Raw genomic sequence first — 53,486 nt, forward strand, 5'->3', positions numbered from 1 at the left:
GGCGGCGCCTTCCGCCCTTCCGGCGCCCGCCGGGGTTTCAGCGCCGGTCATGGCCGCCAACGTTCCGTCCCGCCCGCCGATCATCCCGCACGGGGGACTGGCGACAGCCCCGTCCTACGCCCCCGCGCCGGACGCGCCGCAGCGCCAGGGTCTGACGTCCGCCAGCGCCTGGGTCAGCCCCCAGGCCCCCGCCTATCAGCCGCGCCCGGTCGCCGCGCCGCAACCCTATCTCGCGCCCCAACCTCAGCCTGAGTTCCAGCCCGAGGCCCAACCTCAGCCGGCGCCCGCCCCGGTCGGCGCGCCGTGGAGCCGCGCGCGCGCCGCCGCGCCCGCCCCTGTCGCTCCCGAGCCCGCGCCCGCCCCCGCCGGCTATTTCGCCGAGGCCGCCGAAGCCCCCCAGCCGATGCCGGTCGCGCCCCCGCCGCGCCGCCTTCCGCCGCCGGCGCCGACGCCGACACCCGTGGCCGCCCCGCCTCCCGCGCCCGAAGCGCCGATGGTTCGCGCGGCCGCGACGGTCGCAGAACCGCCCGCCCCCGCGCCAATTCCAGTTCCAGCTCCGGCCCCGACCATCCCCGCGCCGGCCGCAGAAGCCCCGCCTGTCGAGACGCCCGCCGTCGATCCCATGGCGCCGCGCCGCGACGCCCCCATCTTCCGCCTGCAGCGCCCGGCCCCCGCCGACGCCCCGGCGCCGGTGCAAGCCGAGACGCAGCCCGCGACCGCTCAAGCGGCTCAAGCGCCCGTCGCCGAAGCCCCCGCCCAGAGCAGCGCCCAGAGCGGCGCCCGCTATTATTCGGTGCATCGTCAGGCCGGTCGCCAGCCCGACGCCACCCCCATGCCCGCGCCGGTCTATCTGGACGCCCTGCCGGTGGATCTGACCTCGGTCCCCGCCTCGACCGATCTGGCCGAGCCGCCCGCCGCGCCCAACCTGATCCGCAACGCCAACGGCCGGCTTCAGGCCCTGCCCGACAACCAGGACCCCATCCTGCCATGAGCGACGGCTCCGCCCCTCTTTCGGCTGACGACGCCGCCTCGCGCCTGCCCGACCTGATCGCCCTGGCCCAGGAGCCGTCCAGCGAGAAGCGCCGCGCCCTGCTGCGCGAGCTGACCGACCACTTCTTCGGCGCGCCGGAGCGCAGCGAGGCCGAGACCGCCCTCTACGGCTCGGTGCTCAGCGACCTGACCGACGCCATGGAGGTCGCCGTCCGCGCCGAACTGGCCCAGAGATTCGCCGAGGCCGTCGACGCGCCCATCCAGTTGATCCGCCGCCTGGCCAACGACGAGGCCGAGGACGTGGCGGAACCCGTCCTGCGCGCCTCGCCCATGCTGACCGAGGCCGACCTGATCCAGGTCATCCGCTCGCGCGGCCAGGGCCATATGCGCGCCGTCAGCCAGCGCGCCGAGGTGTCAGAAGCCGTGTCCGACGCCATCGTCGAACGCGGCGACGACGAGACCCTGGGCGTCCTGCTGGGCAATGACGGCGCCCAGATGTCGCGCGCCGCCTGCGAGGCCGCCGTCGAGCGCGCCCGCGCCAACCCGGCCCTGCACGCCCCCACCGTCGAGCGCGCCAACCTGCCGCCGGACCTGCTGAACGAGATGTATTTCGAGGTCGAGGCCCGCCTGCGTCAGCGCATTCTGGAACAGAACGCCCGTATGGACCCGGCCCTGCTGGAAAGCGCCCTGGCCGCGGGGCGCACCCGCATCGCCACCGACGACGGCGCCCTGCCGCCCGACTACACGGAGAGCCTGGCCTACGTCGAGGAACTGCGCGCGGCCAACCAGTTGACGCCCCAGGTCCTGGCCCGCTTCCTGCGCTCGGGCAGCCGCACGTCGTTCCTGATCGCCCTGTCGCAGTTGGCCGACATCGACTTCCACACGGCGCGGCAGATCATCGAGCGGCGCGAGCTGGACGCCCTGGCCGTGGTCTGCAAGGCCGCCGACCTGGATCGCGCCCTGTTCCTGACCTATGCCGTGGTCCTGCTGAACACCGACGGCGACGCCATGGGCAAGGCCCGCGCCTATGCCGGCATGTACAACGACCTGACCCACGAAGCCGCCCAGCGCACCCTGCGCTTCTGGCGCATGCGCAAGGCCATGCACGCGGCTTAGCTTGTCCCTTCTCCCAATGGGGGAAGGTGGCCCGAAGGGCCGGATGAGGGTCGTCGGCCAACGTCGGCGAAAGCCGCCGCGCCACGGCTTTCGCCGACTGAAAGCTAAGCCCCTCACCCTTTCGCCTAGCGGATCGCCTTCAGCTCTCCGAGGCTCAAGCCCTCTCCCGCCGGGAGAGGTGATCCCCCAAACAAAACGCCCGCCCTCCTTTCGGAGGACGGGCGCTGCATCCAACCTTGAAAAGGTCGGGCTTACTTCTTGGCGCGGGGGGCGCGGGCGGGTTTGCGGCCGCCTTGGCCCAGGCCCATCTGCTTGGCCAGGTCCGAGCGGGCCTTGGCGTAGTTGGGAGCGACCATGGGATAGTCCTTGGGCAGGCCCCACTTGGCCCGGTATTCCTCGGGGCTCATATTGTATTTGGTGCGCAGATGGCGCTTCAGCGACTTGAACTTGCGGCCGTCTTCCAGGCAGATCAGGAAGTCAGGCGTAATCGACTTGCGCACAGGAACCGCCGGTTCCTTGGGCTCGGGCTCGACTTCGACCGGGGCCGAGGACACGCCCGACAGAGCAGCGTGAATCTGAGCGATCAGGCCAGGAACGGCGTCCGCCGATACGGTGTTGTTGCTGACGTAAGCCGACACGATGTCCGCCGTCATTTCGAGCAGTTCGGGTTTTTCTTCCATGGGGGGATCGCCTGTTTCAGGAGCCAAACGCGTTCGACTGATCAATCCCGACCCGTCGGAGCTTGGTTTCATACGTATGTTTGAGAACAATAGCAATGCAAGCATAGAACATCGCCCGACAGGCGAACTGTTCTAGTCACATCAACTGAATGCAGTCGTCCCGCCTCAACGACCGAAGTTATCCGCCAGGGCCAGCATGGCGGCCCTTTCAGGCGCGGAGTATTCGTCGATCAGGTCCTCGTCGCCCTCGCGGATGGCCTGAAGCAGGGCCGGGGTCAGGGCCGAGGACAGCGACCAGTTCCAGTAACGCAGCACGGTCTGCGCCCGGTCGACCGCCAACATTTCATAGGTGACCTGCACCCGCTCCCAGTCGGGATGGACCTCGCCGTCAGCGGTGACCTCGGGCCGTCGCAGCCCCTGCCACAGGCACTGCAGGTCCAGCCGCGACAGACCGGTCGCCTTGCACAGGATGGCCAGCGGCTCGCCGCCCATGTCGCCCATGATCTTGGCCGAGGTCAGCGGCTTGACGCCGGACAGATAGCCGATCTCGCCCACCAGTTCGCGCGTCATGCCCTTGGCGGCGGCGGCGACGGCGGCCTCCAGCCCGCTATAGGGGCTCTTTTCAATGGCGGCCCGGTTGCGCTGGCGCCGCTCGATGAACTGCAGGGCCTTGCGCGTCACCGGATCGGACCACCCCTCGGCGGCGACCAGGGCGAACAGGTCCTCGACGCTGTCCTGCAAGACTTCGCGCGACACGGCGAAGCGCTGCAGGATGACGCGGCGCTCCTCGGCCCCGCACCACCAGAACATGACATAGGCCCCCGACGGCCTCAGCTCGGGGCGCTTCAGCAAGGGCGCGCACAGGCCCCGGCTCTGTCGGCTAATCGCCACCACGCCTTCGATCGCGGCCTGGGCCAGGCGGGCCGAGGCGTTCTTCAGCACGGCCTCGACGACGGCCTCCTCGCCAAAGCTCAGCAGGGCTTCGGTCACGACCTCCGACAGGCCCCGGCGCTCGGCGATCAGCAGCCGATGCTCGATCCCGGCGTCGCGGGCGCAGCCGATCAGGTCGACGTCGGTCAGGGAGGCGCACTGCTCGATCAGCGGCGCCGCCACCGACGGCTCGTCGCGCAGCAGCAGCCGCGCCAGGCTGTCGGGCAGTTCGGCCAGGGGCGCCAGGCGCACCGCCACCCGCCGCCGCTCCTCGACCGAGGCCTGACGCAGCAGATCGACCAGCAGGTCGCCCGTCACCGCCCGTTCGAAGGCGTTGACGCGGCTGGCCGGCAGGCAGACGACATCGGCCAGCCGCCGCAGCAGCATCTGGCGGGCTTTTGACGGCCCAGGCAGGGCGTCGTCGGCAGGAATGGCGGCCGGAACAGACATGGTCACGCTACCCTAGCGCGAGCCGGTTAACCGCGCGTGAGGGGCCTCGCCTGACTTTCCTCCCCATTCCATGGGGAGGTGGCGCGGCGCGTCAGCGCCGTGACGGAGGGGGCGGAGCGACGGCGAACGGTGAAGGCGCCACATCGGACGGACCGGCGTCGCCCCCTCCACCACTTCGTGGTCCCCTCCCCACAGGTGGGGAGGAAAGACGGGGTCTACCCTACAGCCCCTCGAACAGGGCCGTGGACAGGTAGCGTTCGGCGAAGTCGGGCAGGACGACGACGATGGTCTTGCCGGCGTTCTCGTCCAGGGCCGCCTGGCGGAAGGCGGCCACCAGGGCCGCGCCCGAGCTGATGCCGACCGGCACGCCGTCAGTGCGGGCGACGCGGCGGGCCATGTCGAAGGCGTCCTCGTTGGACACCTGTTCGACCCCGTCGATGACGCCGGTGTCGATGACCGGCGGGACGAAGCCCGCGCCTATGCCCTGGATCTTGTGCGGACCGGGCGCGCCGCCCGACAGGACCGGCGAGGCGGTCGGCTCGACCGCGATCATCTTCACCGAGGCCTTCTTGGCCTTCAGGGCATGGCCGACGCCGGTGATGGTGCCGCCGGTGCCGACGCCCGAGATGACGATGTCGACCGCCCCCGCCGTATCGGCCCAGATCTCCTCGGCCGTCGTGACCTCATGGATGGCCGGATTGGCCGGGTTCTCGAACTGCGAGGGGCTGACGGCGCCCGAGGTGCGGGCCAGCAGGTCCTGCGACATGGCGATGGCGCCCTTCATGCCCTGCTCGGCCGGGGTCAGCACCAGTTCGGCGCCCAGTAGGGCCAGCATCTTGCGGCGCTCGATCGACATGCTCTCGGGCATGACCAGCACCAGCTTATAGCCCTTGGAGGCGGCGACGAAGGCCAGGGCGATGCCGGTATTGCCGCTGGTCGGTTCGATCAGGGTGGCGCCCGGCTTGATCTTGCCGGCCTGTTCCAGGGCCTCGATCATGGCCACGCCGATGCGGTCCTTGACCGAGTTGATCGGGTTGAAGAACTCCAGCTTGGCCAGCACCGTGGCCTTGGGCGCCAATTCCTTCGTCAGATTGGGCAGGCGCACCAGGGGGGTGTCGCCGATGGTGTCGACGATGCTGTCATAGACCCGGCCGCGCCCGGCCTTCTTGTGACGGCTGGCGTCGTAAGCGGTGTCGGACATGGGGAGGTCTCCGTGCGGATCGTTCAGACTAGGTGACAGCCCTTATACGCGTCAGGCAAGACGGCGCCGCACAGGAATTCTCAACGAAGACCCAGAAGGCATGCCGTGAACCCTTCGGCAAGGCTTCGCACGTTCTACAGTTGGCGGCACACAGCCTTCGCGAGTCGCCGCCATGAACAACGAGATCAGAATCCCAGGCGCAAAGGCGATGCGCTGGCTGCGTCGTGCACCTCGGGATCGCGACCTGCTGCTGGAGACAGGCGTTGAGGACGACCGCCACGAATTCCTGTGGCGCATCACCGCGCTGGCGGACGACAGCCTGGATCTGCAATGCGAGGACAGCGGCCGCCGCCGCCGCATCCCCCTGGCCCAAGTCGCACAAGGCGCGATCATAGTCAGCGCGGGACACCCGCTGATCGCCAGCGTCGAGACCGTGGTCGATCCAGCCGAGCGCCTGCTAGAGCAAGCCGTTGCAGACCTCAGGCCGCACCTGCAAGGCGAGTTGCATAGCATCATGGACGCGCCCCTGCTTCTTGAGGCCGTCCATCAGGCCGCCGAGGGACGCCTGCCCGCCGACGACGTGCGTAAACGCCAGGCCGCCGCGCTGAAGGCCAACGAACAATGGCGCCTGGGCGCGCGCATTGCGCAAGACTGGCGGTCGATGGCGTCGCTGGCCAAGATCCCTGCCGCTGATATCGACATCGATCTGGTTCTCTTTCTACGCGAGGCCGGCGAAGTGCGATCCGCCGCGAGGGTCGTCGAACAAGCCCTGGCCAACCGGCCCCCGCCCGGCGCCGAGGCCGTTCTTCGCCGACAATTCGCAGCCCTGTTGGCGGACCTTTTCGAGCGCGGCCGCCGACGTGACCCTGAACTGCTGGGGCGGGCCGAACGCGAGACTCGCCACGCCTACGCCATCACCGTGAACATGGTCCCACAGGGCCGAGCCGCGCCAACGGACCCCGAGATCGGGGCCCTGTTCAACCGACTGAGGTCGCTCGCCGAACCGCTCTAGCGAAGCAGCCCCCGTCGCGCCGGATCGAACGGCAGGACCTCGCGGATCGAGATCAGGGTCTTGAAGGCCCGCACCCGTGCGTCGTCGTTCAGCACCTCGCGCGTGAAGACCTCATAGGCCTCCATGGTCGGCACGCGCACATAGAGGATGAAGTCGGTCTCGCCGGTCACATACCAGGCGGCCTGGACCTCGGGGCGGGCCGTCAGCTTGGCCAGCAGGGCGTCCAGGACCGCCGTCCCCTCGCGCTCCATCTCGACCAGGACATGCATGGTCAGGGCGCGTTCCAGACGTCCCTCGTCGATCACCGCCACGTCGGCGACGATGACCCCCTCGTCGCGCAGACGGCGCAAACGGCGCGACACCGCCGACTCCGACAGGCCGACCCGCTCCGCCAGCATCCGCGCCGGTTGCAGGTTGTCGCGCCGGACCAGATCCAGCAGGCGTCGGTCGAAATCGTCGAGTGTGACGGTTTCTTGCATAGGTCATCTTTCGAACGCGGTTTTATTGCATTCTATCAGCAGAAATCAGCGAGAAACACAGACGGCTTTTCACTAGGTTCCCGGCCGATGTCCTCCCCGACCCTTGACCTGAATTCGCCGCGCCTTTCGACCGCCCTGCCGTATCTCGCCCTCGTGGGCGGGATGGTTTCGCTGGCGGTCGGCACCTCCTTCGCCAAGGGCCTGTTCCCGCTGGTCGGCGCCGAGGGGACCGCCGCCCTGCGCGTCGGTCTGTCGGCCCTGGTTCTGGTCGCCGTCTGGCGTCCATGGCGGTTCGGTCTGAGCCGCGCCGACGCCGGGCGAGTGCTGCTGTATGGTCTGGTCCTGGGGCTGATGAACCTCAGCTTCTACATGGCGTTACGGACCATTCCCCTGGGCCTGGCCATCGCCATCGAGTTCAGTGGCCCGTTGACCCTGGCCCTGATCCATTCACGCAAGCCGGTGCATTTCGCCCTGGTCGGACTGGCCGTCGCCGGCCTGGCCATGCTGCTGCCGATCTGGCGCGGGGTCGAGGGGCTGGACCCGGTCGGCGTCGGCTACGCCGCCTTCGCCGGCCTGTGCTGGGCTCTCTACATCGTCTTCGGCAAGCGGCTGTCGCACATGCACGCCGGTCAGTCGGTGGCCCTGGGCATGAGCACCGCCGCCCTGATCATCCTGCCCTTCGGCGTTTCCAGCGCCGGCGCCGCGCTTCTGGCCCCCGCCGTCCTGCTGATGGGTCTGGGCGTCGCCTTGGTGTCCAGCGCCCTGCCCTATTCGCTGGAGATGATCGCCCTGCGCCACATCCCTAAGCGCACCTTCGGCGTCCTGCTCAGCGTCGAGCCGGCCATCGGCGCCATGGCCGGGATGGTGCTGCTGCATGAGCAGCTCAGCCCGATGCAGTGGCTGGCCATCGGCTGCATCATCGCCGCCTCGATCGGCGCGGTGCTGACGGCCCCAGGGGCCAGGGACAGCCCCTGACCGAGCCCGGCGCCCCGGCCTGACGATCAGACCAGCGTGAAGACCCTGATCGCCTGCCTGCGCGCGCCGGTGCTGAACATCGCCGCCGGGGGCCTGTTCGGCCTGATCCTGGCCGTGGTGATGCGGCTGGTGATCCGCCGCATCTTCTGACGGATCAGAACTCGGTCCATTCCTCCGACAGACCGCCGTTGGCCACGGCCCGCAGGCGGGTCCTCTGGGCTTCCAGCGCGGGCGGCGGCCCGGACTGCGGCCCAGGCTGAGACCTCGGCGGAGCCGCCATCTGGCGCACCACGCCGCTTTCCTCGCCGGTGCGGAAGCGGCCGACCATCCGGGCCAGACCTTCCGCCTCGGTCTTCAGATTGGCCGCCGCCGCCGTGGTCTGCTCGACCATGGCCGCATTCTGCTGCGTGACCTGATCCATCTGGTTCACGGCCTGATTGACCTGGCTGAGACCCGAGGACTGTTCCTGGGCCGAGGCGGCGATCTCGGCCACCAGGGCGTCCATCTCGCCCACCTTGCCGGCGATGGCGTCCAGCGAAGCGCCCGCCTCGCCCACCAGCCTGACCCCCTGCGCCACCTCGGCGGCGGAGGCGGAAATCAGGGTCTTGATCTCCTTCGCGGCCTCGGCCGAGCGCTGGGCCAGGGCCCGGACTTCCGAGGCCACGACGGCGAAGCCGCGCCCGCTCTCGCCCGCCCGCGCCGCCTCGACCCCGGCGTTCAGGGCCAGAAGATTGGTCTGGAAGGCGATCTCGTCGATGACGCCGATGATGTCGCTGATCTTGTTCGAACTCTGGCGGATGCCGTCCATGGCGTTGATGGCCTCGCGCACCACCTCGCCCGAGCGGTCGGTCTGGCCGCGCGCCTCGCCGGCGACGCTCGAGGCCTGCCGCGCGCCCTCGGCGCTGCGCTGCACCGTGGCGGTGATCTCGTCCAGGGCGGCGGCGGTTTCCTCCAGGCTGGCGGCCTGTTGCTCGGTGCGGCGCGACAGGTCGTCCGAGGCGCTGGAAATCTCGTCCGAGCCGCCGCGCAGACCGGACACCGAGTTCAGCACCTGGCCCAGGGTCTGGCGCAGGCTGGCGACCGCGCTGTTGAAGTCGTCCTTCACCCGGCCGTGGGCGCCGCTCATGTCCTGATCGATACGGGCCGTCAGGTCCCCGTCGGACAGACGCGCCAGATTGGCCGCCAGGACCTCGACCAGGGTGTTCTGCGCCGCCTCGGCGGCCAGGCGCTCGGCCTCGCGGCGCGCGGCCTCCTGCTCGGCCTGGGTGATGTCCACCGCCAGCTTGATGACCTTGGCCGGGCGGCCGTCCGCCCCCATGACCGGATTGTAGGAGGCCTGCAGCCAGACCTCGCGCCCGCCCTTGGCCAGACGCCGGAACTTGGTGGCCACGAAGCGCCCCGCGTTCAGGTCGCGCCAGAAGTCGGCATAGGCCTGACCCGCCGCCTCGGTCGGGTCCATGAAGGTGCGGTGATGCTGCCCCCGGATCTCGTCCAGGGCATAGCCCATCGTCTTCAGCAGGTTGTCGTTGGCGTCCAGAATATGCCCGTCGAGATCGAACTCGATCACCGCCTGGGATCGGCCGATCGCGGCCATCTTGCTGTCGAGGTCATGGAGCTTCTGCTCCGCATCACGGTTTTGACGACCCTTGCCGAACATCCAGTCCGCTCCTTGGCGTTATGACTCGATTGATGACCGCACATTTTACATTCAACCATAGGTTCGAAAATCTATATTTTTCTTGAATGACGTGTAAGGGCGACCCCCTAGCCCGACTTCACCGCTCATTAACCACGATGAGGCATTCGTTAATGGATAGAGGCGCTGTGATCGGATCACCTGACGCAGCCCGAAGGGGCTCTTTTTCTTGCGCAATCTCGTCGCCGCCGTCGAAGCGATCGACCCGCTGGTGGTCACCGGCAAGGTGGCGGGCGTCAGCGGCCTGCTGATTGAATCACGCGGCGGCCTGTCGCGCCTCGCCGTCGGCGCGCGGGCCGAGATCGAGCGGCGCGGACAAGCCCCCCTGCCCGCCGAGGTCGTCGGCTTTCGCGACGCCAAGGCTCTGCTGATGCCCTTCGGCCCGGTCGAGGGCGTGGCCCCCGGCGCCGACATCCGCATCATCGACACCGCCGCCAGCGTGCGCCCGACGACCGCCTGGCTGGGGCGGATCATCGACGCCTTCGGCCTGCCCATCGACGGGCTGGGGCCCCTGCCGCAGGGCGCCGTCCCCTATCCCCTGCGCGCCTCGCCGCCCCCGGCCCATTCGCGCGGCCGGGTGGGCGAGCGGCTGGATCTGGGCGTGCGCTCGATGGACGTCTTCACCACCACCTGCCGGGGCCAGCGCCTCGGCATCTTCGCCGGTTCGGGCGTGGGCAAGTCGGTGCTGCTGTCCATGCTGGCCAAGCAGGCCACCTGCGACGTCGTGGTCGTCGGCCTGATCGGCGAGCGGGGCCGCGAGGTCCGCGAGTTCATCGAGGAGACCCTGGGCGAAGAGGGGCTGAAGCGCGCCATCGTCGTCGTCGCCACCTCGGACGAACCGGCGCTGAAACGGCGCCAGTCGGCCTATATGACCCTGGCCATCTCGGAATACCTGCGCGATCAGGGGCTGGAAGTCCTCTGCCTGATGGACAGCGTCACCCGCTTCGCCATGGCCCAGCGCGAGATCGGTCTGGCCGCGGGCGAGCCGCCGACCACCAAGGGCTATACGCCCACCGTCTTCACCGAACTGCCCAAGCTGCTGGAGCGCGCCGGCCCCGGCCCGATCCGCCCAGACGGCACCGAGGCCGGGCCGATCACCGCCCTGTTCACCGTCCTGGTCGACGGCGGCGACCATGACGAACCCATCGCCGACGCCGTGCGCGGTATCCTCGACGGCCACATCGTTATGGACCGCAAGATCGCCGAACGCGGCCGCTTCCCCGCCATCGACGTGCTGAAGTCGGTCAGCCGGACCCTGCCCGGCTGCCAGACCCCGCCCGAGCGCGAACTGAACCGCCGCGCCCGTCAGTGCCTGTCGGCCTATGCCAACATGGAAGAGCTGATCAAGATCGGCGCCTATCGCACCGGGGCCGACCCCGTGGTCGACCGCGCCATCGCCCTGAACCCCGCGCTCGAGGACTTCCTCGGCCAGGACAAGGACGACCACACCAGTTTGAGCGAAAGCTTTGACCGTCTGGAAACCATTCTGAACCAAGGAATGGTGTAACCGTGATCTGGAAGACCTCCGTATGACCGCCTGGGCCCAATCCTTGATCCGCATCTCCAACTATGAAGTCGAGACGCTGCAGAAGCGTCTGGCCGAGGTCGCCGCCCGCAAGGCCGAGGCCGAGATGCGCGTCGCCGTCCTGGACGCCGAGGTCGAGATCGAGCGCCAAAACGCCCGTCTGGACCCGACCTCCGGCATGATGCTGCAGGCCTATCTCAAGGGCTGGGCCCTGAAGCGCGCCGACGCCGAGGGCGTGGTCGCCGCCGTCGCCGCCGAGGAGGAAGGCGCCCGCGACGCCCTGACCAGCGCCTTCGAGGAGCTGAAGAAGTTCGAGCACGTCGCCGAGGCCACCCGCCTCAGCAAGCTGCTGGCCGCCGCCAAACGCGAAACCGCCGCCTTCGACGAAATGGGCCTGAGGCGCCGTGCGGGGGGCTGATAACGCACCCTCCCCCTTCCCCCTCGAGGGGGGAAGGGTCGGGGATGGGGGTGGAGCCGCCGACGCTTCCTGTCTGGGCGCAGGAGACGCCTCCCACGCTCCAGTCGCTCAAGCGCCTGCCTTCACCCCCTCCCAACCCTCCCCCCTCGAGGGGGAGGGCTTTAGCGTCCTTCGCCGCCTCCTGCTCGCCGCGCCCCTCGCGCTCGCCGCCTGTGGGTCCGCCCCGCCGCCGCCTGCCCCGCCCCGCCTCTCGCCGCTGAAATCGGTCGCTCCCTTCCCCGTCGGCCTGTGCGCCATGACGGGCCAGCTCAACGATCCGCAATGGGTCGATCTCGTCCGCACCCACTTCAATCAGCTGACCCCCGAGTGGGAGATGAAGATGGAGCGGATTCTGACGCCGACGGGCGGTTACGACTTCTCGGCCGCCGACCGCATCGCCGCCTTCGCGCGCGACAACGGCTTGCGCCTGCACGGCACCACCCTGATCTGGTACGCGCAGGACCATCCCTATTTCCATGATCTGGACCAGGCCCGGTTCACAGCCGAATACGACCGCTGGATCGCCACCGTCGCCGGACGCTATCGTGGGCAGGCGGTCGGCTGGGACGTGGTCAATGAGCCGGTGACCAACGACGGCGAAGGCCTGCGCGACTGTCTGTGGAGCCGACGTCTGGGTCAGGACGGCTACATGATCCGCGCCTTTGAACAGGCCAAGGCCGCAGACCCCGACGCGGTCCTGTTCATCAACGACTATAATCTGGAGAACACGCCGAAGAAGGGCGCGACCTTCCTGCGCACCGTCGAGCGCCTGCTGAAGGCCGGCGCGCCCATCGGCGGACTGGGAACCCAGTCCCACCTCGACATCGAGATCCCCCCCGGCCAGACCGCCGCCTTCATGCGCGAACTGGCTGCGTTTGGCCTGCCCGTCCACGTGTCCGAACTGGACGCCTCGCTGCGCGCCGACCGCCGCCTCGACACTCGGTCGCAGGCGCAGAAGCTGACCCAGCAGAAGGCGCGCGTGGTCGAACTGGCCGAGGCCTTCATGGCCCTGCCCCCGGCCCAGCGTTACGCCTTCACCGTCTGGGGCCTGCGCGACACCGACAGCTGGCTGCGGCGCGGCGGCGAGGACGACGGACGTGACCAGCCCCTGCTGTTCGACGCCCTGGGCCAGGCCAAGCCCCTGGCGGCGGCGCTTGAGACGGCGTTCCGCGGCTGAGGCTCAAGGCTTTCCTCCCCATTCCATGGGGAGGTGGATCGGTCGCGATAGCGGCCGAGACGGAGGGGGCGCCGCCGCCGTTGCCCTTCGCACCCCAAAACGTCACCAGAACTTCAATCGTCGCGTCGCCCCCTCCACCGCTACGCGGTCCCCCTCCCCATTCCATGGGGAGGAAAGGCGCGAAGGCCGAGATTTACCGGAACGCAACGCCCGCCTGATCTAACGGCGTCATGAAACTGATCCACGCCCTTCAGGACAACTCCGACCCCAATTCCCTGGTGTCGCGCTTTCGCCGCGCCCGCGCCAAACGCGTCACGGCGTTGATCGAGGCCATCCACGCCGACAAGGGCGCGGTGCGGATCATCGACCTGGGCGGCGAGCCGGAATACTGGAACCTGTTCCCGCGCGACTTTCTGGACGCGATGAAGGTCCGCATCACCCTGGTCAATCCAGGCGGCTTCGAGGCCGTGGACGAGACCCTGTTCGACAATGTCGACGGCGACGCCTGTTCCCTGCCCCAGTATGCAGACAACAGCTTTGACCTGGTCCATTCCAACTCGGTCGTCGAACATGTCGGCGACTGGGTGCGCATGGAGGCCTTCGCCGCCGAGGCGCGGCGCCTGGCCCCGCGCTACTACGTTCAGACGCCCTATTTCTGGTTCCCGATCGAGCCCCACTTCTCGGCGCCCTTCTTCCACTGGCGCAGCGAGCAGAGCCGCGCCCGCGCCCTGATGCGCAAGGCCCACGGCTTCTCGCAGAAGGCGCCCGACATCGGCGCCGCCATGCGCGACGTCCAGCACGCCCGCCTGCTGGACAAGACCCAGTTCCGCTTCCTCTTCCCCGACGCCGCCCACCACGACGAGGTGGTGCTGGGCCTGACCAAGTCGGTGATCGCGGTTAGGGGCTGAAGCTCGCTTCTCCTCCCCATTTCATGGGGAGGAAAAGAGTGCGCCGTCGCGCTCAAGCAGGCCGAAGGCCGTTAGCGCCCCAGCAAAACAAAACGCCCGCCGGTTTCCCGACGGGCGCTCTGATCTCAGACCCTGAGTGGAGGCTCAGGTCGGCTTTCAGGCGGCGACGTTGATCGCGCCTTCCGACGGGTCGCGCAGGACATAGCCCCGGCCCCAGACGGTTTCGATGTAGTGCTTGCCGCCGGCGGCCGTCGCCAGCTTCTTGCGCAGCTTGCAGATGAAGACGTCGATGATCTTCAGCTCCGGCTCGTCCATGCCGCCATAGAGGTGGTTCAGGAACATTTCCTTGGTCAGGGTCGTGCCCTTGCGGAGCGAGAGCAACTCCAGCATCTGATATTCCTTGCCGGTCAGATGCACGCGGTGACCATCGACCTCGACCGTCTTGGCGTCCAGGTTCACGGCGATCTCGCCGGTGTGGATGATGGCCTGGGCGTGCCCCTTGGAACGACGGACCACGGCGTGGGTGCGCGCGATCAGCTCGTCCTTGTGGAAGGGCTTGGTCAGATAGTCGTCGGCGCCGCCGCCGAAGGTCTTGACCTTGGTCTCGATCTCGTGCGTGCCCGAGAGGATCATGACCGGCGTATTGATCTTGCCGACGCGCAGCTGACGCAGAACCTCAAGGCCGCTCATGTCGGGCAGGTTCAGGTCCAGAAGAATAAGGTCGTAGTCATAGATCTTGCCCAGATCGATGCCTTCTTCACCCAGGTCGGTCGTATAGACGTTGAAGCCTTCCGACTTGAGCATCAGTTCGATGCTCTGGGCCGTGGCGTGATCGTCTTCAATCAGCAGGACGCGCATTCATGCCCCTCCAGGCAAAGCTTGGATACGACCGCCAAGGGAGCGACGGCCGGGTAACCTTGTTCCAACGTTAACGGGCGAAAACCTTAAGAAGGGTTAACGGGTCCCGATATGAAACGCCTAAGGTGATTTGCGAATCGCCGTCCAGAGTCCCGAGTCAAGGATTCGTTAATTTATTAACCATGCGGCGCGACATGCCCCCTTGACGCGTCCGACATCCCCTGCCGCGCATCCCATTCTCCACAGCCGATCCCGCGCCCGGCAAGGCGAAGCGACCGATTCTGACGTCGATTAGGACAAGATTCCTAACCTACCCCGCAAACGACCACATGATGGGGACCACAGAAAAATAGGTTCAGGAGCAACTGACGACATGGAATCCTATCGGGCCGAGCCCTATCGCGTGCCGGTGACGGAGGGCGACCGCATCCGCGCCGACGCGGCCCTGCATCTGGCGGCCTACGCCTTCGGGGTGCCCGCGACCGAGATGCTGCGGCGCGAGCGGGTGCGGCCCCGCGCCTGCCGCGCCCGCTGGTCGGCCATGTACCTGGCCCATGTCTCCTATGGCTGGCCGCTGGAGCGGGTCGGCCACGCCTTCGGCCTGAACCGGGTCACGGCCTCGACCGCCTGCCGCTGGGCCGAGGACGCGCGCGACGACGACCGCTACGACGCCGTCATGGACGGACTGGAGACGGGCCTGCGCGCCATATCGGAACTACCCGCCGTCGACCTGGCCGTGATGGCGGGAGGCGGCCGATGAGCCGGATCCTCGAACGCGCCCGATCCCTGCTGGACCGCCCCGGCGCCTGGCTGGACCAGTCGGGCGCGGCCTATCCCCTGCGGCTGGGCGGCGACCGACGCGGGCGGGTGGTCCTGACCCTGGACGAGGCGGCGTTCCGCGCCCTGATCGAGCGCCCCGGCCTGAGGCGGCGCGACGGCGGCGGCTGGCTGCCCCGCCCCAGGGCCGTCGCAAACAATTCGCCGTCACCCTCCCCGCCCGGCCGCCCCGGCCTTATCGAGGGCGAGCGCCCCGTCATGGAGCCGGACGGCCGCCTGACCACGCGCCGCGCCAATCTGGGCGAAAGTCCCGTCGCCTGGCTGGCCCGGCGCAAGGACGCCTCGGGCCGTCCCTGGCTGAGCCCCGCCGAGGTCGCGGCGGGCGAGCGCCTGCGCCGCGAAGCCGAGATCGCCCTGTCCGGCCCCTCCCTGACCATGCGCTGGGACGCCCTGCCCCGCTCGAGTTCAGGCGGCGCCACGGCCCGCGTCGAGCCCAGCGATCGCGCCTTGTCGGCCTCGGCCCGCGTCGAGGCCGCGCTGAACGCCTGCGGCCCGCGCCTGCGGGCTCTGGTCGAACAGGTCTGCATCCACGGCACGTCTCTACAACTGGTCGAACAGTCGCTGTTCCTGCGCCGCCGCCAGGGCAAGACGGTGCTCAAGCAGGGGTTGCAGGCCTTGGCCGAGCACTACGGGATCGGGTGAACGGCGCCGCGAAGGCCGCGCGGGTTCGGTTCGGCCAGCCCCTCAGACCCCGGCAAACGCCGTGACACCGGGGGCGCCGCCATGACTCATCCACAAAAACCGGCGTTATCCACAATTGTCAACAATTGTTAAGGACGGGCGCCTTGGCCGTGTGGCTCGGTGATTCGCATGGAACCCTTGGGGGAAGCAGATCGCGCGCTGGACGCCTTGTGGCGGGGGCTTTACGGCCAGCCCCTTCCGCTGCGCGGCGCGGCGAAACTGGCCCTCGAGATCATCATTGAAACCGAGAGGCCCCAATGGCTGCCAGAATCCGCCGACGTCGTTCCGTTTGGGCCCTCTCGGCCTTCGAGCTCCTGCTCCTGATCCTGGCCCTGGCCGCCCTCCTGGGGGCCTTCCTGTCGATCGCCTGAGGCCCCAATGAAAAGGCCCGCCCCGGCGAACGGGGCGGGCGAAGTCAGAGGGATCACACGATCCGCGAACGCGCCATGCAGGTCAGACGCGTCCAGCCGAGTCGATCGAAGCCTTTCCGGGAACTTCGATCACCCGCCAGAAGCAACAAATCAACACAGTTGTCAATATGTCGTCGCCGCGTCCCTGATCCGGCCGACCATGCTGTTCAGGCCATTGGCGCGCTGACGGGTCAGGGCCGAGGGCAGTCCAAGGCGGTCCAGGGCGGTGCGGGCGTCGAAGGCCAGAACCTCGGCGGGGGTGCGGCCGGAATAGAGCTTCAGCAGCAGGGCGATATTGCCCTTGGACAGGGCGCTGTCCGAATCCGCGTCGAAGAACAGCCGCCCGTCGGCGCGGCGGGTCGACAGCCAGACCTGCGCGGCGCAGCCCGGCACCTTATTGGCCTCGATCCGGGCGTCTTCCGGCAGGGGCGCCAGACCCTTGCCCAGGTCGATGACGTATTCGATCCGCCCCTCCCAGTCGCCCAGCAGGTCGAATTCCTCGACCAGTTCGGCCAGGGTCTCATCAAGGGTCAGGGCGGGAATGACGTCGTTCGGGCTCATGCGGGCGACATAGGCCCCGGCGGCGTTAACGACAACCGCCGCATTCATCCCCAACTGTCTGGTCAGGATGCCGCTTTCCCAGTCGCGCAGGAGGCGAGCAGCCTAGGGCGCAGCCTTGTCGCAGCCTAAACTGCACTGTTTGATTCACTGACGCGAAGTCCCGGTTTGTCCCGCCCCGCCGCCCCGCCCGACGCCGTCGAAACGCCCGCCGTGATACGCGGCGGCGCGGCCCTGGCCGTCTGGCACGCCGGTTGGGCCGCCGCGGTCGGGCTGACCGCGCTGGGCGGCGCCTGGTTCGGGCAAGGCGCCCAGGCCCTGGACACGCCGGCGGCTCTCGCCATGGCCACGCCGGGCCTGCTGGGCCTGGTTCTGCTGGGGCGCGACGGCCCCATGACGCGCGCCGCCCTGCTGGCCGCCTGGTCGCTGGCGGCGATCGCGGCGGCGGGCCTGTCAGGCGGCCTGACCGGACCCCTGGGCGCCTTCGTCTTCATGCCCGTCGCCGCCGCCATCGCGCTCGGGACAGCTCAAGGCTTGCTGCGACTGGCCCCCTTCGGCGCCCTGGGGTCGGCCCTGGCGGCGCTGGCGGGCCTGATCGCCGCCGCCGTCCACGGCGCGCCGGACGCCTCGCCCGGCATGGCCGCCGTCACCGCCCTGCTGACCGCCGGCGCGACCGCCATGGCCTTCCGCCTCAGCGCCGTCGAACAGGCCCGCCGCCTGGGGGTCGCCGCCGGCGACCTGGCCCGGATCGAGACCGTCCTGGCGGGCCAGCCCGGCCTGACCCTGGTGCTGGACGCCTCCGGCGCCGCCCTGGCCGCCTATGGCGCGGCCCCCTCGGCCCTGCCGGTCGAGCCCCTGTTCGAAGACGGCCTGATCGCCGCCGTCCACGCCCCCGACCGCCCCGCCGTCCTGGCGGCCCTGGCCAAGGCCCGCACCGGCGTCGAGGCCCAGGCGCGCTTCGCCCCGCGCCTGGCGCTGGATCGCCGCATCCTGCTGGTGCTGCGCCGGCTGGGCCCCTCAATGGGAACCGACGAGCCGCCGCGCCTGATCGCCCTGGCCCTGGACGCCACCCTGGCCCACGCCCGCGAGGCCGGGCTGGAGGCCGCCCGCGTCGAGGCCGAGGCCCAGAACGCCGGCAAGTCACGCTTCCTGGCCAATATGAGCCACGAACTGCGCACCCCGCTGAACGCCGTGCTCGGCTTCTCGGACATCATGCGCCAGGGCCTGTTCGGCCCCGTGCCCGAGCGCTACGCCGACTACGCCCGGTCGATCCACGAGGCCGGCGGCCACCTGCTGGACCTGATCAACGACGTGCTGGACGTCAGCCGCATCGAGGCCGCGCGCTATGACCTGAGCATCGAACGCTTCGACGCGCGCGAGGTGGTGTCGGAAGCCCTGGCCCTGGTCCGGGTTCAGGCCGACGACAAGGGCGTGGATCTGGCCGCCGTCCTGCCGCCGGACGCCCTGACCGTCGCCGCCGACCGCCGCGCCCTGAAGCAGATCACGCTGAACCTGCTGTCCAATGCGGTGAAGTTCACCCCGGCGGGCGGGTCCGTGACCGTCAGCGCCGAGGCCCTGGGCCCCGATCTGGAACTGACCGTCGCCGACACCGGCGTCGGCGTCGCGCCCGAGGATCTGGTCCGCCTGGGCCGCCCCTTCGAACAGGCCGGCGGCGCCGAACAGCGCGCGCAAGGCACCGGCCTGGGCCTGTCCCTGGTCCGCTCACTGGCCGAACTGCACCAGGGCGCCATGAGCATCGACAGCACCCTGGGCGAAGGCGCCGCCGTCACCGTCCGCCTGCCCGTCGTCGTCGCCGGCCGCGAACCCGTCGAGGGCGAGGCCCAGGTCATCCCCCTGAACCGCACGGCCTGAGACGACCGCCGCCGTCAACGCACCGGGAAGCGGCCTCGCCGAATGTCGGCTAGGGGTGGGAAGCGGAAGTCAGAGGCCGAGGATGCTGACCGGCGTGTCTTCATCCGGGCGTTCCTCCAGCCAACCGGCCAACGCGCTGAACAGCGCGTCTTTCGCTGTCGCCTCGTCGCTGTCACTGACGACAGATCTTAGACTCTTGGCCAAGCGTGCTCGGGCTCCGACGCTCAGCTCAAACACGCCGTATCTATGCCCAGTGGTCCAATCTGGCGCTATGGCGCGCAGATGGGGCTCAATGAGGTCGAACGCCTCCTCCCTGATCGCGATGCCCGCGCCGATTTCCCCTGGCCAACGCCCGTCGGCGAACTGAACGGTCTCACCCTCGGCAAGTCCGGTTGTGAGGGTGAAGTAATCGGCCTTCTGCACGCAGCGATCTCCATCAGATCAGGCATCATGGCTCGTTCCCTGATGTCCGCTATGGGGCGGAAGCAGACATCGCCACCCTCACCACAAACCGTCACCCGGATGGCCCGCAGGGGGTCAAGGCCTTCAGCTCAATGGCGCCGGCGGAGAGGCCGCAAGCGCCTGGGCTCGGGGTTCGCTTCGCGCCCCGGAATGACGCTGAGGGGCGATCTCGTTTCTCGGTGCTGAAAGCCGATCACCGACGGTCGATCGGCCACCGGATGAAGGCCAGGATCCAGAGACCGAGGAGGTTGGCGTAGGGGATGAAGGCCAGGATGACCCACCAGCGCGAGAAGCCGAGCCGCCGCAATATTCTCGCCGCCGGGTATCCTAGAAAAACCAGCACGGCGCCGAAAACGAGCCAGTGCCAAATGCTGAAACCACCCATCTCTTGCCCCCCAAAAACGACAACCTATGCCAGATCACAGGTCTGGCAATACGTCAGGGCTCGCTGCCCGGATCAGCCGACGGCCTGAAGCCGCGCGGGTTCCTCCAGCGCGTCGCGGACGGCGGGAAGGCGGTTGCGGCTGATGGGCAGGGGCGCGCCTTCGTCCATCAGCAGGCGGCCTCGGCCGCCGTCCCGCTCGAAGCCCTGGACGTGGGTCAGGTTGGCGATCACCGAGCGGTGGACCCGCAGGAAGCTGGCCGGCAGTTCCTTTTCCAGTCGATCCAGTCGGGCGGCGTGCAGCAGGCGCCGACCGTTCGTCAGGCGCAGTTCGACATAGTCGTCGGCGCCGACGATGGCGACGATGTCGTCCAGCGGCGCTCGCTGGACCCCACGCGACGAGGCGACCGTCAGGCAGTTGGGGCGGGCGGCGGCGCGGGTCAGGGCGGCCTCGCGCGCCTGATCGGCGCGGCCCAGCCGAACGACCTCGGCCATCAGCAGGGGCAGGACGAAGCCCACGGCGAACAGGAAGTAGGACAGGTCCACCAGCCATCCGGGGAAGGCCAGACCAATGGCGATGAAGACGCCGAGATAGGCCAGCATCGGACGCGCCCCCGGCAGACGGCGGCGCACGGCGACGGCGGTGATCGTTGCGGACAGGCCCAGGCCGATCATCACGGTCAGGGCGGTCTTCAGATCAAAGCCGGGAGCGAGCCAGGTCGCGCCCACGGCGACCGCCGCCAGGACGACCACCGGACGCCGCGCCTGGGGCCAGAAGCGCGACACGACATAGGCGACCAGCAGGACCGCAAAGGCAGCCGTCAGCCCCCAGACGCCGACCAGCCGCAGGGCGTGAACCGGATAGGCGTAGGGCAGCAGGGCGCGCAGGCTCTCCAGCATGGCCTGCAACCCCGCCGCTCCGGCCAGGGCCGCCAGCGCCAGGCTCGAACCGGTGCGGCGCAGGCTGTAGATGACGCCGAAGCCGAAGGCGGCGGCGAACAGGGTCCCTGCGGCGAGGAAGGCGACCGCGACCGGAACCGTCCGCGACGGCCAGGGATAGGGGGCGACCATGATGGCGCCGACGGGATTGTCCAGACGCACCAGGCCGTGGAAGGACGACAGGCGAACCACCACGCGATTATCGGTCGGCCGCCACATCCGCTCGGGGATCGGCAGGGCCGTCTCATAGCGCCCGGGCGTCTCCGCCGCCTTAGATCCGCCCGGCCGCCCATTGGTGCCCAGCTTCTGACCGTTGAGCCAGGCCTCCGACGAAGCGGCCCCGACGACATAGAGGGCGACAGGATCGTCGCCGGTCGGACGCTGCACGCGCGCGCGCAGCCACAACTCCCGCCCCTGCGGATCGATGACGCCGTCAAGCGGGCGACAGTCGCTGAGGACAGGTCCGGCGGCGCCGGGTTCGCCGCTGCACGTCTCCCACGCCTCCTGCGCTCGCAGCGCCGTCGGCGGCGCGGTCAACAGAATCACGAAGAGAAGAATCCGCCACATGGCGGCGACCCTATCGCCATTCGCCGCAAAGCGCTGCCGTTCACCGATGCAGGCCGACCATTCACCGAAGCGCGCCCCGCAGCGCCGCAAAGCCTGCTTCAACCAGGGTCATGACCCACACATCCCTGAACCGCCGCTCCATCCTCGCCGCCGCCGGCCTCGCCCTTCCCGGCCTGGCGCTTCTGTCCAAGGCCGCCCAGGCTCAGGACGCCCAGCCCCCGGCCGGGCCCTTCCGCTACAAGTCCGGCGACGGCCAGGAGGTCGACGCCGAGCGCGGCTACTTCGAGGTCCCCGAGGATCGGCGCATCCCCGGCTCGCGCCGCATCCGCATCGGCTATGTGCGCTTCGCCTCGACCGCCAAAAATCCAGGACCGCCCATCATCTATCTGGCCGGCGGACCGGGCGGGTCCGGCGTGCGCACCGCGATGGGGCCGCGCTTCCCGATCTTCATGGCCCTGAGAGCGGTGGCCGACGTCATCGCTCTGGATCAACGCGGCGTCGGCCTTTCGTCCAGCATTCCCGACCGCGACACGACCACCCCCTACCCCGTCATGACCCATGCCGGCGTCACCGCCTGGTATCGCGAGGAGATGCAGAAGGCCTGGATCGACTGGAGCCGCGCCGGCGTCGCCATGACCGGCTACAACACCGAGCAGAACGCCGACGACATCGAGGATCTGCGTCGCCATCTGGGGGTGGAGAAGGTCAATCTGTGGGGCATCAGCTACGGCACCCACCTGGCCCTGTCGGTGCTGAAACGGCATCCGAATTCGATCGGTCGCGTCGCCCTGGCCAGCCTGGAAGGTCAGGACCAGACCATCAAGCGCCCGGCGCACATCGACATGTTCCTGGACCGCGTCGATCAGGTGATGGGCGCAGCCCCCGCCGTCCGCGCGGCCATCCCCAACATGCCGGCCCTGATGCGCCGCGTGCATGAGCGGATGGAGGCCGATCCGGCCACGGTGACCTTCGCCGGTGAAAACGGTCCTATCGACGTCAAGGTCGGCGGTTTCGGGGTTCAGCTGCTGGCCTCCGCCCTGGTCGCCAATCCGCCGCAGCTATCCATGCTGCCTAAGATCTACCTGGCGCTAGACGCCGGACAGACCGACAGCCTGGCCTCGATCATCCCCCCGCCCCACCGCTATTTCGGCATCTCCGGCATGCCCGAGGCGATGGATATGGCGTCCGGCATCTCGCCCGCGCGCCTGGCGCTGATTGAAAAGGAGGCGAAGACGGCCGTTCTGGGCGACGCCTTCAACCTGCCCATGCCGCATCTGCTGGGCGCCATCCCCGGCGTCGATCTGAGCGAGGACTTCCGCCAGCCCATCCGCATCGAGACCCCCGCCCTGCTGGTCGCCGGCTCACTGGACGGCCGCACGCCCCTGGAGGAACAGGCCGAGGTCATCGCCCAGTTCCAGAACAAGACCCAGGTGCGGGTCGAGAACGCCGGGCACAATGTCTTCGAGGCCCACCCCGAGGTCACGCCCCTGCTGGTCAAGTTCTTCCGCGAGGAAGCGGTCAGCGACACCGAACTGACCCTGCCGCCGCCGACCTTCGCGGTGGCCTGAAGCGGTGCGAGCGCCGCCGTCCGTCTCAGCCCTCTTCGCTGAACGGCGGCGGCAGGCGACCGGCCTTGAAGATGATGGTCGGGTGTTCGTCGTAATCGCCCATTTCAGTATCGGCCGAGACCGAAAAGGCGACGACCCCGAGACGCAGCGGCGCCAGACGCTCGGCCTTGCGGCGCGCCTCCTCGGCGTCCTTGCAGCCGACCTGGGGCTCGGCGCGAAGGGATGAGCCCTTGCCCTGAACATAGGCCTGAATGATGTAGACGGTTTCGCTTGCCATCCGTCGTCAAGGGGCCTGTTCGGCTTCGGGGTCAACCGCCTTTTGGCGCTTGCGCCCTAGATCGCGCCCATCGTCAGGAAGGCGCGGCCGGCGGCGAAGTCGCCCGCCTCGAAGCGGGCCTCGGCGACGCTGTCGTCGCGGAACAGGAACTCGACGACGAAGGTCTCGCGCGGGTCCAACTGGGCCAGGGCCTCGGCGGCGTCCGCCGGGAAGATCCAGGCCTCGCCCTGACGCGCGCCCTCGGTCAGCAGGGTCGGGGCAGCGGCGTGGGACCACCCCGCGAAGAAGACGCGGCGCCCCGTTTCCGGCGGCAACCCGCCGCCGGTCAGCCAGACGCGCGGTGTCTTGTCGCGGTCGCGCATGACGATCCGCGCCGCATAGGGGCGGGGCTGTCCGGCGAAAGAGACGACGGCGGTCGGAACCGTCGTCTTCGGCCCCGTTCCCGCCAGACCGAAGCGCACGGGCGAGCGGCCGGTCGCGCTGTCCTGCACCAGCCGCCAGCCGGCCGCCTGGCTTTCATAACGGTCGCCGCGCCAGGCGGAACGGTCGCCGGGGAAACTCATGCGCGCCGCGCGCATCCAGCCGGCGAAACCCGCCTCCACCCGCGCCTTCACCCGATTCAGATCGCCGTCGTCGCAGGCCGTGCGCGCCGCCTTGGTCCGGGCGCGGGCGGCGGCGGCGGTCAGGTCGGCGGCGGGCGCTCCGGCGCGCAGGGCCGCACCCCGCGCCTGCAGGGCCGCCGCGTCCAGGGCGGCGATCAAAGCGGGCTCGAACAGGTCGCATTTGCGATGCGCCGCCAGCATGAAGGTGCGGTCGTAGAAGGCGTCCGTCACCGCCGCGCGCGCCGCGCCGACCGGCAGACCCGCCATCATGGCGGCGACCGCTGCGGCCAGCATTCTACTGGCGGTTCGGGGGGAAAGGCCTATCCTCATGCCCCGACCTTAGGGGCCGCATGGTTCCGGTCCCGTGTCCAAGCAGGGTTAGCGAATTGCTTCTTTCCACCGACGTCTGGGCCGGCGCCCTGATCCGCCGCGCCGAATTGGAGGGCGCCTACACCACCGTGGTCAAGAAGGGCGACGCTCGCGGCGGGGCCGTGATCGTCAAGGCCTACAACACCTCTGAACGGACGGCGCGCCTCTATACCGAAGCCACCGGCCAGGACGGCGAGCCCCTGTGGATACAGCCCGTCGTCAGCGAGACGGAGAGCGAGCTGGACGCCTATATCGAGCGTCAACGCCGCTATGACCCCGACCTCTGGGTGGTCGAGATCGAGGACAGGCAAGGCCGGCATTTCCTGACGGAGAAGGTGCAGGAGGGATAGAGGCGACGCTCGTCTTTCCACCCCATTCCATGGGGAGGTGGCGCGGCGCCGAAGGCGACGTGACGGAGGGGGCAACCGCCCTGTGCAAGTTCGCGCTTCATTCCAGCCGCCGTCGCGTCGCCCCCTCCACCGCTACGCGGTCCCCCTCCCCATTTCATGGGGAGGAAAGTTACGCCGCCTCTCCAAATCCAACGGGCCTCAAGTAGCGCGCAGCGCGGTAGGCCCCACTAAAATGGTAACCGTCCTGTTCACCCCGTTCGTCAACGGGACCGCAAGCGAGCCCGTCGTAAACCTGTCTCATCGGGCCAGAAGGGCCTGGCTAGCGGTGGACGGCCAATGCTGTTTCTCTTGAACGACGTCGTCTTCGATCTGGACGAGGCCTGCCCGGCCCCGAGCCACGACGTGCGACGCTTCGAGAAGCTGGACTTCGACTATGTGCTGGAGATGGGCTGCGACCTGTTCGCCGAGGATCCCATGCTGCACCGGAACGATCCGGCCCGCGCCCGGCGTCTGGCCTGGCTGATCGCGCACAAGACGGAGGGCGTGAACGCCGCCCTGTTCGCCGCCCCCGACGCCGGCTGTGCGCCCGAACTGGTCGAGCCGCGCTTCTGCGCCCTGCCTGAGATGGTCATGCGCCAGCTTCAGTCGCGCGCCGCCCACGGTCGCCTGAGCGCCGTCGCCGCCGACAAGGCCGTCTGGGGCCGCCTGGCGGCCTGACGCCGCCGCCCCTTCCGCGAGACAACAACGTTCGGTATGCCTGACGCCTATCGCCGCGGGGGGAATCGACGTGCGCCATTTCAACCACCTGTTGCAACGCCTTCGCAAGATCGTCGCTGTCGCCCTCCTGTCGGCCACGACGGCGGCCCTGGCGGGGATCGCCCCGGCCCACGCGGACTGGCTCAAGGCCGAGAGCGAGCGCTTCATCGTCTATAGCGACGGCAACGAGGGCAAGCTGCGCGAGTTCGTGCAGGAGTTGGAAGGTTTCGACCGCCTGCTGCGTCTGCGCATGGGCCTGACGGTCGAGGAGGCGCCGCCCCGCAAGCTGCCGATCTATCTGGTGGGCTCACGCAGGGGTCTGCTCCAGGTCAGCCCCGATCTGGCCGAGAACATCGCCGGCTTCTACATGGCGACCGACGAGGATATTTTCGGCATCGCCCTGCGCGATCAGACCGTCAACACGCTGAAGCACGAGTACGCGCATCACTTCATGATGCAGAACTTCGCCTATCCCTATCCGGGATGGTTCGTGGAAGGCTTCGCGGAATATTACGCCACGGTCGAGATCGAGAAGTCCCGCATCCTGGTCGGCAAATACAATCAGAACCGCGCCTACTGGCTGCAGGCGGCGTCATGGATGCCCATGACCGAGTTGCTGTCCAAACGGCCGCTGCAGACCGCGCGCAACCGGGACAGCTACTATCCCCTGGCCTGGCTCCTGACCCACTGGTTCGTGGGCGATCCCGACCGGCAGAAGCTGCTGAGCGCCTATCTGCGCGATGTCGGCGAGGGCGGGGACCCTGTCGAGGCGATGCAGCGCGCCACCGGGCTGAGCCCCACCGAGCTGAGCCGCACCCTCCGCCGCTACATGAGGGGGCCGATGCCCTACCAGATCATGACCCTGAGCTTTCCCCAGCCCCCGGTCACGGTGACCAGGCTGCCGCGCTCGGCCAACGACCTGCTGCTGCTGAACCAGAGGCTCAAGGTCGGCGTCCCTGACGATCGACGCCCCGCCACGGCCGAGGAGGTGCGTCGCGCCGCCGCCCGCCACCCCGACGATCCCCTGGCCCTGCTGGCGCTGGGCCATGCCGAGCTGCATTTCGGGGACGCCGCCGCCGCCGAAGCGCCCCTGCAACGCCTGCTGGCGATGGAGCCCGACCATGTCGAAGCCCTGCAGTATCTTGTCCGCGCCCGGATGGAGGCCGCCAGGGACGCTGAGAGCCCGGAGGAGGCCGAGCGGCTGGAGAACGAGGCCCGCGCCCTGCTCCACCGCGCCTATCGCGCCGACGACGCCAACTACGCCACCCTGCTGTTGATCGCCGAAAACCGAGCCGGCGGCGTCGGCTACCCCAACGATAACGACGTGACCGTGCTGGAACAGGCCTTCACCCTGGCGCCCCAACTGGGTTCGGCGCGCATCAACCTGGCCCAGGTGCTGATGTTCAAGGACCGCAACGCCGAGGCCATCGCCCTGCTGGAGCCCCTGGTCAACGACCCGCACCGCCCATCATCCGGCGCCCGAGAGATGCTGCTGCGCGCCAAGGGCATGAGCGAGGCCGAAGCAGACGCCGAAGAAGCCGAAATCCTGCGCCAGGGCGAAGCCGAGGACGAGGCGGACGGCGAAGAACCGCCGACCGGGAACTGATCCCCCCGGATCGGACTCGGCTAAAAGAGTCCGAACAGGATATGCACGCAGGTCGCCATCAGGGTGATGAGGCCGAAGCCGGCCAGAAGGCAGAAGGCCGGATGGATGTTGCGCTCATTGCGGACGGGCGGGACCTTGCCCGGATGCACCAAAGCCATGTCGTTTCCTTTCCCTTGCGGCGTCGATCTCATGGACCGGCGTCTCACGAAAACGAGCATGCCCCTAAAAGCCCCGCTTCGCGAAGGGTCTTTCACACAATCGTGACAATCGACTTTTAGCCCCGCGCGCGCTACCTGCCGCCCCATGTCGAAACTGACCCTGCCCGAGGAGGCTGCGCGCCGTCGCACCTTCGCCATCATCGCCCACCCAGACGCCGGCAAGACGACGCTGACCGAGCATATCCTGCTGGCGGGCGGGGCCATTCGCGCGGCGGGCGCCGTGCGGGCGCGTGGCGAGAACCGGCGGACCCAGTCCGACTGGATGAAGATCGAGAAGGAACGGGGCATTTCGGTCTCGGCCTCGGTCATGACCTTCGAGCACACCACGGCCGACGGCGTGGCCAAGATGTTCAACCTGCTGGACACGCCGGGCCACGAAGACTTTTCGGAAGACACCTATCGCACCCTGACCGCCGCCGACTGCGCCATCATGGTGCTGGACGCCGCCAAGGGCATCGAGCCGCAGACGCTGAAGCTGTTCGAGGTCTGCCGCCTGCGCGACATCCCGATCATCACCTTCATCAACAAGCTGGACCGCGAAGCCCAGGACCCGATGGCCCTGCTGGACGAGATCGCCAGCCGCCTGCAACTGGACCCGGCCCCGATCTGGTGGCCGGCCGAGAGCGGCAACCGTCTGCGCGGCATGGTCGAAATGGGCACCGGCAGGTTCCAGCCCTATACCAAGAAGCCCGCCGGCGCCGCCGAGGACCCCGGCCACCCCGAGGCCCTGCCCCTGGCCGAGGCCGCGCAATACTTCGAGGCTGGCGAGCACGAAGCCCTGATGGAGGCCCAGGAACTGGTCGAGGCCGGCTATCCCGCCTTCAACCGCCAGTCCTTCCTGGAAGGCCACATGACGCCTGTGCTGTGGGGCTCGGCCCTGCGCCACTTCGGCATCGACGAGCTGCTGGCCGCCATCGGCGAATGGGCCCCGCCGCCCAAGGTCATGCCCGCCCGCAAGGAAGCCCCGCCCGAGACCCGCAACGCCCCGGCCCCGGTCGAGATCGCGGTAGAGCCCGGTCAAGCCGAGGTCACCGGCTTCGTATTCAAGGTCCAGGCCAATATGGACCCCAACCACCGCGACCGCATCGCCATGTTCCGCATGGCCTCGGGATCGTTCAAGCGCGGCATGAAGCTGAAGGTACAGAACACCGGCAAGCAGTTGTCGGTGAACGCCCCCATCATGTTCTTCGCCAGCGACCGTGAACTGGCCGAGGACGCCTATGCCGGCGACGTCATCGGCATTCCCAACCACGGCGTGCTGCGCGTCGGCGACAGCCTGTCGGAGAGCGGCATGATCCGTTTCGCCGGCCTGCCCAACTTCGCCCCGGAAATCCTGCAGCGCGTGCGCGTCAAGGACCCGCTGAAGGCCAAGCACCTGAAGAAGGCGCTGGAAGGTCTGGCCGAGGAAGGCGTGACCCAGCTGTTCCGCCCCGAACTGGGCTCGGACTTCATCGTCGGCGCCGTCGGCCAGCTGCAGTTCGAGGTCATGGCCGACCGCCTGGGCGAAGAATACAACCTCGACGTCGTCTTCGAACCCTCGCCCTATGCCGAGGCCCGCTGGGTGGCCGGCGACAAGGCCGACCTCGAAGACTTCGCCGGCAAGTATCGCCCCCAGATGGCCGTCGACATCGACCAGGCCCCGGTCTTCCTGGCCAAGTCGAGCTGGGAAACCGGCTACGTCTCCGAACGCTTCCCCAAGATCGCCTTCACCAAGACGAAAGAGCGGGGCTAGCCGCCTTCTCCTTCCCCGCCACAGCCGTGCCGACACCCGATCCTCGGGTCAAGCCCGAGGATAACGGCGCGGCGGCGTACAGGGGTAAGGTGCTCTTGCATAAACCACCATGGGCGGGCTCAATCCGCCCATGGCTGTTCCATATCGAAGCAATCTGGTCCTCGGCATCTGCGGCGTGGCCCTGGTCGGCAATATCGCCATAGTGATCTGGCGGCTGAGCCAGGGTCCGGACAGCCCCCTGGCCTGGCTGTTCGTGGCGACGCACGCCATGATCGCGCTTAGCATGGCCTTCCTCATACGACGCCATTGGCGTCTGCCCAGCTGACAGCAGCCTGTCTCAGGTCTTGCTGATCGACACCCCGCCGTCGACCAGCATGGCCGTTCCGGTCATGAAGCTGGAGGCGTCCGACGCCAGGAACAGGGCTGCGCGGGCGATCTCGTCGGGCGTCGCCATCCGCTTCAGGGCGTGCATCCCCTCGACGAAGGCGATGATCTCGGGCGTGTGGGCGAACTCTCGTCCGGCCTCGGTGTCCGTGCCGCCGGGCAGCAGGCAGTTACTGCGCACGCCCTTGCTCCCGAACTCGGCGGCGATGACCCTCGACAGGCCGACCAGCCCCGCCTTGGCCGCGCCATAGGCCGCCATGCCCGGCATGCCGATGGCGTGGCCGACAAAGGTCGAGGTGAAGATCAGCGAGCCGCCGCCGCGCGCCAGCAGGGCGGGGATCTGATGCTTGGCGCCCAGAAAGGCGGCGGTCAGATTGACATCCAGCGTGTCCCGCCAGCGGTTCAGCGCGATCTGATGGGTCGGTTCGTTGGCCCCGATGGCCCCGGCGTTGTTCAGGGCCACGTCCAGACCGCCGAACCGTTCGACCGCCGTCCGCACCAGCCGCTCGGCCAGAGCCTCGTCGCGGATGTCGCCCGGCACGGCGACGGCGCGCCCGCCCTCGGCCTCGATGGCGGCGACCAGGGCCAGAAGCTCGGCCTCGCGCCGAGCCGTGACGACCACCGCCGCGCCTTCGCGCGCGAACAGGCGGGCGGCGGCGGCGCCGATGCCGGAGCTGGCTCCGGTGATGATGGCGATCTTGTCGGTAAGAGCAGGCATGACGACCTCGTGCGTGGTTTAGGCCGTCCTCCTGTCATGTCCGCCGGACGCGGTCTGGCGGTCTTCGGACGCCGCGTTCCCGCCCGCGACCGATCATCGTTTTTGCGATTGTCATGCCCGGCCGATAGGCTGGGGGCGAGGGGGATTTCGCATGGTGATTCAGCAAGACGGCGCGTCGAACCGCCGAGCGCGGCGCGCATGGCGCGGCCTGCTTCTGGGCGCCGCCGCCCTGCTGTCGGCGCAGTCCGCCCAGGCGGAATGGCGCCGCGCCGAGACGGCCAACTTCCTCGTCTATGGCGAAGGCTCCGAGACCGACCTGCGCCGCCACGCCGAGCGACTGGAGCGCTTCGACGCCCTGCTGCGCCGTCAGTTAAGCGTGCTGCCGATGGAGGGGGGACGAAAACTGCCCGTCTATCTGGTCTATACGAACAGCGATCTGAGGCAGACGAACCCCAACCTGCCCGAGGGGGCCGCCGGCTTCTATTCCGCCAGCGAGATTGACGTCTATTCCGTGCTGAACCGGCGTAGCGGCGACGACATCCTGTTCCACGAGTACGCCCACCACTTCATGTTCCAGAACTTCCCCGGCGGCTATCCGGGCTGGTTCACCGAGGGCTTCGCCGAGTTCTTCATGACCACCGGGGTTGATAATCCGGACAAGGTCAGGGTCGGCTATTTCAATCCGGGCCGCCTGCATACGCTGAACGAGGTCCCGTGGATTTCGACGGAGGCCCTGCTGGGCAGCCGCCCCCGCGATCTGGAGACACGGGCCGCTCGAAGCGCCTTCTACGCCCAGTCCTGGCTGCTGACCCACTACATGTTCATGGACGCCGGGCGACGACGAGGGCTGGACGCCTATCTGGCCGCGACGGCCCAGGGCATGCCGCCGATCGAGGCGCTTCAAACCCATCTCGGCCACACGCCTGACAGTCTGGAGAAGGCGCTAAAGGCCTATTTGCGCGGAAACATGGGCTATGCCGAACTAAGCCTGGATACGACCAGCCCCGCCATGACCTTCCAGACCCTGCCGGCCAGCGCCGACCGGATGCTGTTGGACAGTCTGACCATCCGCTATCCCAAGAGTGAGGCTGAAGGCCAGGCCCTGTTGCGAAAGGTGCGGGGCGACGCCGCGCGCTACCCCGGCGACCGGCTGGCCCTGGTGACGCTGGGGCGGGTGGAACTGACCTGGGGCGAGGCAGAGACAGGCGAGGCGGCGCTTCAACAGGCCCTGAGCGTCGCGCCCGACGATCCCGAAGCCCTGCTGCTGCTGGCCCAGGCGCGCATCAAGGCCGGGGATGAGGCGCCCGAGACGCAGGTGGCGCGCTATGTCGAGGCGCAAGCCTATCTGGCGCGGGCCCTGCAGGCGGACCCGACCGACTACCGCATCTATCTGACCCTGGCCCGCATCCGGCGCATCGCCGCCTCCTATCCCAGCGACAACGACCTGCAGACCTGGCGATTGGCTGTCTCCTATGCGCCGCAGGTGATGAGCGCCCGCGCCCAGGCCGCCGACGCCTTGCTGAAGGTCGGGCAGCGCGAGGAGGCGGCGGTCATGCTGGCCCCGGTGGCCAATAATCCGCACGGCGGGCCGCACGTCGAGCGCGCCCGCGCCCTGCTGGATCAGATCAAGACGTCCGGCGTGGGCGAAACCGCCTCAGATTGACGACGCGGACGCCGCCTCGGCCTTCGGGGCGATCTCGAAGCGGGCCATGAACCACTGGACCAGGGGGCCGTTGGCCAGGGCGTAGAGGACGGTGCCGACGCCGGCCACGCCGCCCAGCAGCCAGCCCATGGCCAGGACCGCGACCTCGATCGCCGTGCGCGCCCAGCCGATGCGCCAGCCGCTGATACGCACCAGACCCGTGGTCAGGCCATCGCGCGGGCCGGGGCCGAGGCCTGCGCCGATATAGGCCGCCGTCGCCGCCCCGTTCAGCACGATGGCCGCCGTCAGGAAGGCGATCCTCAGCGCCAGCCCCTCGATGGGCGGCAAGGCCCACAGGGCGACATCCGCCGCCGTGCCGATGAGCAGGACGTTGCAGATGGTCCCCACGCCCGGCTTCTGGCGCAGGGGTATCCAGACCAGCAGGACCAGCAGCCCGACCAGGTTGACCACCATGCCGAGGCTGATCCCCGTCCGCTCCGACAGGCCCTGATGCAGGACGCTCCACGGATTGAGGCCGAGGTCGGCGCGGACCATCAGGGCCAGGGACGCCCCGTAGAGCAGCAGGCCGATTTGAAGCTGGATGAAACGACGCATGAACATGGGGCCATAGAGCGCATGATTGGCCTTGTTTTATAGGGCCGCTTTCGCGAGGATGGCCTTAGATCGCTTTCAACCTCGGAGCGCCCCTCCTTCCTCTGCCTTCCCCCCCGCCGTCATCCTCGGGTCAAGCCCGAGGATGACGGCGGTGGAGTTAGGCGACGCCCTGAGACGGAGAAGACCTTTATGCGCGACACCCTGGTCAACGCCGCCTCCTTGTCGCGTCAGCTGAACGGCTGGCGCGGGCCGGACGGCGAGCCCGCCTATCGCCGCCTGTCCGAGGCGCTGAAGCTGATGATCCTGGACGGGCGACTGTCGCTGAACGCGCGCCTGCCCGGCGAGCGGCGTCTGGCCGAGACCCTGGGCGTCAGCCGCATCACCGTCAGCGCGGCGCTGGACCGGCTGCGGGCCGACGGCTTCGTGGTCAGCCGGACGGGTTCGGGCAGCTTCACCGCCCTGCCCGCCAGCCCGGCCTCGCGCCCGGTGCGGCTGGACGGACCGATGCAGAGGGAGGACGCGCCGGGGATCATCGACATGGCCTCGGCCGCCATGCCCGCCGACGAACAGGTCCACGCCGCCTACGCCCGCGCCCTGGAGGCCCTGCCCGCCCACCTGCCCAGCCGGGGCTATGAGCCGGTGGGGATCGAGGCCCTGCGCCGCGCCGTGGCCGAGCGCTACGCCGCCGACGGCCTGGCGACCGGGCCGGAGCAGATCGTCGTCAGCGCGGGCGCCCTCAGCGGTCTGGCCCTGCTGCTGCGGGCCGCCACCCGCCCCGGCGACCGGGTGGTGGTCGAGCACCCCGGCTATCCCCACGCCCTGGACGCCCTGGTGCAGGCCGGCCTCGACCTGACGCCCGTGGCCATGACGGCCCAGGGCTGGGACATGGACGGGATGCTGGCCGCCATCGCCCGCGTGCGGCCGCGGCTGATCTATCTGATCGGGGCGCACCAGAACCCGACCGGCCATGTCCTGTCGGCGGAAGACGAGGCCGCCATCGCGGCGGCGGCGGCGCGCGTCGGGGCGGTTCTGGTGCTGGACGACACCTTGCGCGAGCTGTGGTTCGACCGCCCGCCGCCGCCGCCGGTCGATCACGGCCCCCACGTCGTGCGGCTGGGTTCGACCAGCAAGCCCTACTGGGGGGGCTTACGCGTCGGCTGGCTGCGCGCCCACGCCGAGGTGGTCGAGGCCGTGGTGCGCCATCGCCCGTCCCTGGACCTGGGCGTGCCGGTCATGGAGCAGTTGGCCGCCGCCGTCCTGCTGGCCGGCGACCCGGCCCCGCTGGCGGCGCGCCGCCGGATCATCATGGCGCGCGAGGCCCATCTGCGGGCGCGGCTGGCCGAGGTTTTGCCCGAATGGAAGACGCGGCGTCCCGACGGCGGCCTGTCGCTCTGGGTCGAACTGCCCCGGCCCGACAGCACGCGCCTGGCCCTGGCCGCGCCGGATCATGGCGTGCGCATCCCGCCCGGCACCCGGTTCGGGATCAACGGCGCCTTCGACCGCTTCATCCGCCTGCCCTTCAGCCGCGAAGAGGCCGACCTGGACCTGGCCGTCGCGGGCCTGGCCGATGCCTGGCGTTCGCTGGACCGCCGCGAGCCGCGCAAGGCAAGGGCGCCCGCCGACGCCGAACCGGTGATCTAGCCCCGCCGCTCCAGCCCGAAGGTCATGGCGAACATCAGGATGCAGACGGCGCTGGAGGCCAGAAGCGCCAGCCCCGCCGAGCGGTCCAGCAGGACGCCGTAGCTGAGCGGCGCCGCCGCCTGAAGGAACCGCGCCGGGGTCAGGATCAGGGCCTGCCGCGTGGCGTAGTTCTCCTTGCCGAACAGGTGCAGCGGCAGGACGCCCGAGGCCACGGACAGCAGGCCGTTGCCCGCCCCTTGACCCAGAGACACCGCCCCGGCCAGGCCCTTGCCGCCGAAGAAGGCGATGGCCGCGCCCAAGGGGTGCAGCAGAGTAGCGAAGCGCAGCACAACGACCGGCGAGCCCTTGCCCGGCGCCAGGAAGGCCAGCAGCCGCACCACCACCGCCGCCCCCGCCATCAGGCTGGCCGCGACCGCCGCCTCGGCCGGCTCCAGCCCCAAGCGCCCCAGCAGGCGCGGCAGGTGGGCGCTCATGGCCGTGGCGATCCACCAGGCCCCGGCGAACAGGACCGCCAGCCGGATCATCCGCCCGTCCCAGCGCACTCGACCGGCCTCCGCCGAAGGACGCGGACCCGCGCGACCGTCCGGCAGCAAGATCAGATAGAGCGGCAGGCAGACCAGCAGATGCAACCCAGCCCAGCCGAAACAGGCCCCGCGCCAGCCGACCGCCTCGATCATGGCCAGGGTCAGCGGCCAGCCCAGCGCCCCGCCAAAGGCCCCGATCAGAGAGACGGCCGTGATCGGCTTCTTGGCCTCCTCGCCATGGATCGCCACCAGAACCGCGAAGGCGGGACCATAGAAACCGACCCCCATGCCGATCCCCAGGGTCAGGATGGACGCCACCATGCTGACCGGCCCCTGCGACAGGCCCAGCCCCGCCAGACCCAGGGCGAAGACCACCGAGGCGACCGTCAGAACCTCGCGCCCGCCGCGCCGGTCGACCCAGCGCCCGCCAAACGGACTGAGCGCCGCCGAGATCAGGAAGGCCCCCGACAGCCCCGCGAACACCAGCGAGGGCGTGGTCTTGGTCCCCGCCGCCAGCGGCTCGGCCAGCACCCCCAGCAGGTAGTAGCTGGAGGCGAAGGCGACGATCAGGCCGAAGCCGAGGACGGGAACGATCAGGCGATGAACAGGGGACGACATAGGCCGTTCTGATCCCCGCATTGCCGCCGGGACGAAAGCGACCTATCGGGAGGGGCATGTTCGAAAACCTCACACCCGGCGCCGCCCTGCCCTCGCTGAATGCGCTGCGGGCCTTCGAGGCCATGGCGCGGACCGGCAGCGCGACCCTGGCCGGGGCCGAGCTGAACGTGACCCACAGCGCCGTCAGCCGTCAGGTCAAGGCGCTGGAGGCCCAGATGGGGGTGCGGCTGTTCGAGGGGCCGCGTCACGCCCTGAGCCTGACGCGGGCGGGCCGCGACCTGCTGCCCAGCCTGACCGCCGCCTTTGACGGGCTCGCCGCCGCCGTGGCCAGGGCGCGGAGCGAGGGTCAGGACCTGCACGTCGCCGTCAACGCCAGCCTGTCGGTCAAGTGGCTGATCCCGCGCCTGGCCGACTTCGGACGGTTGCATCCCGAGATCCGGGTGCATCTGGTCGAACTGGCGCCCCATGCGGTCAGCCATCGCGGCGCCGATGTGGTGCTGCGCCTGCTGGACCCCGAGCGGATCGCGACGCTGAAGGCCGAGCGGATCATCCCCAACGCCGTCGGCCCCGTCATCGCGCCTGCTCTGGCGGGCGGTGACGCCCGCACGAAGGCGCTGAGCGCGCCGCGTCTGACGGCGCGGACCCATCCGAGCGGCTGGAAGGACTGGTCGGCGCTCAGCGGCCGGGCCTCGACCGCCACCTCGGAGCGCCCCGTCTCCCACCTGCATTTCGTGCTGGACGCGGCCCTGGCGGGATGGGGCGCGGCGGTCCTGCCCTGGGCCCTGGCGGCCGAGGCGGTCGCGGACGGGCGGCTGCTGGCGCCCTTCGGCTTCCACGCCGACGACGGAGCGGTCGCGGCCATCCCCGGCGCGGGCGAGGCGTCGCGCGCGCGGCGCGCCTTCGTCCGCTGGCTGGTCGATCAGGGGCGGGCCATGCCCTCGGCCCCCAAGCCGACCTGACTGCAACCTGAAGCTTTACTGAACGCGTCTTTCATCCGACACACGACCGTGGTTCTCTAGGGAGATGCGGCGCCGGGCTCCTTTCCTTCTCGGGGCGTCGTGGAGTTCTTGATGTTCATCGCTGTCGTCACCGCCGCGCTTGCGGTTCTGGGCCCGCCCCAGACGACCCGGCTCGTCTCCTATGACGAGGCGGTGCGGTGCGCCGGGCTGACCCAGGCGGCGTCGGAGCTGGAGGGCGGCGAGAGCCGCTATGGCCGCACCCTCTATGACGCCGCCCTCTATTGGTCGCTGGCGGCCATGCAGGCGGCGACCGCGGCGGGCCGCGACCCAAGCGTGGCCGAAAACGACCAGACCCGCGCCCGCCTCGATTCGGTGAAGCGTCTGTCGGCGGGCGAGGCCGACGCCCGCGCCGTGCTGACGCGCTGCCGCCAGAAGACGCCGCGACTGGGCTAGGCCGATGGCCCTTTCCTCCCCATTCATGGGGAGGTGGCGCGGCGATCTCAGGACCAGGCTCAGTGACTGGAGGACGGCGACGCCCCCTCCACCGCTACGCGGTCCCCCTCCCCATGGAATGGGGAGGAAAGCCAACCGTGGAAGTTCACACATATGCTCAAGCCGAACCCTTCGGGCGGCGCTGCGTTTGCTTGTCCGCAAGGAGGATCGCCCGTGCGATCCCGAAGCGGGACGACGAAGGCCAGCAATGTTCGAATTCGGCAGGGATCTGCGACGGTTGTTCGAGAAGGCGCGCGACAGCGACGATCTCGGCTGGCTGGAGCTGATCGGCGTCGGCCTGGTCGAGGTCGAGGCCCGCCAGCAGAGCGTCGATGCCGGGCGCGTCTCCTGCGCTCGTCCCCATGACGCCGCCCTGCGCGCCTCGGCCCTGTGGCGCGAGCATGCGCGTCGCAGCGGCGCCGCGACCAGTCTGGACAAGGCCGAGGCCGCCGCCCGCGACGCCGCCCGCCATGCGCACAACGACGACGAAACCATCCGCGCCACGCTGGAATTGGCCCAGACCGGGATGCTGGCCTTTGACCTGTGCGGCGAACCCGCGCGTCTGGACGCCATCCTGACCCTGCTGGCCGCCCTGCCTGCGGCCCGGCGCGGCGACACCGCCGCCGCCGTGGTCGCCCTGCACGCGCGGCTGCGGGCGCGTCAGGCCTCGGTGTCCGGCGAGACCTCCGCCCTTCAGGAGGCCGCCGCCCTGCTGGACGCCGCCCTGCACGGCCTGAGGGGCCAGCAGCGCCCGATCGAGGACGAGCTGCGGCTGGACCGCGCCGCCCTGATGCTGGAGGCGGGTCTGGCCGCGCGCGATCCCCGGATGCTGGATCAGGCCGGCGCCGACCTGCGCGCCCTGGTCGAGGCCGCCACGCCGGAACAGCGCCCCCTCAGCCGCGCCCGCGCCCTGGCCCTGTGCGCCGCCGGCATGGCGGCCTTGGCGGCCATCGCCGACGACGTCTTGGCCCGCGATCAGGCCCACGCCCTGTTCGACGCCGCCGCCGATCAGTTCACCCCCGACCACAGCCCGCTGGACTGGGCCGCCATCCAGGTGCTGCGCGCCGAGCGCGAGACCCTGCCCCTGCTGGTCCTGGTCCAGGCCGAGGCCCTGACCGAGGGCGGCGGACTGGTGCTGGGCGCCCTGGCCCATGAGCGGCGCGTGGCCCAGGAAACGACGCGCGCCGGCTCGGTCGGCGACCTGACCGCCCTGCTGGAGATCGAGGCCGGATTGCGCCGCCGCCTGGTGCGCCCCTCGATGACGTCGACGCCGCTGGACTGGGCCGCCGATCAGATCGGCATGGCCCGCATCGCCCTGGCCCGCGCCCGTTGGACCGGTCAGGCGCCCCATGATCTGGGCCTGATGCTGGTCGAGGCCGCCGCCACCGCGCGCGAATGCGGCGCCCCCGCCCTAGCCCAGCGCGCCGAGCGCCTGGCCCGCGCGCCCGAAGCGGTGTGAGAGACTCTTTCCTCCCCATGAAATGGGGAGGTGGCGCGGCGCCGCTGGCGACGTGACGGAGGGGGCGACGCCGCCTCTTCCTCGTTCTGCGCCCTCGCGTCGCCCCCTCCACCGCTTCACGGTCCCCCTCCCCATTTCATGGGGAGGAAAGAGAGAGCTTCAGCCCGGCCTTGACCCGGCCCCATTGGGCGCCTAGCTGACGGGCTTCTCTGAAAGGCCCCTTACCGTGACCGATCAAATGACCGCAGACGCCGCCGCCGACCCCGTCCACGCCTTCATCGCCCAGACCGTGGCGGAACATGACGTGGTCCTGTTCATGAAGGGCACGCCGGACGCGCCGCGCTGCGGCTTCTCCTCGCTGGCGGTGCAGATACTCGACCACGTGGGCGCGGCCTTCGTCGGCGTCGATGTGCTTCAGGACGAAGCCCTGCGCGACGGCATCAAGAGCTTCACCGACTGGCCGACCATCCCGCAGCTCTACGTCAAGGGCGAGTTCGTCGGCGGTTCGGACATCGTGCGCGAAATGTTCCAGGCCGGCGAACTGCAGGCCCTGATGGTCGAGAAGGGCGTCGCCCTCGGCGAGGCCTAGGACCGGATGGCCCGGCCGCAGCTGACCCCGCGCGAAGACCGCGAGGTCTTCGTCGTCCCGCTGGACGTGCGGCCGGAGCACATCGACGAGAACAACCACGTCAACAACGTCGTCTATGTCGGCTGGCTGCAGGACGTCGGCACGGCCCACTGGAACGCGCGCTTCGACGAGGCGACGCGGGCGAAATGGTCCTGGGTCGCGCTGAGGCACGAGATCGACTACCTGCGCGCCATCGCGCCGGGCGCGACCGGCGTCGTCGCCCGCACCTGGGTCGGCGAGCCGCAAGGCCCGCGCTTCAACCGCTATGTCCGCATCGAGGACGGCGAAGGCCGCCTGTGCGCCCAGGGCGTCTCGGAATGGTGCCTGGTCGACGCCGCCACCCTGCGCCCCGCCCGCATTCCGGCGGAGATGCTGGGGCCGTTTTCGACCTGACGCCTTGCCCTTTCCTCCCTGTTGCGCAGCAATGGGGAGGGGGACCACGAAGTGGTGGAGGGGGCGACGCCATGGCCGACAGTCTAAGTCACGAGCGGGCCCGCACGATGCGACGCGCCCTGACGCCACCAGAAGCTTAACTGTGGGCGCAGTTAAAAGGGCGCAAGCTTGAGGGGCTGAAGTTCCGACGCCAGCACCCCATCGGCCCCTACATCCTCGACTTCTATTGCGCCAAGCAGGAACTGGCGGTCGAAGTCGACGGCCTGATCCACGGCGACGCCGATCAGGTCCGCCATGACGAGCGGCGCACGATCTGGCTGGAGGAGAAGGGCGTGTCGGTGCTGCGCGTCGCCTCATGCGACGTGCGCGACGATATAGAGGGCGTCTTGAACGCAATCAGAAACCGCGTGCTCAAACGGCAAGCTTAGCGCCGCCCCCTCCACCGCTTCGCGGTCCCCCTCCCCACAAAGTGGGGAGGAAAGACTCGGCTTTTACCTACAGACTGATCGGGTTCAGCACGCGGACGTGCTGGCCGGTGTTCAGGCCCAGTTCGGCGTAAGTCCAGCTGACGACCACGCCTTCGCGGACGATGGCCTTGCACAGGTCGGGGGCGCGGCGGATCAGGCTGAGTTCAGCCGGGTCGGCGTCCTTGATCTTGACCTCGAAGCTGGAGGCCTCGGTGCAGCCGTTGGAGCCGACCACGACGCTCAGGCGCTGGCCGTCGAAGTCGACCTTGCGGACGGCTTCCAGGGCTTCGGCCTGGGTCACAGCCTGGTTGTTGATGTTGACCTTCCGCTCCCCGCCGTCGTTCGAATAGATGACGCAGCCGCCGAGCAGCGGCAGCAGGGCGACGGCCGCAACGGCTGCCCTGATGGAGGCCTGGCGCATCAGTTGGCCTCGGCCGGGGTCGAGTGGATGACGCGGGTCGTCGGCTTGTCGCTGGCGATGATGATGCAGCCCGACAGCATGGGCGCGGCGATGGCGGCGACGGCGAGAGCGATGATGATACGGCGCATAGGTGTTCCCCTTCTTGGCTGGCGGCAAACTGCCAGCGTCGCCGTTCCGGATCACGTGAATAATCGGAAAGGCGGGGCTTGAACGGAACAGCCACAGTCATAGCTACTGTGACCCGCCTCCCCGGGACACCATCGAAAGACCTCTGCATGAGCCTGCTGTTCACCCCGCGCGCCGTCGGGCCGCTGACGTTGAAGAACCGCATCGTCGTCGCCCCCATGTGCCAGTATTCGGCCGTGGACGGCGTCCCCCAGCCCTGGCACGCCCAGCACATCGCCCGCCTGGCCCTGTCGGGCGCCGGCCTGGTGGTGATCGAGGCCACGGGGGTCGAGGCGGCGGGGCGCATTTCCTGGGCCGACACCGGCCTGTGGGACGACGCACAGGAAGCCGCCTTCGCCCGGATCATCCGCGACATCCGCACCTATTCGGACACGCCCATCGGCATCCAGCTGGCCCACGCGGGACGCAAGGCCTCGACCAATCCGCCGTGGATCGACCGTGGCGGCCCGGCGCCGGAGGACAAGGCGTGGCGGACGTTTTCAGCTTCAGCTCAAGCCTTCAAGGCCGACTGGCACACGCCGACCGCCCTGGATCAGGCGGGCATGGACCGGGTGGTCGCGGCCTTTGTCGATTCCGCCCAGCGCGCCGACCGCGCCGGCTTCGATCTGGTCGAGTTGCACGCCGCCCACGGCTATCTGCTGACCCAGTTCCTGTCGCCCCTGTCGAACGAGCGGACGGATGAATTCGGCGGCTCGCTGGAGAACCGGATGCGCTTCCCCCTGAGGGTGGCCCAGGCCCTGCGCGACGCCTGGCCCCGCGCCAAGGCGCTCGGCGTGCGCTTCAACGGTTCGGACTGGACCGAGGGCGGGATTACGCCGGACGAGGCCGCCGTCTTCGGTCAGGCCCTGCACGCCATGGGCTATGACTATCTGCACCTGACCAGCGGCGGCAACATCGCCACGGCCCGCATCCCTGGCGACCAGCCCGGCTATCAGGTCGCCTTCGCCGAGGCGGTCAAGGCGGCGGTTCCCCAGGCCAATGTCATGGCCGTGGGCATGATCGTCACCCCGCAACAGGCCGAAGACCTGTTGGCCGAGGGCCAGACCGACCTGATCGCGGTCGCCCGCGCCGTGCTGGACGACCCGAACTGGGGCCATCACGCCGCCGTCGCCCTGGGCCAGCCGGAGGCCCTGCCTGTCCAGTACGAACGAGCGGGCGCGGCCCACTGGCCGGGCTATGCGGCGGCGCGGACCTCGGCGGGTTGAGCGTCTGACAGGCTCGCCACGACGGCGGCCCCATTCGACAAGGCGTCGGCCTCGGGCTGGGGCCGACCCAGCAGGTAGCCCTGAACCTCGTTGCAGCCCTGGGCGCGCAGGAAGGCCAACTGCTCGGCCGTCTCCACGCCCTCGGCCAGCACCGGGATCGACAGGCTTTCGCCGATGGTCAGAACGGCGCGGATGATGGCCTGCGACTGGGGCAGGTCGCCGTCCAGCTCGATCATGAAGGAACGATCCAGCTTGATCTTGTCGAACGGGAAGGCCCGCAGGGTCGACAGCGAGGAATAGCCGGTGCCGAAGTCGTCCATGGCGATGGTGACGCCCAGATCCTTCAGCTGACGCAGGACGTGGGTGGTGCGCTCCATGTCGCTGATCATGGCCGTCTCGGTGATCTCCAGCTCCAGACGCGTGGCGTCCAGACCTGTCTCCTGCAGCACCTGCTGCACCAGACGCGGCAGGTCCACATGGCCCAGTTGCACCGGCGACAGATTGACCGCGATCTTGTGCGGCTCGGCCCAACCGGCGGCCTGCTTGCAGGCCTGACGCAGGACCCACTCGCCGATCGGCAGGATCAGGCCCGTCTCCTCGGCCACCGGGATGAAGTCGGACGGCGGGATGTAGCGGCCGTCCTCGTCCTTCCAGCGCAGCAGGACTTCATAGCCCGTCGCCTTGCCGGTCTGGACCGAGGCCTGGACCTGATAATGCAGCTCGAACCGCTGGTTATCCATCGCCTCGCGCAGGGCCTGGGTGACGCGACGGCGAGCGCGGACCGCCTGATCCATGTCCGCTTCGTAGAAGCAGATGTCCTGGGTCAGCGAGGCCTTGGCGCGATACATGGCCAGGTCGGCGTTGTTGATCAGGGTCGACAGGTTGTCGGCGTCCTCGGGCCATAGCGAGACCCCGATGCTGGCCCCGCAGGCCAGGTCGGCGTGTTCAATGGTCACGGGACGGATGATGGCGGCGCGCAGGCGCTTGGCCACGGCCTCGGCCTCGGCGCGCGACGACACCTCGGCCATGGCCACGAACTCGTCGCCGCCCTGACGCGCGATGAACTCGCCCTCATGCAGGACCTCGCGCAGATGGTCCGAGATGCGGCACAGAAGCTGGTCGCCGACCGCGTGGCCGTAAAGGTCGTTGACCTCCTTGAAGCGGTTCAGGTCCAGGGCGAACAGAGCCAGGGTCGCGCCCGGCTTGATGGTGTCGGTCTGACGCGTCAGGCGCTCCAGGAAGGAGGCGCGGTTCGGCAGGCCGGTCAGGCTGTCGTTGCGGGCCAGATGGGCGATGCGGCGTTCCTGGGCCTGACGGGCGCGCAGATCGCGCACGGCGTAGATCATGACCTCGCCTTCGCTGGCGTGGTCGCGCTTGGCGGCCAGTTCGATCGGCAGGACCTCGCCCTCGGCGGTGGTCAGGGACGACTGCACCATGTCGCCGTCAGCCAGACGGGCCACGTCCTCGACCCAGCGCGACAGCTTCTGACCCAGCAGAGCCGGGCGTTCGACTCCGACCAGTTTCAGCAGGGCGCTGTTGGCGCCGACGATGACGCCGTCGCGCTCGACCGCCATGCCGTCCACGCCGCCTTCGATCAGGTGTTGCAGACGGATTTCGGCCTGGCTGCGCGACTGGGTGTCCAAAGCATAGCTGGCGGCGCCGGCGCCGAGGACCAGCAGACCCACGCCCGCCACGCCGATGGCGATGGCCTGGCGCGCGTCGTCGCCGGTCAGGACGCCGTCCTGGGGGACGAAGGGCAGGATGGTCATGGCCGACATGGCCGTGAAGTGAAGGATGACGATGCCCAGGACCATCAGCACCACCGCCAGCCAGCTGTTGCGAGCCGTCGTGGACAGCTTCTCGGCCTTGAAGGCGGCGGCGCCGAACAGCACCGACCCGATCACGGAGGCGACGACATAGGGGGTGGACCAATGGATCACGGCGTCGACGGCGAAGGCCGCCATGCCGATGAAGTGCATTCCCGCCACCGTCAGACCGAACACCAGGCCGCCGACCAGGGCCGACCCGTTGAACCGCAGCGAGGCCATCAACAGGGCCGCCCCGCATCCGCAGATGGCGACGAACAGGGACAGACCCGTCAGGCCAGGCTCATAGGTGACCTGGACGCCCGGCTCATAGGCGATCATGGCGACGAAGTGGGTGCACCAGACCGTGGCGCCGCCGGCGACCGAGCCCAGGAAGACCCAGGCGGCGCGCGTTCCGGTCCGCGTGCTGCGAACCCGCTTCAGCAAGCTTACTGTAATCCAGCTGCCCAGGACACAGATCAGGGCGGCCAGGGCGACCAACGCCAGGTTGTGGGCGTTGGTCAGACAGTCGACGATACGCATGAAAACCGAAGGGAATGCGTTAGGGGGATGACGTCCTTACCCGAGCATTCCTTAATCCGCCGTCGTTCGACATGGCTAACAAAGCCTTGCCATTGAAGACTGTATCAGGACCCGCGGTTCGGCTTGTCGTCCTGACGCATCATATAGGGGTTGTTGACCGACACCGCCGCGCCGGGCTCCAGACCCAGTTCCTCGAACGACCATTGCAGTTGCACGCCTTCGGACTTGATGTCGGTGCAGCGGTCCTCGTCCACCCGGCGCAGGGTGATGACCGTGCTGTCGCGCAGGCGGGTGATGAAGGGTTTGACGTCCGCCTTGCTGGTGCAGCCGTTCGAGCTGACCCAGAAGACCGCCGTGTCGCGCGTAAAGGCGGCGGCGTGGATCGGCTCCAGCTGGCCCGGCATGCCGGCGGTGGGCACGGCCGGTTCACCGGTCACGGCGCAGCCCCCCGCCCCAAGGGCGACAGCAGCGACGGCGCAGAGGGCGATGGTTCGTCTCATCTCGGCCTTCCAGGGCGGACCATGTTCGCCCGGTCAGAATGCGCTGCTTCCTTCCCCAAGGGAACAGCGGATGCTGAATAAGAAAGAAGCCCCGGTTCGCACCGGGGCTTCCATCAACTCTATCGTCGATCGCCTGAAATCAGGACGAGTAGTATTCGACGACCAGGTTCGGTTCCATCTTGACCGGGTACGGCACGTCCGACAGTTCCGGCACGCGCACGTAGCGGACCGAGAAACCACGGTCGCCCTGTTCCAGGTAGTCAGGCACATCGCGTTCCGACGACTGCTGGGCTTCGAGCACCAGAGCCATATTGCGCGACTTTTCCTTGACCTCGATGACCTGGCCCGGCTTGACGCGGTACGAACCGATGTCGACCTTCTTGCCGTCGACGGTCACGTGGCCGTGGCTGACGAACTGGCGAGCGGCCCAGACGGTCGGGACGAACTTGGCGCGGTAGACGATGGCGTCCAGACGCGATTCCAGCAGACCGATCAGGTTTTCCGAGGTGTTGCCCTTACGACGACCGGCTTCGTCGTAGATGGCCGAGAATTGCTTCTCGGTGATGTTGCCGTAGTAGCCCTTGAGCTTCTGCTTGGCCTTCAGCTGCAGGCCGAAGTCCGAGACTTTCGACTTGCGGCGCTGACCGTGCTGGCCGGGGCCGTACGAACGCTTGTTAACCGGCGACTTGGCGCGGCCCCACAGGTTTTCACCCATGACCCGATCAAGTTTGTACTTGGCGCTATGGCGCTTGGACATAAGTCACTCTTCATGCTGATGCGGCCCGGCCCCTCCCCGATTGGAGCGGCGATCTCAACGGCGGTCCACGCATCGTCCGTAGTCAGTTCGCGCCTCGGGCCGAAACCCGATGCGAGAAGGGCGGGCTTATGAAGGCCCGCCCTCCCGGAGTCAAGCTGCGCGGGCGTTTCAGCCCTTGGCGGCTTCGTACAGTTCGTTGACCTTGTTCCAGTTCACCACCGACCAGAAGGCCTTGAGGTAGTCGACGCGGCGGTTCTGATACTTGAGGTAATAGGCGTGCTCCCAGACGTCGGCGGCCAGAAGGACGGCGCCCTTCTCGTCGGCCACGTCCATCAGGGGGTTGTCCTGGTTCGGGGTCGAGGTGACCTTGAGCTTGCCGTCCTGAAGGATCAGCCAGGCCCAGCCCGAGCCGAACTGACCGGCGCCGGCGGCGTCGAAGTCAGCCTTGAACTTGTCTAGACCGCCCAGTTCGGCGTCGATCTTGGCGGCCAGCTCGGCCGAAGGCGCGCCGGCCTGATCGGCCGGAGCCAGCAGTTCCCAGAACAGGCTGTGGTTCCAGTGGCCGCCGCCGTTGTTGCGAACCGCCTTGGGCAGCTTCGACATCTCGGCGAACATCTCTTCCAGCGACTTGCCCTGCAGCGAGGCGTCGGCGTCCACGGCCTTGTTCAGGTTGTCGACATAGGTCTGGTGATGCTTGTCGTGGTGGAAGGTCATCGTCTCCTTGTCGATGGCCGGTTCCAGCGCGTCATAGGCGTAGGGCAGCGGGGGCAGGGTGAAGGCCATGGGAGGTTCCTCTTCCGGGTTATGATTCGTCTGGCCCCTATCTAGGGCGGCGCACGAAAGACCCAAGCCTTTACGGCGGAGTTTGTTCAGTTTTTCGCTCGATGTGACGCGATCTGGAACCGGAACGGCGAAACAGCCGTTTTCAGGGGTCGTCTCGCCTCCCCCGAGGCGCATTGATGGAGGATCGCCGTGCCTGCCCGATCCGCCCGCCCCACGGCGCCGCTCAGCGACGCCGAAGCTGAGACCCTGAGACTGCAGTTGCTGGAGATCATCCCGCGCCTGCGTCGCCATCACCTGCTCGACCTGGCCGACACCCTGCACGAGGCCGCCCGCGAACGCCGCGACGGCGAGCCGCGCCATTTCGACCTGAGAGTGTAAACGACCACAGCTTGCGCCGCGCGCCCCGTCAGGCAGACTGGCGAGAAGTAGAGCTGTGGGGAGCACGCCATGCTGAGATTTTACGCCGTCCTCGCGACCGGCCTGGCCCTGTCAGCTTGCGCGACCGGCCCGGTGGAGGCGGTGCGTTCAGCGGACGCCGCCAAGGCCCAATGCCGAACCACCTCGCAACCCGGCGGCGGCTCGTCGATGGACTGCACCCTGTGGGAGCGAACCACGACGACCACCACCACCACGACCACACGGCCCAATGGCGAAACCACCACGACGGTCGAGCAAACCCGGACGGGCGGCGACGCCTAGGCTTTCAGCCCACAGCCAGCGCTTGCCCCCTTAAGAAGCGTCGAAAACGACGGGGTCGAATGTCCGCAACGGGGTGGAAAGCGGACACTTCACGTGTAGGCTTCCGGCTATGACGAAGATACGCTTGATCCGGCGGGCCGCTGTTGTCGGGAGTGCAGCTTCCGCGATTGCCTACGTCGGCTTTCTGATGGCAGGCCTCAATGGTGGCGGACCACACCTTGATGATCTCTGGGGGGCTGTCTTTTTTGCACCTGCGCACGTGCTTGTTGCGTGGGCGATCTTCTGGGTATTGGGTGTCATTGCGTTCGCGTTTCGGAGCAAACTCGCGGACCACTTGCTCTTATTGTCCGCTGGGCTCGTTGGTTTGCCGTTCCTCTGGACGGTAGCTATGAGCTATCTGTATTACGATTGGCCACGGGAGATTTGGCCTAGTTTCCAAGACGATGCTTGGCGTTGGCATCTTACCTATATTTACGCTGAGTTCGCGCTAGGAATATTTCTGGGATTCATTGGCCTCGCCGCTACTGCCTTAACAATCAGCAAGCCGGCCGAGACGTAGAGGGTCCGCAATGGGTCGTTTGCGGAATTGACTACCGAACCCGAAAGCAGACATGCGCCCAAAGCCATCCCGGTCGCAGCGAAGCGAAGAGCCGGGGCCCGGGCGTCAGAACCTGATACGGGCGCGCCTGTGATCCGCCGCCTGGATCCCGGGTTCTGCTGCGCAGCCCCGGGATGACGGCGTAGCGTCATCAGCCCGCGTGCAGTTCCTGCTTCACGCGTTCGGCCAAGGTCTTGATGTCCAGCGGCTTGGGCAGGAAGGAGACGCCGGTCTCGTCCTGCAACAGGTCCGAGAAGTCGCTCTCGGCATAGCCCGAGATGAACATGACCGGGGCGTCGCCGAGGAAGGGGCGCGCCTTTCTCAGCAGGGACGGACCGTCCAGTCCCGGCATGATGACGTCGGAGATCATCATGTCGATCTGACCGGCCCATTCCTCGGCCAGGATCAGGGCTTCCTCGCCGTCGCAGGCCTCGATCACCTCATAGCCGCGCTGGCGCAGCAGGCGGGCGGCGATGCCGCGCACGGCGGCCTCGTCCTCGACGAACAGGATGCGGCCCGCGCCCGACAGGTCGCGCGGCGCGGCCTTGACCACCTTCTCGACCACGGGGGCGGCGACGAGTTCCTCGGCCGAGGCGGCGGGCAGGAAGATGCGGAAGGCGGCGCCCGCGCCCTCGATATTGGTCACGCTGATGTGGCCGCCCGCCTGCTGGACGATGCCATAGACGGTGGCCAGGCCCATGCCGGTGCCTTCGTTGACCGCCTTGGTGGTGAAGAAGGGCTCGAAGATCTTGTCCAGCAGTTCGGGCGGCACGCCGGGGCCGGTGTCCGACACCTCGATCAGGGCGATCTCGCCCGAGGCTTCGCGCCATCCCATGTCGCGGGCCTGGGCTTCGGTCAGGCGGCGGGTCCGAATCGTGACCACGCCCGCCCCCGGCTCGACCACGCCGCGCATGGCGTCGCGAGCGTTGACCGCCAGGTTCATGACGGCGGTTTCCAGCTGGCTCTTGTCCGCCAGGACCAGGGGCATGTCGCGGCCGTAGTCGGTCTCCAGTCGCACGTCCTCGCGCAGCAGGCGGCGCAGCAGGACGGCGAACTCGCCGACCAGTTCGCCCAGGTCCAGACGCTCGCGCCGCACCGTCGACTTGCGCGAGAAGGCCAGCAGCTTGCGCACCAGATCGGCGGCGCGGATGCCGGTCTGGCGGATCTGGTTCAGCCCGTCATAGGAGGGGTCGCCGACCGGGTGACGCTCCAGCAACTCGGACAACTGCATCTGGATGGCGGTCAGCAGGTTGTTGAAGTCGTGGGCCACGCCGCCCGCCAGCTGGCCCACGGCCTGCATCTTCTGGGCCTGCGACAGCTGCAGCTCCATCGACTTCTGCGACGAGACGTCGAACAGCCAGACGCGGCGCTTGTCGCCCTCGGGCGCGACATAGAGGTGCAGGTGACGGTCAGGATAGGCGCGGGCGACCAGCTCGATCGGGCCGGAAGACCCCGCCGCCAGCTTGGTCTTCGCCTCGGTCACGCCCGCCAGGTCGAACAGGTGGCCAAAGGCGGCGTCGCCGGAGGCGGCGGGGCCGGTCAGGACGGCCAGGGCCGCGTTGGAATCCTCGGCCTTGCCCGCGAACAGGTCGTCGCCGGCGATGACGGTCGAGCCGAAGGGCGCGCCGGCGGCCATGGCGCGGGCCTCGCCGCTGACCTTGGCCGGGGCGACGACGGGCGCGGTCTGCGGCACGGGCAGGACGGCGTCGGGGGCAGCGCGGACCAGGAAACGCCCCTGCCCCGCCTGACCGATCAGGACCTCGATCTCGCGCGCGCCGATCTGGACGATGGCGCGGCCCTGATGACCTTCGCGGGCCTGGGCGAAGGCCATGTAGAGGGCTTGCGCCGACTTGCCGCGCGGAAGGGCGGTGACGGCCCCGTTCTCCTCGGCCCAGGCGCCGTTGTAGGCCAGGACCTGACCGGACGGCCAGACCAGAGCGGCGGGCTCGGCCATGGCGTCCAGCATCTCGACCGCCGTGTCGCCGTGGGCGCGGCGCACTTCCGCGCGTCCGAAGGCGAACAGCCAGATCAGGGCCGTGGCCCCCGCTGCAAAGATCAGGATCAGGCCCGGCGCCGTCATCGCATTGGCGCGGAACGCCGGATAGACCATGGCCGCGACCGCCAGGGCGAAGCCCAGGGCCATAACCACCAGCAGGGGATCAAAGGTCGGACGGCGCGTGGTCGCCGCCTTCGGCCGGGAAATCGTCATGGCGTCCTGCCCGCGCGAATCAGTGGTGGTCAGCATATCGGAGGTCCGGCCTGGCCCATAACGGGACAAACCTTTCCTCCCCGTTCCATGGGAAGGTGGATCGACCGCGCACCGGACGAGACGGAGGGGGCGGCGCCGCGATCGAACAGTAGCGCGAAGACGTCGAACGTCGCACCGCCCCCTCCACCGCTTCGCGGTCCCCCTCCCCATGGAATGGGGAAAAAAGCGCCATCCTCGCCGAACGCCCTCACCGCCGTTTCCGTCCCTGCATGACGAAGCCGATCACCTTGGCCGCCGCCTCGAAATGTTCGCGCGGGATGACCTCGTCCACCTCGACCGTCGCATAGAGGGCGCGGGCCAGGGGCACGTTCTCGACCACCGGCACGCCGCTTTCCCTGGCCAGTTCGCGAATACGCAGGGCCACCGCGTCCACGCCCTTGGCGACGCAGATCGGGGCGCCGTCGCCCTGATCGGGCTCATAGCGCAGGGCCACGGAATAGTGGGTCGGGTTGGTGACGACGACGGTGGCGCCGGGCACGGCCTGCATCATGCGCTGGCGGCTGCGCTGCATGCGGATCTGGCGCAGCTTGCCCTTCACATGCGGGTCGCCTTCAGTCTGTTTGTAGTCTTCCTTGGTCTCTTCCTTGGTCATCCGCATCCGCTTGGCGAAGCGGAACTTCTGCCAGATGAAGTCGGCCCCGGCGGTGAAGGCCAGGAAGATCAGGGCCGAGATCATCAGCGCCGTCGCCAGGTCGCGCGCGAAGGGCAGGATCAGGGCCGGGCTCATGGCCGCCAGGTTTTCCAGTTCGCGCGTGTGCGGCTTCAGCACCTGCCAGCAGACGGCGCCGATGGCCACCAGCTTGAGGAAGGTCTTGATGAACTGGACGATGCCGTCCGGGCCGAAGATGCGCTTGAACCCCGACAGGGGGCTGAGCGTCGACCACTTGGGTTTCAGCTTCTCGGCCGTGAACAGGAAGCCCGACTGGGCCAGGTTGCCGCCCACCCCGCCGACGATGACCGCCAGCATCAGGGCCGCCAGAAAGGGCGTCACGGCCCAGACGGCGCGCATGCCGATCTCGACCCCGGCGCCGGCTTCCAGCCCGCCCATCATGGCGTGGGGCTCGGCCAGGAAGGGCAGCATGTCCTCGGCCATCTGACGCGAGAAATAACCGCCGCCGATCAGCAGGACCGCCGTCGCCCCCGCCAGGGACATGGCCGCCGCCACGTCCGGCGACTTGGCGACGTCACCCTTTTTTCGGGCCTCCTCAAGCTTTCGCGGGGTGGCCTCTTCGGTTTTCGACTCGGGATCGGAACCTTCAGCCAAGGCTCCCTCCCGTGAACACCCGCGCCAGGGCGCGATAGCGGTCGATGAAGATGGTCCCCATCACGCCGAGGCTCAGCGCGAAGATCGAAAGGCCCAAAAGGACGCTGAGCGGGGCGGCGGCGAAATAGACCTGAAAGGCCGGCATGACCCGGGCGATCAGGCCCGAGGCCAGGTTGAAGATCAGGGCGAAGACCAGGACGGGCGCCGACAGCTGGACCCCCAGCATGAAACTCTCGCTCAGGGTCCTGACCGCCATGGCGGCGAAGTCGGGCGCGATCATCGGCTTGGCCGGGGAGATGGCCTCGTAGGAGCCCAGGATGCCGGCGATGAACAGGTGGTGGGTGTTGGTGGCGAAGATCAGCGTCACCCCCAGCAGCATCAGAAAGGCCGACAGGGTCGAACCGGGCGAGGCCTGCAGGGGGTTGGCCGTCTGGGCGAAGCCCAGGGTGGTCTGCTGCGAGATGATCTCGCCCGCCGTGACCAGGGCCGTCATGAAGCTGCGCAGGATGACGCCGATGGCCAGACCCGTCGCCACCTCGCGGATGATCCACCCGACCATGCCCCCCATCGTCGGCGGCAGGGCCGGCAGGGTCCCGGCCACCAGCGGCCACATGACCAGCGACAGCAACAAGGCCAGCGACAGGCGCACGCGCGGCGGCACATAGGATTCGCCGATGCCGGGAATGGTCATCAGGATGGCGCCGACCCGCGCGAAGATCAGCCCGCCGGCCCAGATCTGTTCGGCGGTGGCGTAGGACTCCACGGCGCGGCCTACATGCCGGCGATGCGGGCGGCGATCTCGCGCATGAAGCCGCCCAGCAAGGCCCCCATCAGCGGCAGGAACAGCAGCAGGGAGACGAAGATGGCGATGATCTTGGGCGCATAGATCAGGGTCTGTTCCTGAATCTGCGTCAGGGCCTGAAACAGGCCGATGACCACGCCGACCACCAGGCCGACGACGAGCACGGGAGCGCACAGCTGGATCGTCAGCCAGATGGCGTCACGGCCAATATCCAGAACTTCCGCGCCGCTCATCACCACTCCCGGGAACTGGGCAGAAAATGCCGACAGGATGGTTAACAGGGCGTTTACCCACCCACTTTCTTCCTTCTCCCCTTGCGGGAGAAGGTGGCGGGCGAAGCCCGACGGATGAGGGGTCGCGCCGCCCTCATCCGTCATGGCTGTGATCGCCGTTGCGAGACCCCTCATCCGACCCGCTGCGCGGGCCACCTCCTCCCGCAAGGGGAGAAGGACAGGAACAGCCACAAGGCCCGTTTCACCCCATCGGCCATCTGACGGCTGGATTGATCGGCCGGTCCGGCTATATGGACAAGCCATGACCGACCACGCGCACAAACCCTCCGTCTCGCAGGCCGAAGCCGAAGCCGCCGTCCGCACCCTGATCCAGTGGGCGGGCGACAATCCCGACCGCGAGGGTCTGCTGGAAACGCCCAAGCGGGTGGCCAAGTCCTATCGCGAGCTGTTCCAGGGCTATGAGGTCGAACCGCGCGAGTATCTGGAAAAGACCTTCGAGGAGGTCGGCGGCTACGACGAACTGGTGGTCCTGAAGAACATCCGCTTTGTCAGCTTCTGCGAACACCACATGCTGCCGGTCGTCGGCGTGGCCCACGTCGGCTACCTGCCGACCGACCGTGTCGTCGGCATCTCCAAGCTGGCCCGCGTGGTGCGCGGCTTTGCGCGGCGCCTGCAGATCCAGGAAAAGATGACCTCGGACATCGCCGGCGCCATCCAGGAGGTGCTGCGTCCCCACGGCGTCGGCGTGGTCATCGAGGCCGAGCACAGCTGCATGACCATGCGCGGCGTCGACGTCCCCGGCGCCAGCCTGTCGACCAGTTGCCTGCTGGGCGTCGTGCGCGAAGACCCCCGCACCCGCGAGGAGTTCCTGCGGCTGGTGCGGGGCTAGGCGTTAGCGACGCGCGGACGTCAGAGCCCTTTCCGCCGCTTCCAGCACCGGGTCCCGTCCCGCGCGCACCGTCGCCAGCGTTGGCGCAACCCTAATGTGAGGTTCAACCCCCACGCCTTCGATTCGTCGCCCTGATGGGTCAAGATAATCATGGATCGGCGCCTGCAGCCGGCCGCCGTCGCGAAGCTTGAAATCCGTTGAGGTCAGCACGCTGCCGGCGGATCTACGTCCAACCAGCACCCCGCGCCCGTGGTGGCCGATGGCGCGCGCCGTCACTTCGGCAGCGCTCGCCGACCGAGGACTGATCAAGATCGCCAGAGGGCCATGGTAGAGTGGCCCATGCGCCCGCGTATGCAGAGTCTGCCGACGACCGTTGGTCACTCGCACGCCAATCAAGGAATGATCAGGCAACAGCGCGCTCAGCAACCGCTCCTCCTGAATGACCCGCCCGCCGCCGTTGGTGCGCAGATCGAGGATGACGCCCTGCGGCGGCGCGCTCTTCAGTTGCGCCAGAACCCAATCGATCTGCTCCTGCTTGAAAGCGTCAAAGCGAAGAAGGAGGGCGCCGCTTGGCAATATCTGCTTTGCATAAGACACGCGCGGGGGCGGCGAACGCCCATGGCCTAGCGTTAACTGCCGAGCGCCTGCAGATGTCAGGAAAGTGTAGCGCCGCTCTCCGATCGAAGCAGTCGGCACGATCAGCCCAATCCGCCAGCCAGGCTCCACCCCCGCCTGCTCAGCCGAGCCCCCCTTGATCAGATCGATTACCTCGTCGCCAGACAACTGGATGCCCAACGCATGGAGGGCGTCACCGTTCGTACTCTTCGCCGGGCCGATGAACAGGCGTGGCTTCGAAACCGATCCCTCGGGCTGCGCATGCTTCCACAGATCAACTCCCAGCGGCGGCGAAACCGCGACATGTGACTGTCCCATTTCGTTCAACATGGGCGTCAGAACCTGAAAATAGAGGCCCGCCGTGTCCGGCGCTTGTCGAGCCAACGGCCGGTAACGCTTCAGCGCTGCACGCCATGTTTCGCGACGCGAGGCGTTGTCGAAATGCCGCTGATCCAGCTTGGACCAGACCTCATCAAAGACGATAAGATTCCGCTTTGCGCGCTCAGCGGCCGTGCGCGGCTCGGGTAAAGGCAAGGGTTCGGAAAGACGCCCGACCAAAGCCAAGCCAAACGCCAGAACCACCGCGCCGGCCGTTCGCGCCACGCCTGCCATACCCATATTCGCCCCTCAGCCCCGACTTGACTTTGCGCATGAGGAGGACCGCTGGCAAGACTTGCCATCCGACCGGCCCTCTTCTTGCGTTGTCCATCCTGAAGGGAGCCATCGTCATGGGCTGG

57 protein-coding genes (1 of these 57 only partly in view) are annotated in these 53,486 nt (G+C 68.6%); 30 read left to right on the forward strand and 27 right to left on the reverse strand.

Annotated elements, in window-relative coordinates; genetic code table 11:
- Both ACR9FL_RS12955 and ACR9FL_RS12960 read left to right on the forward strand, forming a co-directional pair.
- Nucleotides 1-991, forward strand: the 3' portion of a protein-coding gene (locus ACR9FL_RS12955) for a hypothetical protein (protein WP_436355874.1). 203 nt of this gene lie to the left of the window's left edge; only the last 991 of its 1,194 coding nucleotides appear in the window; its start codon lies off the left edge, out of view; the stop codon is at nucleotides 989-991.
- Complete coding sequence (locus ACR9FL_RS12960) at nucleotides 988-2,106, forward strand: DUF2336 domain-containing protein (protein WP_296175564.1); 1,119 nt, start codon at nucleotides 988-990, stop codon at nucleotides 2,104-2,106. The genes ACR9FL_RS12955 and ACR9FL_RS12960 overlap by 4 nt, the downstream gene beginning before the upstream one ends.
- Before the next feature lie 251 nt (nucleotides 2,107-2,357).
- Here ACR9FL_RS12960 and ACR9FL_RS12965 read toward each other — a convergent pair whose 3' ends face one another.
- The 3 genes from ACR9FL_RS12965 to cysK form a co-directional block, all read right to left on the reverse strand.
- The gene (locus ACR9FL_RS12965) at nucleotides 2,358-2,786 is read right to left on the reverse strand and encodes a MucR family transcriptional regulator (protein WP_296175565.1); all 429 of its coding nucleotides are present in this window, start codon (nucleotides 2,784-2,786) and stop codon (nucleotides 2,358-2,360) included.
- A 165-nt stretch (nucleotides 2,787-2,951) separates the two neighbouring features.
- Nucleotides 2,952-4,166, reverse strand: coding sequence for a DUF2336 domain-containing protein (locus ACR9FL_RS12970; RefSeq protein WP_436355875.1), 1,215 nt, complete (start codon nucleotides 4,164-4,166; stop codon nucleotides 2,952-2,954).
- 220 nt (nucleotides 4,167-4,386) lie between these two features.
- Nucleotides 4,387-5,367, reverse strand: coding sequence for a cysteine synthase A (cysK, locus tag ACR9FL_RS12975; RefSeq protein WP_296175571.1), 981 nt, complete (start codon nucleotides 5,365-5,367; stop codon nucleotides 4,387-4,389).
- Between the two features lie 208 nt (nucleotides 5,368-5,575).
- On the opposite strand from cysK, the gene ACR9FL_RS12980 reads away from it, so the two are divergent.
- Nucleotides 5,576-6,379 (forward strand): hypothetical protein, encoded by an 804-nt coding sequence (locus tag ACR9FL_RS12980; protein ID WP_436355876.1) that lies wholly within the window; start codon nucleotides 5,576-5,578, stop codon nucleotides 6,377-6,379.
- On the opposite strand, the gene ACR9FL_RS12985 is transcribed toward ACR9FL_RS12980, so the two are convergent.
- Nucleotides 6,376-6,858 (reverse strand): Lrp/AsnC family transcriptional regulator, encoded by a 483-nt coding sequence (locus ACR9FL_RS12985; protein WP_296175574.1) that lies wholly within the window; start codon nucleotides 6,856-6,858, stop codon nucleotides 6,376-6,378. The genes ACR9FL_RS12980 and ACR9FL_RS12985 overlap by 4 nt on opposite strands.
- 87 nt (nucleotides 6,859-6,945) lie before the next feature.
- Between ACR9FL_RS12985 and ACR9FL_RS12990 the strand changes: the two genes are divergently transcribed.
- A complete protein-coding gene (locus ACR9FL_RS12990; protein WP_436355877.1) occupies nucleotides 6,946-7,833 on the forward strand; it encodes an EamA family transporter in 888 nt (295 codons plus the stop codon).
- Nucleotides 7,834-7,987: 154 nt separating this feature from the next.
- Here ACR9FL_RS12990 and ACR9FL_RS12995 read toward each other — a convergent pair whose 3' ends face one another.
- On the reverse strand, nucleotides 7,988-9,490 hold the full coding sequence (locus ACR9FL_RS12995; protein ID WP_436355878.1) for a methyl-accepting chemotaxis protein: 1,503 nt from the start codon (nucleotides 9,488-9,490) through the stop codon (nucleotides 7,988-7,990).
- Nucleotides 9,491-9,698: 208 nt separating this feature from the next.
- Between ACR9FL_RS12995 and fliI the strand changes: the two genes are divergently transcribed.
- The 4 genes from fliI to ACR9FL_RS13015 all read left to right on the forward strand — a co-directional run bounded on the left by fliI (nucleotide 9,699) and on the right by ACR9FL_RS13015 (nucleotide 13,596).
- Nucleotides 9,699-11,036, forward strand: a complete 1,338-nt coding sequence (fliI, locus tag ACR9FL_RS13000; RefSeq protein WP_296175578.1) for a flagellar protein export ATPase FliI — start codon at nucleotides 9,699-9,701, stop codon at nucleotides 11,034-11,036.
- 22 nt (nucleotides 11,037-11,058) lie between these two features.
- Nucleotides 11,059-11,472: a flagellar export protein FliJ gene (locus ACR9FL_RS13005; protein ID WP_436355879.1), complete on the forward strand. Its 414-nt coding sequence runs from the start codon at nucleotides 11,059-11,061 to the stop codon at nucleotides 11,470-11,472.
- Nucleotides 11,473-11,767: 295 nt separating this feature from the next.
- Complete coding sequence (locus tag ACR9FL_RS13010) at nucleotides 11,768-12,688, forward strand: endo-1,4-beta-xylanase (protein WP_436355880.1); 921 nt, start codon at nucleotides 11,768-11,770, stop codon at nucleotides 12,686-12,688.
- Nucleotides 12,689-12,918: 230 nt separating this feature from the next.
- A complete protein-coding gene (locus tag ACR9FL_RS13015; RefSeq protein WP_436355881.1) occupies nucleotides 12,919-13,596 on the forward strand; it encodes a methyltransferase domain-containing protein in 678 nt (225 codons plus the stop codon).
- Between the two features lie 156 nt (nucleotides 13,597-13,752).
- On the opposite strand, the gene ctrA is transcribed toward ACR9FL_RS13015, so the two are convergent.
- On the reverse strand, nucleotides 13,753-14,454 hold the full coding sequence (gene ctrA / locus ACR9FL_RS13020) for a response regulator transcription factor CtrA (protein WP_105564098.1): 702 nt from the start codon (nucleotides 14,452-14,454) through the stop codon (nucleotides 13,753-13,755).
- 373 nt (nucleotides 14,455-14,827) lie between these two features.
- Between ctrA and ACR9FL_RS13025 the strand changes: the two genes are divergently transcribed.
- Both ACR9FL_RS13025 and ACR9FL_RS13030 read left to right on the forward strand, forming a co-directional pair.
- Nucleotides 14,828-15,214, forward strand: coding sequence for a chromosomal replication initiator DnaA (locus tag ACR9FL_RS13025; RefSeq protein WP_296175653.1), 387 nt, complete (start codon nucleotides 14,828-14,830; stop codon nucleotides 15,212-15,214).
- Nucleotides 15,211-15,933: a DUF6456 domain-containing protein gene (locus tag ACR9FL_RS13030; RefSeq protein WP_436355882.1), complete on the forward strand. Its 723-nt coding sequence runs from the start codon at nucleotides 15,211-15,213 to the stop codon at nucleotides 15,931-15,933. Before ACR9FL_RS13025 ends, ACR9FL_RS13030 begins: the two co-directional genes overlap by 4 nt.
- A 572-nt stretch (nucleotides 15,934-16,505) precedes the next feature.
- On the opposite strand, the gene ACR9FL_RS13035 is transcribed toward ACR9FL_RS13030, so the two are convergent.
- Nucleotides 16,506-16,991: a SufE family protein gene (locus tag ACR9FL_RS13035; protein WP_436355883.1), complete on the reverse strand. Its 486-nt coding sequence runs from the start codon at nucleotides 16,989-16,991 to the stop codon at nucleotides 16,506-16,508.
- Between the two features lie 117 nt (nucleotides 16,992-17,108).
- Between ACR9FL_RS13035 and ACR9FL_RS13040 the strand changes: the two genes are divergently transcribed.
- Nucleotides 17,109-18,812, forward strand: coding sequence for a sensor histidine kinase (locus ACR9FL_RS13040; protein ID WP_436355884.1), 1,704 nt, complete (start codon nucleotides 17,109-17,111; stop codon nucleotides 18,810-18,812).
- Nucleotides 18,813-18,881: 69 nt separating this feature from the next.
- Here ACR9FL_RS13040 and ACR9FL_RS13045 read toward each other — a convergent pair whose 3' ends face one another.
- From ACR9FL_RS13045 to ACR9FL_RS13055, 3 genes are all read right to left on the reverse strand, one after another.
- Nucleotides 18,882-19,235, reverse strand: coding sequence for a hypothetical protein (locus tag ACR9FL_RS13045; protein ID WP_436355885.1), 354 nt, complete (start codon nucleotides 19,233-19,235; stop codon nucleotides 18,882-18,884).
- Between the two features lie 232 nt (nucleotides 19,236-19,467).
- The gene (locus ACR9FL_RS13050) at nucleotides 19,468-19,659 is read right to left on the reverse strand and encodes a hypothetical protein (protein WP_296175658.1); all 192 of its coding nucleotides are present in this window, start codon (nucleotides 19,657-19,659) and stop codon (nucleotides 19,468-19,470) included.
- 72 nt (nucleotides 19,660-19,731) lie between these two features.
- Nucleotides 19,732-21,162, reverse strand: coding sequence for a LytR/AlgR family response regulator transcription factor (locus tag ACR9FL_RS13055; RefSeq protein WP_436355886.1), 1,431 nt, complete (start codon nucleotides 21,160-21,162; stop codon nucleotides 19,732-19,734).
- Between the two features lie 110 nt (nucleotides 21,163-21,272).
- Here ACR9FL_RS13055 and ACR9FL_RS13060 point away from each other — a divergent pair, with 110 nt between their 5' ends.
- A complete protein-coding gene (locus tag ACR9FL_RS13060) occupies nucleotides 21,273-22,730 on the forward strand; it encodes an alpha/beta fold hydrolase (RefSeq protein ID WP_436355887.1) in 1,458 nt (485 codons plus the stop codon).
- Between the two features lie 25 nt (nucleotides 22,731-22,755).
- Here the strand turns inward: ACR9FL_RS13060 and ACR9FL_RS13065 are convergent, their stop codons facing one another.
- Together ACR9FL_RS13065 and ACR9FL_RS13070 are read right to left on the reverse strand one after the other, a co-directional pair.
- Nucleotides 22,756-23,007: a hypothetical protein gene (locus tag ACR9FL_RS13065; RefSeq protein ID WP_296175672.1), complete on the reverse strand. Its 252-nt coding sequence runs from the start codon at nucleotides 23,005-23,007 to the stop codon at nucleotides 22,756-22,758.
- A gap of 56 nt (nucleotides 23,008-23,063) precedes the next feature.
- Complete coding sequence (locus ACR9FL_RS13070) at nucleotides 23,064-23,903, reverse strand: hypothetical protein (protein ID WP_296175674.1); 840 nt, start codon at nucleotides 23,901-23,903, stop codon at nucleotides 23,064-23,066.
- Nucleotides 23,904-23,995: 92 nt separating this feature from the next.
- Here ACR9FL_RS13070 and ACR9FL_RS13075 point away from each other — a divergent pair, with 92 nt between their 5' ends.
- The 3 genes from ACR9FL_RS13075 (at nucleotide 23,996) to ACR9FL_RS13085 (ending at nucleotide 26,690) form a co-directional block, all read left to right on the forward strand.
- Nucleotides 23,996-24,328: a DUF1491 family protein gene (locus ACR9FL_RS13075; protein ID WP_436355888.1), complete on the forward strand. Its 333-nt coding sequence runs from the start codon at nucleotides 23,996-23,998 to the stop codon at nucleotides 24,326-24,328.
- A gap of 336 nt (nucleotides 24,329-24,664) precedes the next feature.
- Nucleotides 24,665-25,045, forward strand: a complete 381-nt coding sequence (locus ACR9FL_RS13080) for a hypothetical protein (protein ID WP_105564092.1) — start codon at nucleotides 24,665-24,667, stop codon at nucleotides 25,043-25,045.
- 70 nt (nucleotides 25,046-25,115) lie between these two features.
- Nucleotides 25,116-26,690 (forward strand): tetratricopeptide repeat protein, encoded by a 1,575-nt coding sequence (locus ACR9FL_RS13085; RefSeq protein WP_436355889.1) that lies wholly within the window; start codon nucleotides 25,116-25,118, stop codon nucleotides 26,688-26,690.
- A 20-nt stretch (nucleotides 26,691-26,710) separates the two neighbouring features.
- On the opposite strand, the gene ACR9FL_RS13090 is transcribed toward ACR9FL_RS13085, so the two are convergent.
- Nucleotides 26,711-26,848 (reverse strand): hypothetical protein, encoded by a 138-nt coding sequence (locus ACR9FL_RS13090; protein ID WP_296175683.1) that lies wholly within the window; start codon nucleotides 26,846-26,848, stop codon nucleotides 26,711-26,713.
- Between the two features lie 145 nt (nucleotides 26,849-26,993).
- Between ACR9FL_RS13090 and ACR9FL_RS13095 the strand changes: the two genes are divergently transcribed.
- Both ACR9FL_RS13095 and ACR9FL_RS13100 read left to right on the forward strand, forming a co-directional pair.
- On the forward strand, nucleotides 26,994-28,640 hold the full coding sequence (locus ACR9FL_RS13095; protein ID WP_436355890.1) for a peptide chain release factor 3: 1,647 nt from the start codon (nucleotides 26,994-26,996) through the stop codon (nucleotides 28,638-28,640).
- Between the two features lie 130 nt (nucleotides 28,641-28,770).
- Nucleotides 28,771-28,965, forward strand: coding sequence for a hypothetical protein (locus ACR9FL_RS13100; protein WP_296175685.1), 195 nt, complete (start codon nucleotides 28,771-28,773; stop codon nucleotides 28,963-28,965).
- 12 nt (nucleotides 28,966-28,977) lie between these two features.
- Here ACR9FL_RS13100 and ACR9FL_RS13105 read toward each other — a convergent pair whose 3' ends face one another.
- Complete coding sequence (locus ACR9FL_RS13105) at nucleotides 28,978-29,742, reverse strand: SDR family oxidoreductase (protein ID WP_436355891.1); 765 nt, start codon at nucleotides 29,740-29,742, stop codon at nucleotides 28,978-28,980.
- A gap of 151 nt (nucleotides 29,743-29,893) precedes the next feature.
- Between ACR9FL_RS13105 and ACR9FL_RS13110 the strand changes: the two genes are divergently transcribed.
- Nucleotides 29,894-31,405, forward strand: coding sequence for a DUF1570 domain-containing protein (locus ACR9FL_RS13110; RefSeq protein ID WP_296175689.1), 1,512 nt, complete (start codon nucleotides 29,894-29,896; stop codon nucleotides 31,403-31,405).
- On the opposite strand, the gene ACR9FL_RS13115 is transcribed toward ACR9FL_RS13110, so the two are convergent.
- Entirely contained in the window at nucleotides 31,397-31,999 is a 603-nt protein-coding gene (locus ACR9FL_RS13115) for a YczE/YyaS/YitT family protein (protein WP_296175692.1), read from the reverse strand. The genes ACR9FL_RS13110 and ACR9FL_RS13115 overlap by 9 nt on opposite strands.
- A 189-nt stretch (nucleotides 32,000-32,188) precedes the next feature.
- On the opposite strand from ACR9FL_RS13115, the gene ACR9FL_RS13120 reads away from it, so the two are divergent.
- Nucleotides 32,189-33,640: a PLP-dependent aminotransferase family protein gene (locus tag ACR9FL_RS13120; RefSeq protein WP_436355892.1), complete on the forward strand. Its 1,452-nt coding sequence runs from the start codon at nucleotides 32,189-32,191 to the stop codon at nucleotides 33,638-33,640.
- On the opposite strand, the gene ACR9FL_RS13125 is transcribed toward ACR9FL_RS13120, so the two are convergent.
- The gene (locus tag ACR9FL_RS13125; protein WP_436355893.1) at nucleotides 33,637-34,782 is read right to left on the reverse strand and encodes an MFS transporter; all 1,146 of its coding nucleotides are present in this window, start codon (nucleotides 34,780-34,782) and stop codon (nucleotides 33,637-33,639) included. The genes ACR9FL_RS13120 and ACR9FL_RS13125 overlap by 4 nt on opposite strands.
- 56 nt (nucleotides 34,783-34,838) lie before the next feature.
- On the opposite strand from ACR9FL_RS13125, the gene ACR9FL_RS13130 reads away from it, so the two are divergent.
- The 6 genes from ACR9FL_RS13130 (at nucleotide 34,839) to ACR9FL_RS13155 (ending at nucleotide 39,141) form a co-directional block, all read left to right on the forward strand.
- A complete protein-coding gene (locus ACR9FL_RS13130; RefSeq protein ID WP_436355894.1) occupies nucleotides 34,839-35,741 on the forward strand; it encodes a LysR family transcriptional regulator in 903 nt (300 codons plus the stop codon).
- Between the two features lie 111 nt (nucleotides 35,742-35,852).
- Nucleotides 35,853-36,194, forward strand: a complete 342-nt coding sequence (locus tag ACR9FL_RS13135) for a hypothetical protein (RefSeq protein WP_436355895.1) — start codon at nucleotides 35,853-35,855, stop codon at nucleotides 36,192-36,194.
- A gap of 247 nt (nucleotides 36,195-36,441) precedes the next feature.
- On the forward strand, nucleotides 36,442-37,692 hold the full coding sequence (locus ACR9FL_RS13140) for a hypothetical protein (RefSeq protein ID WP_436355896.1): 1,251 nt from the start codon (nucleotides 36,442-36,444) through the stop codon (nucleotides 37,690-37,692).
- A gap of 238 nt (nucleotides 37,693-37,930) precedes the next feature.
- On the forward strand, nucleotides 37,931-38,281 hold the full coding sequence (gene grxD, locus ACR9FL_RS13145) for a Grx4 family monothiol glutaredoxin (RefSeq protein ID WP_296177740.1): 351 nt from the start codon (nucleotides 37,931-37,933) through the stop codon (nucleotides 38,279-38,281).
- Nucleotides 38,282-38,287: 6 nt separating this feature from the next.
- The gene (locus ACR9FL_RS13150; RefSeq protein ID WP_296177735.1) at nucleotides 38,288-38,713 is read left to right on the forward strand and encodes an acyl-CoA thioesterase; all 426 of its coding nucleotides are present in this window, start codon (nucleotides 38,288-38,290) and stop codon (nucleotides 38,711-38,713) included.
- Nucleotides 38,714-38,913: 200 nt separating this feature from the next.
- Nucleotides 38,914-39,141: an endonuclease domain-containing protein gene (locus ACR9FL_RS13155; RefSeq protein ID WP_436358159.1), complete on the forward strand. Its 228-nt coding sequence runs from the start codon at nucleotides 38,914-38,916 to the stop codon at nucleotides 39,139-39,141.
- Between the two features lie 67 nt (nucleotides 39,142-39,208).
- On the opposite strand, the gene ACR9FL_RS13160 is transcribed toward ACR9FL_RS13155, so the two are convergent.
- Nucleotides 39,209-39,601, reverse strand: coding sequence for a hypothetical protein (locus ACR9FL_RS13160; protein ID WP_296177733.1), 393 nt, complete (start codon nucleotides 39,599-39,601; stop codon nucleotides 39,209-39,211).
- Nucleotides 39,601-39,729: a hypothetical protein gene (locus tag ACR9FL_RS13165; protein WP_255413109.1), complete on the reverse strand. Its 129-nt coding sequence runs from the start codon at nucleotides 39,727-39,729 to the stop codon at nucleotides 39,601-39,603. The genes ACR9FL_RS13160 and ACR9FL_RS13165 overlap by 1 nt, the downstream gene beginning before the upstream one ends.
- Before the next feature lie 147 nt (nucleotides 39,730-39,876).
- Here ACR9FL_RS13165 and ACR9FL_RS13170 point away from each other — a divergent pair, with 147 nt between their 5' ends.
- Nucleotides 39,877-40,992 carry an NADH:flavin oxidoreductase/NADH oxidase gene (locus ACR9FL_RS13170; protein ID WP_436355897.1) on the forward strand — a complete coding sequence of 372 codons (1,116 nt, stop codon included), beginning with the start codon at nucleotides 39,877-39,879 and terminating at the stop codon, nucleotides 40,990-40,992.
- Here ACR9FL_RS13170 and ACR9FL_RS13175 read toward each other — a convergent pair.
- The 4 genes from ACR9FL_RS13175 to ACR9FL_RS13190 all read right to left on the reverse strand — a co-directional run bounded on the left by ACR9FL_RS13175 (nucleotide 40,962) and on the right by ACR9FL_RS13190 (nucleotide 45,380).
- A complete protein-coding gene (locus tag ACR9FL_RS13175; RefSeq protein ID WP_296177728.1) occupies nucleotides 40,962-43,340 on the reverse strand; it encodes a bifunctional diguanylate cyclase/phosphodiesterase in 2,379 nt (792 codons plus the stop codon). The two genes, ACR9FL_RS13170 and ACR9FL_RS13175, sit on opposite strands and share 31 nt — an antisense overlap.
- A gap of 104 nt (nucleotides 43,341-43,444) precedes the next feature.
- Nucleotides 43,445-43,840, reverse strand: a complete 396-nt coding sequence (locus ACR9FL_RS13180) for a hypothetical protein (protein ID WP_296177726.1) — start codon at nucleotides 43,838-43,840, stop codon at nucleotides 43,445-43,447.
- Between the two features lie 139 nt (nucleotides 43,841-43,979).
- Complete coding sequence (rpsD, locus tag ACR9FL_RS13185) at nucleotides 43,980-44,597, reverse strand: 30S ribosomal protein S4 (RefSeq protein WP_105564076.1); 618 nt, start codon at nucleotides 44,595-44,597, stop codon at nucleotides 43,980-43,982.
- A 168-nt stretch (nucleotides 44,598-44,765) separates the two neighbouring features.
- Nucleotides 44,766-45,380: a superoxide dismutase gene (locus tag ACR9FL_RS13190; RefSeq protein WP_296177724.1), complete on the reverse strand. Its 615-nt coding sequence runs from the start codon at nucleotides 45,378-45,380 to the stop codon at nucleotides 44,766-44,768.
- Nucleotides 45,381-45,569: 189 nt separating this feature from the next.
- On the opposite strand from ACR9FL_RS13190, the gene ACR9FL_RS13195 reads away from it, so the two are divergent.
- The 3 genes from ACR9FL_RS13195 to ACR9FL_RS13205 all read left to right on the forward strand — a co-directional run bounded on the left by ACR9FL_RS13195 (nucleotide 45,570) and on the right by ACR9FL_RS13205 (nucleotide 46,638).
- A complete protein-coding gene (locus tag ACR9FL_RS13195) occupies nucleotides 45,570-45,758 on the forward strand; it encodes a hypothetical protein (RefSeq protein WP_296177723.1) in 189 nt (62 codons plus the stop codon).
- 69 nt (nucleotides 45,759-45,827) lie between these two features.
- The gene (locus ACR9FL_RS13200; RefSeq protein WP_296177705.1) at nucleotides 45,828-46,079 is read left to right on the forward strand and encodes a hypothetical protein; all 252 of its coding nucleotides are present in this window, start codon (nucleotides 45,828-45,830) and stop codon (nucleotides 46,077-46,079) included.
- A gap of 109 nt (nucleotides 46,080-46,188) precedes the next feature.
- Entirely contained in the window at nucleotides 46,189-46,638 is a 450-nt protein-coding gene (locus ACR9FL_RS13205) for a hypothetical protein (RefSeq protein WP_436355898.1), read from the forward strand.
- Between the two features lie 190 nt (nucleotides 46,639-46,828).
- On the opposite strand, the gene cckA is transcribed toward ACR9FL_RS13205, so the two are convergent.
- From cckA to fliQ, 4 genes are all read right to left on the reverse strand, one after another.
- On the reverse strand, nucleotides 46,829-48,922 hold the full coding sequence (cckA, locus tag ACR9FL_RS13210; protein WP_436355899.1) for a cell cycle histidine kinase CckA: 2,094 nt from the start codon (nucleotides 48,920-48,922) through the stop codon (nucleotides 46,829-46,831).
- 211 nt (nucleotides 48,923-49,133) lie between these two features.
- On the reverse strand, nucleotides 49,134-50,210 hold the full coding sequence (gene flhB / locus ACR9FL_RS13215; RefSeq protein WP_296177969.1) for a flagellar biosynthesis protein FlhB: 1,077 nt from the start codon (nucleotides 50,208-50,210) through the stop codon (nucleotides 49,134-49,136).
- Nucleotides 50,203-50,973 (reverse strand): flagellar biosynthetic protein FliR, encoded by a 771-nt coding sequence (gene fliR, locus ACR9FL_RS13220; RefSeq protein WP_436355900.1) that lies wholly within the window; start codon nucleotides 50,971-50,973, stop codon nucleotides 50,203-50,205. Before fliR ends, flhB begins: the two co-directional genes overlap by 8 nt.
- An 8-nt stretch (nucleotides 50,974-50,981) precedes the next feature.
- Nucleotides 50,982-51,248: a flagellar biosynthesis protein FliQ gene (gene fliQ / locus ACR9FL_RS13225; protein ID WP_199183609.1), complete on the reverse strand. Its 267-nt coding sequence runs from the start codon at nucleotides 51,246-51,248 to the stop codon at nucleotides 50,982-50,984.
- A gap of 298 nt (nucleotides 51,249-51,546) precedes the next feature.
- On the opposite strand from fliQ, the gene folE reads away from it, so the two are divergent.
- On the forward strand, nucleotides 51,547-52,134 hold the full coding sequence (folE, locus tag ACR9FL_RS13230) for a GTP cyclohydrolase I FolE (RefSeq protein ID WP_296177967.1): 588 nt from the start codon (nucleotides 51,547-51,549) through the stop codon (nucleotides 52,132-52,134).
- A 3-nt stretch (nucleotides 52,135-52,137) separates the two neighbouring features.
- Here folE and ACR9FL_RS13235 read toward each other — a convergent pair whose 3' ends face one another.
- Nucleotides 52,138-53,367 carry a S41 family peptidase gene (locus tag ACR9FL_RS13235; RefSeq protein ID WP_436355901.1) on the reverse strand — a complete coding sequence of 410 codons (1,230 nt, stop codon included), beginning with the start codon at nucleotides 53,365-53,367 and terminating at the stop codon, nucleotides 52,138-52,140.
- Nucleotides 53,368-53,486: the final 119 nt, after the last annotated feature.

The organism is Brevundimonas sp. CEF1 (assembly GCF_051353055.1).
Classification (GTDB): Bacteria; Pseudomonadota; Alphaproteobacteria; order Caulobacterales; family Caulobacteraceae; genus Brevundimonas.

Bases quoted from the DNA above. Each gene is read 5' to 3' on its own strand.
- ACR9FL_RS12960 (WP_296175564.1), top strand. From the start codon at position 988: ATGAGCGACGGCTCCGCCCCTCTTTCGGCTGACGACGCCGCCTCGCGC.
- ACR9FL_RS12965 (WP_296175565.1), bottom strand. From the start codon at position 2,786: ATGGAAGAAAAACCCGAACTGCTCGAAATGACGGCGGACATCGTGTCG.
- ACR9FL_RS12970 (WP_436355875.1), bottom strand. From the start codon at position 4,166: ATGTCTGTTCCGGCCGCCATTCCTGCCGACGACGCCCTGCCTGGGCCG.
- cysK (WP_296175571.1), bottom strand. From the start codon at position 5,367: ATGTCCGACACCGCTTACGACGCCAGCCGTCACAAGAAGGCCGGGCGC.
- ACR9FL_RS12980 (WP_436355876.1), top strand. From the start codon at position 5,576: ATGCGCTGGCTGCGTCGTGCACCTCGGGATCGCGACCTGCTGCTGGAG.
- ACR9FL_RS12985 (WP_296175574.1), bottom strand. From the start codon at position 6,858: ATGCAAGAAACCGTCACACTCGACGATTTCGACCGACGCCTGCTGGAT.
- ACR9FL_RS12990 (WP_436355877.1), top strand. From the start codon at position 6,946: ATGTCCTCCCCGACCCTTGACCTGAATTCGCCGCGCCTTTCGACCGCC.
- ACR9FL_RS12995 (WP_436355878.1), bottom strand. From the start codon at position 9,490: ATGTTCGGCAAGGGTCGTCAAAACCGTGATGCGGAGCAGAAGCTCCAT.
- ACR9FL_RS13005 (WP_436355879.1), top strand. From the start codon at position 11,059: ATGACCGCCTGGGCCCAATCCTTGATCCGCATCTCCAACTATGAAGTC.
- ACR9FL_RS13010 (WP_436355880.1), top strand. From the start codon at position 11,768: ATGACGGGCCAGCTCAACGATCCGCAATGGGTCGATCTCGTCCGCACC.
- ACR9FL_RS13015 (WP_436355881.1), top strand. From the start codon at position 12,919: ATGAAACTGATCCACGCCCTTCAGGACAACTCCGACCCCAATTCCCTG.
- ctrA (WP_105564098.1), bottom strand. From the start codon at position 14,454: ATGCGCGTCCTGCTGATTGAAGACGATCACGCCACGGCCCAGAGCATC.
- ACR9FL_RS13025 (WP_296175653.1), top strand. From the start codon at position 14,828: ATGGAATCCTATCGGGCCGAGCCCTATCGCGTGCCGGTGACGGAGGGC.
- ACR9FL_RS13030 (WP_436355882.1), top strand. From the start codon at position 15,211: ATGAGCCGGATCCTCGAACGCGCCCGATCCCTGCTGGACCGCCCCGGC.
- ACR9FL_RS13035 (WP_436355883.1), bottom strand. From the start codon at position 16,991: ATGAATGCGGCGGTTGTCGTTAACGCCGCCGGGGCCTATGTCGCCCGC.
- ACR9FL_RS13050 (WP_296175658.1), bottom strand. From the start codon at position 19,659: ATGGGTGGTTTCAGCATTTGGCACTGGCTCGTTTTCGGCGCCGTGCTG.
- ACR9FL_RS13055 (WP_436355886.1), bottom strand. From the start codon at position 21,162: ATGTGGCGGATTCTTCTCTTCGTGATTCTGTTGACCGCGCCGCCGACG.
- ACR9FL_RS13060 (WP_436355887.1), top strand. From the start codon at position 21,273: ATGACCCACACATCCCTGAACCGCCGCTCCATCCTCGCCGCCGCCGGC.
- ACR9FL_RS13065 (WP_296175672.1), bottom strand. From the start codon at position 23,007: ATGGCAAGCGAAACCGTCTACATCATTCAGGCCTATGTTCAGGGCAAG.
- ACR9FL_RS13070 (WP_296175674.1), bottom strand. From the start codon at position 23,903: ATGCTGGCCGCAGCGGTCGCCGCCATGATGGCGGGTCTGCCGGTCGGC.
- ACR9FL_RS13080 (WP_105564092.1), top strand. From the start codon at position 24,665: ATGCTGTTTCTCTTGAACGACGTCGTCTTCGATCTGGACGAGGCCTGC.
- ACR9FL_RS13090 (WP_296175683.1), bottom strand. From the start codon at position 26,848: ATGGCTTTGGTGCATCCGGGCAAGGTCCCGCCCGTCCGCAATGAGCGC.
- ACR9FL_RS13095 (WP_436355890.1), top strand. From the start codon at position 26,994: ATGTCGAAACTGACCCTGCCCGAGGAGGCTGCGCGCCGTCGCACCTTC.
- ACR9FL_RS13100 (WP_296175685.1), top strand. From the start codon at position 28,771: ATGGCTGTTCCATATCGAAGCAATCTGGTCCTCGGCATCTGCGGCGTG.
- ACR9FL_RS13105 (WP_436355891.1), bottom strand. From the start codon at position 29,742: ATGCCTGCTCTTACCGACAAGATCGCCATCATCACCGGAGCCAGCTCC.
- ACR9FL_RS13110 (WP_296175689.1), top strand. From the start codon at position 29,894: ATGGTGATTCAGCAAGACGGCGCGTCGAACCGCCGAGCGCGGCGCGCA.
- ACR9FL_RS13115 (WP_296175692.1), bottom strand. From the start codon at position 31,999: ATGCGTCGTTTCATCCAGCTTCAAATCGGCCTGCTGCTCTACGGGGCG.
- ACR9FL_RS13120 (WP_436355892.1), top strand. From the start codon at position 32,189: ATGCGCGACACCCTGGTCAACGCCGCCTCCTTGTCGCGTCAGCTGAAC.
- ACR9FL_RS13125 (WP_436355893.1), bottom strand. From the start codon at position 34,782: ATGTCGTCCCCTGTTCATCGCCTGATCGTTCCCGTCCTCGGCTTCGGC.
- ACR9FL_RS13130 (WP_436355894.1), top strand. From the start codon at position 34,839: ATGTTCGAAAACCTCACACCCGGCGCCGCCCTGCCCTCGCTGAATGCG.
- ACR9FL_RS13135 (WP_436355895.1), top strand. From the start codon at position 35,853: ATGTTCATCGCTGTCGTCACCGCCGCGCTTGCGGTTCTGGGCCCGCCC.
- ACR9FL_RS13140 (WP_436355896.1), top strand. From the start codon at position 36,442: ATGTTCGAATTCGGCAGGGATCTGCGACGGTTGTTCGAGAAGGCGCGC.
- grxD (WP_296177740.1), top strand. From the start codon at position 37,931: ATGACCGCAGACGCCGCCGCCGACCCCGTCCACGCCTTCATCGCCCAG.
- ACR9FL_RS13150 (WP_296177735.1), top strand. From the start codon at position 38,288: ATGGCCCGGCCGCAGCTGACCCCGCGCGAAGACCGCGAGGTCTTCGTC.
- ACR9FL_RS13160 (WP_296177733.1), bottom strand. From the start codon at position 39,601: ATGCGCCAGGCCTCCATCAGGGCAGCCGTTGCGGCCGTCGCCCTGCTG.
- ACR9FL_RS13165 (WP_255413109.1), bottom strand. From the start codon at position 39,729: ATGCGCCGTATCATCATCGCTCTCGCCGTCGCCGCCATCGCCGCGCCC.
- ACR9FL_RS13170 (WP_436355897.1), top strand. From the start codon at position 39,877: ATGAGCCTGCTGTTCACCCCGCGCGCCGTCGGGCCGCTGACGTTGAAG.
- ACR9FL_RS13175 (WP_296177728.1), bottom strand. From the start codon at position 43,340: ATGCGTATCGTCGACTGTCTGACCAACGCCCACAACCTGGCGTTGGTC.
- ACR9FL_RS13180 (WP_296177726.1), bottom strand. From the start codon at position 43,840: ATGAGACGAACCATCGCCCTCTGCGCCGTCGCTGCTGTCGCCCTTGGG.
- rpsD (WP_105564076.1), bottom strand. From the start codon at position 44,597: ATGTCCAAGCGCCATAGCGCCAAGTACAAACTTGATCGGGTCATGGGT.
- ACR9FL_RS13190 (WP_296177724.1), bottom strand. From the start codon at position 45,380: ATGGCCTTCACCCTGCCCCCGCTGCCCTACGCCTATGACGCGCTGGAA.
- ACR9FL_RS13200 (WP_296177705.1), top strand. From the start codon at position 45,828: ATGCTGAGATTTTACGCCGTCCTCGCGACCGGCCTGGCCCTGTCAGCT.
- ACR9FL_RS13205 (WP_436355898.1), top strand. From the start codon at position 46,189: ATGACGAAGATACGCTTGATCCGGCGGGCCGCTGTTGTCGGGAGTGCA.
- cckA (WP_436355899.1), bottom strand. From the start codon at position 48,922: ATGCTGACCACCACTGATTCGCGCGGGCAGGACGCCATGACGATTTCC.
- folE (WP_296177967.1), top strand. From the start codon at position 51,547: ATGACCGACCACGCGCACAAACCCTCCGTCTCGCAGGCCGAAGCCGAA.
- ACR9FL_RS13235 (WP_436355901.1), bottom strand. From the start codon at position 53,367: ATGGGTATGGCAGGCGTGGCGCGAACGGCCGGCGCGGTGGTTCTGGCG.